The organism is Microcoleus sp. B5-D4, assembly GCF_036705145.1.
In the GTDB taxonomy this organism is placed as follows: Bacteria; Cyanobacteriota; Cyanobacteriia; order Cyanobacteriales; family Microcoleaceae; genus Microcoleus.
Map to the genome: position 1 here is coordinate 1 of NZ_JAUBTV010000006.1, position 57,671 is coordinate 57,671.

General features: G+C 44.6%; 47 protein-coding genes. 22 read left to right on the forward strand and 25 right to left on the reverse strand.

Annotated features, from left to right (window positions below):
* Positions 1-171: 171 nt before the first annotated feature.
* Entirely contained in the window at positions 172-1,311 is a 1,140-nt protein-coding gene (dnaN, locus tag QUB10_RS04380) for a DNA polymerase III subunit beta (protein WP_333081191.1), read from the forward strand.
* Between the two features lie 279 nt (positions 1,312-1,590).
* Here the strand turns inward: dnaN and QUB10_RS04385 are convergent, their stop codons facing one another.
* Positions 1,591-3,051, reverse strand: coding sequence for an ATP-binding protein (locus QUB10_RS04385; RefSeq protein ID WP_333199890.1), 1,461 nt, complete (start codon positions 3,049-3,051; stop codon positions 1,591-1,593).
* Between the two features lie 986 nt (positions 3,052-4,037).
* On the opposite strand from QUB10_RS04385, the gene QUB10_RS04390 reads away from it, so the two are divergent.
* From QUB10_RS04390 to QUB10_RS04420, 7 genes are all read left to right on the forward strand, one after another.
* Positions 4,038-5,117 carry a permease gene (locus QUB10_RS04390; protein WP_333199892.1) on the forward strand — a complete coding sequence of 360 codons (1,080 nt, stop codon included), beginning with the start codon at positions 4,038-4,040 and terminating at the stop codon, positions 5,115-5,117.
* A 144-nt stretch (positions 5,118-5,261) separates the two neighbouring features.
* Positions 5,262-6,050 carry a TIGR03943 family putative permease subunit gene (locus QUB10_RS04395; protein WP_333199894.1) on the forward strand — a complete coding sequence of 263 codons (789 nt, stop codon included), beginning with the start codon at positions 5,262-5,264 and terminating at the stop codon, positions 6,048-6,050.
* Positions 6,051-6,232: 182 nt separating this feature from the next.
* Positions 6,233-7,609 carry an oligosaccharide flippase family protein gene (locus QUB10_RS04400; RefSeq protein ID WP_333199896.1) on the forward strand — a complete coding sequence of 459 codons (1,377 nt, stop codon included), beginning with the start codon at positions 6,233-6,235 and terminating at the stop codon, positions 7,607-7,609.
* A 233-nt stretch (positions 7,610-7,842) separates the two neighbouring features.
* Positions 7,843-9,408: a hypothetical protein gene (locus tag QUB10_RS04405; protein ID WP_333199898.1), complete on the forward strand. Its 1,566-nt coding sequence runs from the start codon at positions 7,843-7,845 to the stop codon at positions 9,406-9,408.
* 263 nt (positions 9,409-9,671) lie between these two features.
* Positions 9,672-10,238, forward strand: coding sequence for a hypothetical protein (locus tag QUB10_RS04410; RefSeq protein WP_333199900.1), 567 nt, complete (start codon positions 9,672-9,674; stop codon positions 10,236-10,238).
* Positions 10,239-11,111: 873 nt separating this feature from the next.
* Positions 11,112-12,467 carry an ATP-binding protein gene (locus QUB10_RS04415; RefSeq protein WP_333199902.1) on the forward strand — a complete coding sequence of 452 codons (1,356 nt, stop codon included), beginning with the start codon at positions 11,112-11,114 and terminating at the stop codon, positions 12,465-12,467.
* Positions 12,468-12,577: 110 nt separating this feature from the next.
* A complete protein-coding gene (locus QUB10_RS04420) occupies positions 12,578-13,954 on the forward strand; it encodes an ATP-binding protein (RefSeq protein ID WP_333199904.1) in 1,377 nt (458 codons plus the stop codon).
* Positions 13,955-14,048: 94 nt separating this feature from the next.
* Here QUB10_RS04420 and QUB10_RS04425 read toward each other — a convergent pair whose 3' ends face one another.
* Positions 14,049-14,849, reverse strand: a complete 801-nt coding sequence (locus QUB10_RS04425) for an ion transporter (RefSeq protein WP_333199905.1) — start codon at positions 14,847-14,849, stop codon at positions 14,049-14,051.
* Positions 14,850-14,874: 25 nt separating this feature from the next.
* On the opposite strand from QUB10_RS04425, the gene QUB10_RS04430 reads away from it, so the two are divergent.
* Positions 14,875-16,902 carry a pentapeptide repeat-containing protein gene (locus QUB10_RS04430; protein WP_333199907.1) on the forward strand — a complete coding sequence of 676 codons (2,028 nt, stop codon included), beginning with the start codon at positions 14,875-14,877 and terminating at the stop codon, positions 16,900-16,902.
* A gap of 226 nt (positions 16,903-17,128) precedes the next feature.
* Positions 17,129-17,686 (forward strand): hypothetical protein, encoded by a 558-nt coding sequence (locus tag QUB10_RS04435; RefSeq protein WP_333199909.1) that lies wholly within the window; start codon positions 17,129-17,131, stop codon positions 17,684-17,686.
* A gap of 60 nt (positions 17,687-17,746) precedes the next feature.
* Here the strand turns inward: QUB10_RS04435 and QUB10_RS04440 are convergent, their stop codons facing one another.
* Together QUB10_RS04440 and QUB10_RS04445 are read right to left on the reverse strand one after the other, a co-directional pair.
* Positions 17,747-18,364 carry a DUF4276 family protein gene (locus QUB10_RS04440; RefSeq protein ID WP_333199911.1) on the reverse strand — a complete coding sequence of 206 codons (618 nt, stop codon included), beginning with the start codon at positions 18,362-18,364 and terminating at the stop codon, positions 17,747-17,749.
* Positions 18,358-19,557 carry an AAA family ATPase gene (locus QUB10_RS04445; protein ID WP_333199913.1) on the reverse strand — a complete coding sequence of 400 codons (1,200 nt, stop codon included), beginning with the start codon at positions 19,555-19,557 and terminating at the stop codon, positions 18,358-18,360. The genes QUB10_RS04440 and QUB10_RS04445 overlap by 7 nt, the downstream gene beginning before the upstream one ends.
* A gap of 228 nt (positions 19,558-19,785) precedes the next feature.
* On the opposite strand from QUB10_RS04445, the gene QUB10_RS04450 reads away from it, so the two are divergent.
* Entirely contained in the window at positions 19,786-20,130 is a 345-nt protein-coding gene (locus QUB10_RS04450; protein WP_333103676.1) for an NAD(P)H-quinone oxidoreductase subunit M, read from the forward strand.
* 243 nt (positions 20,131-20,373) lie between these two features.
* On the opposite strand, the gene QUB10_RS04455 is transcribed toward QUB10_RS04450, so the two are convergent.
* Positions 20,374-20,730 carry a hypothetical protein gene (locus tag QUB10_RS04455; RefSeq protein WP_333199915.1) on the reverse strand — a complete coding sequence of 119 codons (357 nt, stop codon included), beginning with the start codon at positions 20,728-20,730 and terminating at the stop codon, positions 20,374-20,376.
* A 1,043-nt stretch (positions 20,731-21,773) separates the two neighbouring features.
* Between QUB10_RS04455 and QUB10_RS04460 the strand changes: the two genes are divergently transcribed.
* The gene (locus tag QUB10_RS04460; RefSeq protein WP_333199917.1) at positions 21,774-24,089 is read left to right on the forward strand and encodes a protein phosphatase 2C domain-containing protein; all 2,316 of its coding nucleotides are present in this window, start codon (positions 21,774-21,776) and stop codon (positions 24,087-24,089) included.
* Between the two features lie 182 nt (positions 24,090-24,271).
* On the opposite strand, the gene QUB10_RS04465 is transcribed toward QUB10_RS04460, so the two are convergent.
* The 13 genes from QUB10_RS04465 to QUB10_RS04525 all read right to left on the reverse strand — a co-directional run bounded on the left by QUB10_RS04465 (position 24,272) and on the right by QUB10_RS04525 (position 42,153).
* Positions 24,272-24,967 carry an LPS assembly lipoprotein LptE gene (locus tag QUB10_RS04465; protein WP_333199919.1) on the reverse strand — a complete coding sequence of 232 codons (696 nt, stop codon included), beginning with the start codon at positions 24,965-24,967 and terminating at the stop codon, positions 24,272-24,274.
* Between the two features lie 74 nt (positions 24,968-25,041).
* Positions 25,042-26,256 (reverse strand): transposase, encoded by a 1,215-nt coding sequence (locus QUB10_RS04470; RefSeq protein ID WP_333199921.1) that lies wholly within the window; start codon positions 26,254-26,256, stop codon positions 25,042-25,044.
* Between the two features lie 263 nt (positions 26,257-26,519).
* Positions 26,520-26,885 carry a DUF1823 family protein gene (locus QUB10_RS04475; RefSeq protein WP_333034746.1) on the reverse strand — a complete coding sequence of 122 codons (366 nt, stop codon included), beginning with the start codon at positions 26,883-26,885 and terminating at the stop codon, positions 26,520-26,522.
* A 159-nt stretch (positions 26,886-27,044) separates the two neighbouring features.
* Positions 27,045-28,076, reverse strand: coding sequence for a type I glyceraldehyde-3-phosphate dehydrogenase (gene gap, locus QUB10_RS04480; protein WP_333199922.1), 1,032 nt, complete (start codon positions 28,074-28,076; stop codon positions 27,045-27,047).
* Between the two features lie 616 nt (positions 28,077-28,692).
* Complete coding sequence (locus QUB10_RS04485; protein WP_015174010.1) at positions 28,693-29,001, reverse strand: P-II family nitrogen regulator; 309 nt, start codon at positions 28,999-29,001, stop codon at positions 28,693-28,695.
* 4 nt (positions 29,002-29,005) lie between these two features.
* Entirely contained in the window at positions 29,006-29,977 is a 972-nt protein-coding gene (locus tag QUB10_RS04490) for a sodium-dependent bicarbonate transport family permease (RefSeq protein WP_333199924.1), read from the reverse strand.
* Positions 29,978-30,178: 201 nt separating this feature from the next.
* Positions 30,179-30,913, reverse strand: coding sequence for a glutathione peroxidase (locus tag QUB10_RS04495; protein ID WP_333199926.1), 735 nt, complete (start codon positions 30,911-30,913; stop codon positions 30,179-30,181).
* A gap of 341 nt (positions 30,914-31,254) precedes the next feature.
* Positions 31,255-31,896 (reverse strand): Uma2 family endonuclease, encoded by a 642-nt coding sequence (locus tag QUB10_RS04500; RefSeq protein WP_333199928.1) that lies wholly within the window; start codon positions 31,894-31,896, stop codon positions 31,255-31,257.
* 42 nt (positions 31,897-31,938) lie between these two features.
* A complete protein-coding gene (locus tag QUB10_RS04505; protein WP_333199930.1) occupies positions 31,939-33,960 on the reverse strand; it encodes a tetratricopeptide repeat protein in 2,022 nt (673 codons plus the stop codon).
* Positions 33,953-38,044 carry a tetratricopeptide repeat protein gene (locus QUB10_RS04510; protein WP_333199933.1) on the reverse strand — a complete coding sequence of 1,364 codons (4,092 nt, stop codon included), beginning with the start codon at positions 38,042-38,044 and terminating at the stop codon, positions 33,953-33,955. Before QUB10_RS04510 ends, QUB10_RS04505 begins: the two co-directional genes overlap by 8 nt.
* Before the next feature lie 24 nt (positions 38,045-38,068).
* The gene (locus QUB10_RS04515; RefSeq protein WP_333199935.1) at positions 38,069-40,900 is read right to left on the reverse strand and encodes a tetratricopeptide repeat protein; all 2,832 of its coding nucleotides are present in this window, start codon (positions 40,898-40,900) and stop codon (positions 38,069-38,071) included.
* Positions 40,897-41,055: a hypothetical protein gene (locus QUB10_RS04520; RefSeq protein ID WP_333199937.1), complete on the reverse strand. Its 159-nt coding sequence runs from the start codon at positions 41,053-41,055 to the stop codon at positions 40,897-40,899. Before QUB10_RS04520 ends, QUB10_RS04515 begins: the two co-directional genes overlap by 4 nt.
* Positions 41,056-41,277: 222 nt before the next feature.
* Positions 41,278-42,153, reverse strand: coding sequence for a calcium-binding protein (locus tag QUB10_RS04525; protein WP_333199939.1), 876 nt, complete (start codon positions 42,151-42,153; stop codon positions 41,278-41,280).
* Positions 42,154-43,015: 862 nt separating this feature from the next.
* On the opposite strand from QUB10_RS04525, the gene QUB10_RS04530 reads away from it, so the two are divergent.
* Positions 43,016-43,183, forward strand: coding sequence for a transposase (locus QUB10_RS04530; protein ID WP_333199941.1), 168 nt, complete (start codon positions 43,016-43,018; stop codon positions 43,181-43,183).
* Between the two features lie 475 nt (positions 43,184-43,658).
* Here the strand turns inward: QUB10_RS04530 and QUB10_RS04535 are convergent, their stop codons facing one another.
* Positions 43,659-43,844, reverse strand: coding sequence for a hypothetical protein (locus tag QUB10_RS04535; RefSeq protein WP_333199943.1), 186 nt, complete (start codon positions 43,842-43,844; stop codon positions 43,659-43,661).
* Positions 43,845-45,655: 1,811 nt separating this feature from the next.
* On the opposite strand from QUB10_RS04535, the gene QUB10_RS04540 reads away from it, so the two are divergent.
* Together QUB10_RS04540 and QUB10_RS04545 are read left to right on the forward strand one after the other, a co-directional pair.
* On the forward strand, positions 45,656-45,853 hold the full coding sequence (locus tag QUB10_RS04540) for a hypothetical protein (RefSeq protein ID WP_006632170.1): 198 nt from the start codon (positions 45,656-45,658) through the stop codon (positions 45,851-45,853).
* 709 nt (positions 45,854-46,562) lie between these two features.
* Positions 46,563-46,763 (forward strand): hypothetical protein, encoded by a 201-nt coding sequence (locus QUB10_RS04545; RefSeq protein WP_333200110.1) that lies wholly within the window; start codon positions 46,563-46,565, stop codon positions 46,761-46,763.
* Positions 46,764-46,911: 148 nt separating this feature from the next.
* Here the strand turns inward: QUB10_RS04545 and QUB10_RS04550 are convergent, their stop codons facing one another.
* Positions 46,912-47,661 (reverse strand): pentapeptide repeat-containing protein, encoded by a 750-nt coding sequence (locus QUB10_RS04550; RefSeq protein WP_333199945.1) that lies wholly within the window; start codon positions 47,659-47,661, stop codon positions 46,912-46,914.
* A gap of 54 nt (positions 47,662-47,715) precedes the next feature.
* Between QUB10_RS04550 and QUB10_RS04555 the strand changes: the two genes are divergently transcribed.
* Entirely contained in the window at positions 47,716-48,228 is a 513-nt protein-coding gene (locus tag QUB10_RS04555; RefSeq protein WP_333199947.1) for a phosphoribosyltransferase family protein, read from the forward strand.
* Here the strand turns inward: QUB10_RS04555 and QUB10_RS04560 are convergent.
* Entirely contained in the window at positions 48,225-48,917 is a 693-nt protein-coding gene (locus QUB10_RS04560; RefSeq protein ID WP_333199949.1) for a Uma2 family endonuclease, read from the reverse strand. The two genes, QUB10_RS04555 and QUB10_RS04560, sit on opposite strands and share 4 nt — an antisense overlap.
* 232 nt (positions 48,918-49,149) lie before the next feature.
* Between QUB10_RS04560 and QUB10_RS04565 the strand changes: the two genes are divergently transcribed.
* A complete protein-coding gene (locus tag QUB10_RS04565) occupies positions 49,150-49,335 on the forward strand; it encodes a hypothetical protein (protein ID WP_333199951.1) in 186 nt (61 codons plus the stop codon).
* Between the two features lie 238 nt (positions 49,336-49,573).
* Here the strand turns inward: QUB10_RS04565 and dxr are convergent, their stop codons facing one another.
* The gene (gene dxr, locus QUB10_RS04570; RefSeq protein ID WP_333199953.1) at positions 49,574-50,764 is read right to left on the reverse strand and encodes a 1-deoxy-D-xylulose-5-phosphate reductoisomerase; all 1,191 of its coding nucleotides are present in this window, start codon (positions 50,762-50,764) and stop codon (positions 49,574-49,576) included.
* 260 nt (positions 50,765-51,024) lie between these two features.
* Between dxr and QUB10_RS04575 the strand changes: the two genes are divergently transcribed.
* Together QUB10_RS04575 and QUB10_RS04580 are read left to right on the forward strand one after the other, a co-directional pair.
* Entirely contained in the window at positions 51,025-52,608 is a 1,584-nt protein-coding gene (locus QUB10_RS04575; protein WP_333199955.1) for a DUF2079 domain-containing protein, read from the forward strand.
* Between the two features lie 9 nt (positions 52,609-52,617).
* Complete coding sequence (locus QUB10_RS04580; protein WP_333199957.1) at positions 52,618-54,054, forward strand: DUF2079 domain-containing protein; 1,437 nt, start codon at positions 52,618-52,620, stop codon at positions 54,052-54,054.
* 63 nt (positions 54,055-54,117) lie between these two features.
* Here QUB10_RS04580 and QUB10_RS04585 read toward each other — a convergent pair whose 3' ends face one another.
* The 3 genes from QUB10_RS04585 to QUB10_RS04595 all read right to left on the reverse strand — a co-directional run bounded on the left by QUB10_RS04585 (position 54,118) and on the right by QUB10_RS04595 (position 55,639).
* Entirely contained in the window at positions 54,118-54,516 is a 399-nt protein-coding gene (locus QUB10_RS04585; protein WP_333199959.1) for a hypothetical protein, read from the reverse strand.
* Positions 54,517-54,737: 221 nt separating this feature from the next.
* Positions 54,738-55,295, reverse strand: coding sequence for a CRISPR system precrRNA processing endoribonuclease RAMP protein Cas6 (gene cas6, locus QUB10_RS04590; RefSeq protein ID WP_333199961.1), 558 nt, complete (start codon positions 55,293-55,295; stop codon positions 54,738-54,740).
* 107 nt (positions 55,296-55,402) lie between these two features.
* Positions 55,403-55,639, reverse strand: coding sequence for a hypothetical protein (locus tag QUB10_RS04595; protein WP_333199963.1), 237 nt, complete (start codon positions 55,637-55,639; stop codon positions 55,403-55,405).
* 300 nt (positions 55,640-55,939) lie between these two features.
* On the opposite strand from QUB10_RS04595, the gene QUB10_RS04600 reads away from it, so the two are divergent.
* From QUB10_RS04600 to QUB10_RS04610, 3 genes are all read left to right on the forward strand, one after another.
* A complete protein-coding gene (locus tag QUB10_RS04600) occupies positions 55,940-56,302 on the forward strand; it encodes a ferredoxin thioredoxin reductase catalytic beta subunit (protein WP_333104114.1) in 363 nt (120 codons plus the stop codon).
* A gap of 147 nt (positions 56,303-56,449) precedes the next feature.
* Entirely contained in the window at positions 56,450-56,857 is a 408-nt protein-coding gene (locus QUB10_RS04605) for a DUF309 domain-containing protein (RefSeq protein WP_333199965.1), read from the forward strand.
* Between the two features lie 316 nt (positions 56,858-57,173).
* Positions 57,174-57,644 carry an LptA/OstA family protein gene (locus QUB10_RS04610; protein ID WP_172186331.1) on the forward strand — a complete coding sequence of 157 codons (471 nt, stop codon included), beginning with the start codon at positions 57,174-57,176 and terminating at the stop codon, positions 57,642-57,644.
* Positions 57,645-57,671 lie beyond the last annotated feature (27 nt).

The window sequence follows — 57,671 nt, forward strand, 5'->3', positions numbered from 1 at the left end:
CACCGATCGCGTCATTGGTTTTCTCACCGGATGGTCTGGGATTTTACATTCTTTATCTCTATCACATCTTTAAAAAAATGGTATAAGCCCTACACACAGAAAAACCGACCCGCCGGCTTTCTGTGATACCATTTGTTTCTGTTTCAAATCCGGTTAATTAACCTTCCTACAATGAAATTGGTTTGCACCCAAAGTGACCTCAACGCCAACCTCTCGTTGGTAAGTCGGGCCGTTCCCTCCCGCCCGACACATCCGGTACTAGCCAACGTGCTCTTAGTCGCGGATGAGGAAAATCAGCGGGTTAGCTTGACAGCTTTCGATCTCAGTTTAGGCATTCGTACCAGCTTCGCAGCAGAAGTGACTGGCGGTGGCAGTTTTACCATACCCGCTAAATTACTCAACGATATTGTTTCGAGACTCCCAGATGGAGAGATTACTTTAGAAGACGAAGCGGGGGACACCGTAGCATATCTAACTTGCAGTTCTGGCAGCTACCAAGTTAGAGGCATGGGCCCGGAAGAATTCCCTGAATTGCCTGCAATAGAAGGCGGAACAATCCTCAAATTGCCACCGGAAGCCTTGATAGAAGGACTCAAAGGAACTTTATTTGCTACTAGCCCCGACGAGGCCAAACAGGTACTTGCAGGCGTGCATTTAAAAGTATTGCAAGATTGCCTGGAATTTGCAGCTACAGACGGTCACAGATTGGCAGTAGTTCAAACTGCCAATGAAAAACCTGAAGGCGAAGAAACCCAAGAAGAATTTGAGGTGACAGTCCCCGCTAAAGCATTGCGGGAAGTAGAAAGAATGCTGGTGATGCGGCAGTGGACTGAACCTGTCACCTTGCATTTTGAACACGGTCAAGTAGTGTTTGAATGGGCTGACCAGCGGCTGACCACCCGCACCTTGGAAGGGCAATATCCCGCATATCGGCAGTTGATTCCGCCGTCTTTTGAGCGGCAAATTACCTTAGAAAGGCGATCGTTCTTAGCAGCAGTTGAAAGAATAGCAGTTTTTGCCGACCAAAAAAATAATATTCTCAAATGCAGCATCGACGAGGAGAATCAGGAAATTACTTTGTCTGTAGATGCTAAAGATGTCGGCTGCGGCAAAGAGTCAATGCCGGCACAGATTTCGGGAGATAGCATAGATATTGCTTTCAACGTGAAATACTTAATTGACATTTTGAAAACTGCTCAATCCCCAGAAATTCAACTGCAATTAAACGGTGCTTTAGCCCCAGTAATTTTCCAGCCTTTGGGCGGAGTTAATGCTACATTCTTGGTAATGCCAGTGCAGCTAAGAGCTTAAAAAGAGTCAGTAGTCAGTAGTCATTAGTCATTAGTCATTAGTCAGTAGTCAGTAGTCATTAGTCAACAGTCAACAGTCAACAGTCAACAATCACCGATGGTGCAACCGGAATTGATATAATTTATCTGCGTTAATCGGTGTTAATCTGCCTGTATCTGCGGTTAAAAAAAGAGAATTTATTAACCGCAGATGACAAGGGATTGAGGCTAATTCACGCGCTTGTCGAGAAGAGAGATAGGAATAATTCTGATGCTAATAGATTTGATATGACTTATTGCTTCAAATCAATGGCAACAAAATTTCAAATTCAGTACCTGTACCGGGCGTAGAATGCAAATTTAACTTGCCTTTATGCTTTTCCGTAACAATTTGATGGGTAATTGCCAACCCCAAACCGGTACCTTTCCCGGCGGGTTTAGTGGTGAAAAATGTCTCAAAAATCCGCCGCTGAATTTCTGGCGGTATTCCCGGCCCGTTATCGGCAATTCGGATGGCTATCCAAGCGTTATTTGGATTTTTTTCCGCTGATTCTGGACAGAAGTCGCCGTTTTGGCTGGCGGATGATAGCTGTTGGGCATTTTGTCGTAGCTTGCGGGGCGGGACGCCATCGCCCCTAACATAATTTTGAATTAATTCCGAATTCACGCAGTCTCCGTCAGAACTGTCTATTACCTCGGTTTCAATAGTAATCACAGGCACAAAACCTGTGTCTGCTTGTTCCTCTTCCAAAGCGTCGATCGCATTGCTGATGATATTCATAAATACCTGACTCAACTGACCAGAGTAACACTTGAATAAAGGCAAATCACCATAGCTTTTAACTACTTTAATCCCGTACTTCAGACGGTTTTTCATAATTAGCAGCGTACTGTCAATACATTCGTGGATGTTAGCTTGTTTCAAATGGGTTTCGTCCATGTGAGAAAAGGTGTGCAGACTGGTGACGAGTTCGGTCAGCCTCTGTGATGAAACTTTCATACTTTTGAGAATTTCCACCCAATCTTCTTGCAAAAAATCAAATTCTATGTGTTTTTTGAGTTGATCAATTTTTTCGCTGTCACCCACAATGTGTTCGTAAGCAGACAGCAAATCCATGATGTCTTTCGAGTAGTTGGACAAAAAGCCGAGATTTCCGCTGATGCAGGTGAGGGGATTTCTAATTTCGTGGGCGACTCCAGCTACCATCTGTCCCAAACTGGCTAGTTTTTCGGTTTGAATTAGTTGAGATTGAGTTTGCTGCCTCAGCAATTTTGTTGCGAGTTCATGAATGTTGGATTGGGCTACTAACAGTTCGTGCACGTCTAGTAAACTATAAGTTTGAGGCGACACTTGAACCACAATCGGTTCGTAAAGCAGTTCTTTCGATCGCAACAGCGACTTCCTGGCTGCATCCACGATTAAAGTATTGCTGGGAAAAATTAAACTCTCAGTTTCGGCAAAGCGGTACAAAGCCCTCACAGGTCGCTTTAAAAATAATTCTCGGCCAAAAGGACGGCTGATAAATTCTAAAAATCTCCGCCGGGAAATCATACCCGCAAATTCACCTTGATGGGTCACAATGACTCCCGGTAACAGCGGATTAGCTTCTAACATCTGGGAAATTCGCATTCCCCAATCCGTAGCTTCTACCTGAAAATCGTAAAGCGACAATTGTTGGAGAGTAGAGTCTAAACAAAGTTCTCCGAGGTCAGCCTCGGAGATGGGTTGGACTGGTCTTTCTACGCAGGAGGTATTCAACATAAATTTATCAGCACGCTTTTTTGGGGTTCTATTTGCCAGCAGACATTCAGCTACCAAAGGTCAGCAGGTGAGTTGCTGAGTGCTTTGACCGGCATCCCCCTGGCAAACTGCTTTTTAAATTACACAAAAAACTGACTGTAGCAAGGAAAATTTTACCACTTAAAGTATTAGGCAAGATTGAGGATTACCGAGATAAATGCGCCCTGGTAATTATACCTGACTTTATTTTATACTGACTTGAGCGGTATTAACGCTTGTTTCGACTATTTAACTATTTATTAATCTTAAGTTATCGTCTTAACCTTATGTTAATAAATTATGAGGCTGAGAAATATAATTGATTGATAATAGAAGAAAATCGGAATTGCCCGATCGCCCCTGCGATGCACCCCGTCAGCAGACAAGTTAAAAGCCCAAATTGGAGCGATCGCGTCCCTGAGTTTTAGCTTGCAATCGCGATGGCGGGACGCCTTGCAAGCTAGGGCATTTGAGGCAATTTCATCCCATCTCCCCGCTCCGGTACTCGCAACCCCCCGTAACGCTCAGCCAGCGACACACCTGCCAGTGCATCCCTTATAGGTTTGTAGTGAAAACTAAAGTCATCGCTACAAACCAATTTTATTGCGATCGTTATATAAAACAGTTAGCCTCGCCCGCAATCTGTAAAATCTGCCTTGGCATTTGTTCTAAAATCAATTATTGTTAACCGAAATATCTCTCAAATCTGCGACAGTTGACAGACTCAATTATTGATTGGCTGTACGATGCGGATATGAAGAAAAATTTAGTCAAACTCAAACAAGTTTAACCAGTGCAAATTATTCAAGACATCAGCATTGATTAAATTAGAATGTCTACAAATCTCAGCCAAAAAAAAGGCTAAAAAAAATTAACGGGCTCTTAACTTAGTGCTATGCTTTGGTATGATCTACAAGGAGTTCTACCAAAGACGTATAACTAAATAGCAATCTACCAGTAGGTGATCGATGCAACCCGCCCTGACAAATCAGTTAAATAATGCTTTCACCCTGTTTCTCAGCTTGTTAGTAGAAGCAATACCTTTTCTGCTGCTGGGAGTCTTATTCTCAGGTTTGCTGCTGGGGTTTGTAGACGAACGCAAACTCGTATCCCGCATCCCGCGAAACCCGCTCCTGGCGGCTTTGATGGGCAGTTCGATCGGCTTTTTGTTTCCCGTGTGCGAGTGCGGTAACGTGCCCGTAGCCCGCAGGTTACTGATGCAGGGAGTTCCCGCACCAGCCGCGATCGGCTTTTTGCTTGCGGCCCCCACCATCAACCCCGTGGTAATTTGGGCTACTTGGACGGCATTTCGCGATCAGCCAGAAATTGTAGTTTTGCGGGTGGTATTTTCTCTGTCTATAGCCACAATTATCGGCTGGGTGTTCAGCGCCCAAAAAGACTTGCGGCCTCTGCTGCAACCTTCTGTAGCCCGCGCAATCCCCTTGCCAAAACCAGAGTTTTCCGAAAAAGAACTCGTCCAAGCTAACACTCCGCTGCTGTTGCAGTCGGGAACATTTATGCTCGGTCAGCCAGGGGGGGTGGTGCCGATCGAATCTTTGCTACAAGACGACTGGAAGCCATTACAAACAAGCAAAACAGAAAAAACCTCGAAACGTTCGTCCATGTTCCACCGCGTTTCTAAAGAGCGTTTGCGCCTACTTTTAGATACTATGGTACAGGAGTTGCGCGAATTGGGAGGAGTGTTGGTAATCGGAAGTGCGATCGCAGCCATCATTCAAGTTGGCGCCCCCCGCGAACTAATTCTCAACCTCGGTCAAGGCCCAGTTTCCTCGATTCTAGCCATGCTGCTATTAGGGGCAGTCGTATCGATTTGTTCTACAGTAGATGCCTTTTTTGCCCTGTCTTTTGCTTCCACATTTACCAGCGGTTCGCTGTTAGCATTTCTCGTTTTCGGCCCGATGATTGACCTCAAAGGCATCGGTTTAATGCTGTCAATTTTTAAAGGTCGAGCCGTAGTTTACTTAATTGTCTTGGCCGCTCAGTTAACCTTTTTAATGACCCTCGCTGTCAACTTGCATTTAGGTTAATAAGTTAGCTGGGACAGACAACTAATACCATTGTAGATTTGCGATTTTCAATTACCTTGCTCCCCGACACGGAAGTCACGGATATACGGATAGGTATTTTTGTCTTTTCCTTCTTCCCTCTTCCTTCCCAATCACTCTTAAAAAATGAATCTTAAAAAAATTAGCCCCTGGCTGGACGCCCTAGCTATCTTAGCCTGGGGAATACTGCTTCTTAAATATTGGATCACCGGCAAATTAAGCATTCTCATTCACCCCAATTACTTTGGCTTGACTCTAGCAGGAGGAATCGGCTTAATGGTTATTGGCGGTTTAAAAGCTTGGGAACTCTTAAAAGTCGATCGCACCACAAAGCAATCGCGGACATCAACAGCAAATAACTCTCTCAGAATCACAGAAGTTGAACACGTTACTTTGTTTCCCCCTAGTATCGGCAGCACCTTAATGTTGGGCGTCGCATTAATAGGTTTACTAACAACGCCACGCACCTTTACCAGCCAGACAGCATTAGAACGAGGCCTCACCGAATCCCTGCCAATCACCAGACTGCAACCCCAAGAATTTCGCAATACTACAAAACCCGAAAATCGATCGCTCGTCGAATGGGTTCGGCTGTTAAATTTTAATCCAGAACCCGATACATACAGAGGTCAAAAAGTCAAAGTTCAAGGATTTGTAATTCATCCCCCTAACCTAGCAGAACAATATATGTGGATCGGGCGTTTTATCATTACTTGCTGCGCGGCAGACGCCTATCCGATCGGGTTGCCGGTAAAATTACCGATCGGTCAAAGCCGCACCGCCTTTGCCCCAGACAGTTGGCTAGAAATAGAAGGAGAAACGATCGTAGAAGAACTGCAAGGCAAGCGCAAATTAACCATTCAAGCATCCTCCCTCAAACCAATTCCTGAACCAAAAAACCCTTATGATTATTAGATGTGGAGTAAGTATCAGATTGAATTTTACCTAGATTGCGAGATGGAAAGTCCAGACCCAATCTCCGTATACAGATGAAGATACGGTAAAGTCAGCTATAAAAGTGGCAGCAGCATCCTCTAGGAGTTGCAAATAACAAATTCAGCAACTACACTCGTAGTTGGTAAATAAATTCTGAGTATATGTCAGCAGAAAAAAAATTAGCTATCAAAGGTGCAGCCTGGACGATCGCCAGCTATGGAAGCAGTCAAATTATCCGATTTGGCAGTAACCTAATCCTGACGCGTCTGCTTGTGCCAGAACTATTTGGTCTGATGGGTCTAGCCTACGTTTTCATCACAGGGATCAACTTATTTACAGATATAGGTTTGGGCCCAAGTATCATCCAGAACAAACGGGGAGAAGATCCTCAATTTCTCAACACCGCTTGGACGCTGCAAGCTATTCGCAGCTTGTTCATTTTCATTTGTTTGATTATAATTACTTACCCAGTTGCGAGTTTTTATGAAGAGCCCCGTCTTCGGTGGTTGATTCCAATAATAGGTATAAATTCCTTACTAGGAGGGTTTAAATCCACCGCCACATCCAGCCTAGGACGCAAAATGGAAGTGAAGAAAGTAGTAATTTTTCAGTTGGGCATACAGATTGTTTCTACTACAGTGATGATTGTCTGGGCCTGGTTCGATCGCAGCATCTGGGCGATCCTTGCAGGCGGCTTGAGTGGAGCTTTAATGGAGTTAGTATGGAGCCATTTTTTGATTCCCGGCAAGCCAAACCGCTTTGCTTGGGATAAAGAAGCAGCTAAAGAAATATTTTCTTATGGTAAATGGATATTTTTGTCTACGGCTTTGTTTTTCTTGTGTTCTCAAGCTGATAGACTCATCCTCGGTAAAATATTTACTTTAACAATGTTTGGCATTTACGGCATCGCTTTTACTCTAGGCGATATGCCGCGCCAAGTCATCATCGCCATTAGCGGCCGGGTGATTTTCCCCTCGATTTCTATGCTGGCAGAGTTGCCGCGGCAGGAGTTGCGCGCAAAGATACTTAACAACCGCAAACTAATTCTAATACCGTTAGCGGTAGGTTTAGCAATTTTTGTGAACTTCGGAGATCAGCTAATTTTAACACTGTACAGAAAAGAGTATGTGGCGGCATCTTGGATGATGCCAATCTTGGCTTTAGGTATCTGGCACACCACCCTCCACAATATGATGGGTTCTTGTCTGTTAGCCGTAGGAAAGTCTCAGTACGCAGCTATGGGCAATCTGCTGACTTTTGTGAATCTATGTATAAGTATACCGCTGGGATATCACTTAAAAGGTAATTTAGGTGCCGTGATTGCTGTAGCTCTCGGCGACCTTCCTACCTATGCAGTAATTAACTACGGTTTGTGGAAAGAAGGACTAACTTGTTTTTGGCAGGATATGCAATTAACAGCACTGTTTGTAGGGGTGCTGGCAAGTCTACTTTGGTGTAGAGTCGCTTTTGGTTTGGGTCTGCCGATCGATAAAATATCACCGATGGATATAATCCCCATCAATCAACTGTTTCAGTAAACAAACCTGTTGAAACTGCAGCGTGTCCCACCTAATTAATATCTTAAGTTTCATTCAGTCCGGGAGGCACCACAAGTTTCAAAAACTAGGTTTGTTACGGAAAATAACTCGTTGCAGCCATTTACTGTGGTAAAAAAAGGGCTGGGTGAGTGTTAGGAATGGGCCCATAAGTGTAAAATTTAAGAGGGAAAATTTGGGAGTTAATTTTCAGTAGAAATAGGAGAGAAAGATTTGTGAGTATTTTTAACAAAAAAATTAATCCTTCACCCTTCGCTATTGGGCCATTCAAACAGCCGATCGACCGCACGGCCATCTTCCTCATGCTAGTGCTGAGCGTCTTAATAGGGCTGCTGCTGCTGAGCGGCGATCGCACAGCACCCAGAGTGCGAGAATTTACCTGGGAAAACAAACAAATCGGCGCCGAAGATACCGGCTTTATCCTCACATTCTTTCGGCCGATGAACCAGTCCACCGTCGAGGAAAACTTAAAGCTAGAACCCCCCCTCCCCGGTAAATTTAGTTGGGCTGGAAGGCGCATGGCTTACACCCTCAAAGATCCAGCACCCTACGGCGTTACCTACACAGTCAAACTCGCCGGAGCAACCGACAAGTATTTCGGAGAAAAAAACCAAAATAAAGGAACGCTAATGCAACCGTTTAGCAGTTCCTTTCGCAGCCGCGATCGAGCTTTTGCTTACATCGGCGTCCAAGGCGAAACAGAAAGCAGATTAATGCTAGTCAATCTCAGCAGCAACGACTCAAAACCGATACCCCTAACTCCCAAAGATTTGGTTGTCACCGATTTTAAACCGTATCCCGACAGCGATCGCATTTTATTCTCAGCCACCGATCGATCAATCGCCCGTACTCGCGGCACCCTCAATCAAGAACTATTCACAGTCACCACCGGCCTCAACCCCCAATCGGGTTCAGGAACTCAACCAAAATACCCAGCCGGTAGAATCGACAAAATCTTAGACTCCAAAGATTACCAAAACCTCAAATTCGACCTCTCAGCGGACGGAAAAATCATAGTTGTCCAGCGCGTCAACCGCCGCAATCCCGGCGATTTCAGTCCTTGGATTTTGGAAGAAAAAGTGCCGCCCAGACCCTTGGAAAATGAACAAGGCGGAGATTTTATGATTCGCCCCGACAGCAAATCGATGGTAATATCTCAAAAACAAGGATTAGCGATCGTCCCCCTCAAACCGGAAGCAGACCCAGTAGAATTTTTGCCAAAATACGAACAAGTATTGGGGATGGCCCGCGACAACTCCGCCGCCGCCTATGTTAAATACAACAGCGACTTTACTCGATCGCTTTTCATCTTAGATAACCAAGGTGTAGAACAAGAAATATTGCGTATTCCCGGCAGCATTATGGCCGTTTATTTCGACCCCCGCAAAAACCAAGACAACCAAGTTCAGCGTCTCTACTGTTTGTTAGCCCAACGCCTCAAAACAGAAAGCTACAAAGAACAGCCTTTCATCGCCACCATCGACCTCAAAAAAGAGGGTACTCGTTTGGTCGGAACCATCAAACCGCTGCTGATTTTGCCCAACCAATTAGATACCCAAATCAGTTTATCTCCCGACGGGCTGGCATTAATTTTCGACCAATCAGTCACAGCAGCAACTCCCTCAGCAGCAGACAGTCCCCGCAACGATAGTGGACAGTCGATCGCCACCAGCCGCCTCTGGCTGCTACCCTTAGTAGAAATACCCGCAGACGGTTCTCTCGCAAAAGTACAGCCAGAAGAACTTCCCTTTGCCGGCTATCACCCCCGCTGGCTCCCCTAAATCGATTTTAGATTTTAGATTTTAGATTTTAGATTGACCGATATTAGTAAATATCAATAGGGTAAGGTGCGCCCATAAACACCAAGCGTTGAAATATGCGCGGTGCACACCCTACTTTTACTAAATTGATTTGAAATTTGAGATTTTAGATTTGAAATTGAGTTGATACTAAGCCATACTGGTAAATATTACAAACTTTTGAAACGAAGTCGCCAGCCTGCAATTTCACATCTCAAACCTCAAACCTAAAATCTAAAATTCTCATGACTCCCGAAGAAATTAGCAATACCCTTAAAGACTTATTTGGTGACACTGTTGAGATGCCTGCTGCCACTTCTTGGCAAGTAGAAACCCCCAATTTTCGCCTATTAGTCCTCCTTTCAGAAGACGGGAGTTGGCTGCGGATTTTGCTGCCGATCGCCGATGCCCAGGAAGCTCAACCATTTTTTGATAAACTGCTAGAAGCTAACTTTGACACCACCCTCGAAACTCGCTACGCCATACATCAAAACGTTTTGTGGGGAGTATTTCAGCACAGCCCGGCCACACTCGCGGCCGCCGATTTCTCAGCCGCCGTCGCCAGACTGCTGGCTTTGCAAGAGAGAGGTTTGTCCGACTTTTTCGGCGGTTTGATAGAAAGCCGCATCCGTCAAATCATCAAAGCTGCGAAGATGCAGGGACAGTCTGTGGAAACTACCCTTCAGACTTTAGACCGTTTCTACGCAGAGGGATTGATGGGTGAAATGGAACTAGGGCGAGAGTCTCGCGAAAACACTCTCGCCGCTTGGCGGTATCAGCTAGAACGCCTCTGGCCGGAGGTGGAACCCTAAGACGATTTGAGATGGCAGATTGCAGATGGCAGATTGCAAAAAACTGACAATCAAGCATCCAGGATACCCGCCACGTGATTCATTCCGAAAGCAGACTCAGGACCCAGAAACACAAAACCTGTATCCGATCAAACTTTCCCCCCGAATTTATCTCGCGCAAGTCAATGCTTCAATTCTAAAATCTAAAATCTAAAATCTAAAATCGATTGACTACCATCGAGGTTGAAAGTTGCCTAAAGTTGCATTTCTTTTGAGTGGTATAGCAACCGCCAATACGGTTAGAACGTTCTTAATTGCATTAACCCTTGGGGAACATTGCTTCTTCCTTCTCTCGCGACGATAACTAAAGCCTTCCATCCGTTACATTCGGTTACATCCTCAGAAAGCGAATCCCTGGCCGAACTTCGTTTTGCCTGGGCCCTAGTCTTGAAAATTGGAGCCTGCAAGCCCCTTAGACTATAGCTAATCCGGGCCGTCGAACCCTCGAAGGATGCCCGTATATTCACAGATAACCTGATCGCGCTTCTCCAATTCCCTTCTATCACTGCAAAAATGGTATAACTTATCACAATAATTCGTTATAAATATTAAAATTTTTCGGAAAACACCCGATCGCAGGTATATCATGGTAAAAAGTTTAAAGCGCCTACTCGGTAAGTTCCCCAAAAGCTTCGATCGTTTAATATCGTTTAATATCGTTTAATATTGACTTAGAAACAAAATCTTTAGCAGACAATGCTACTGCGATCGGGTTTTCCCATCGGGTGCGGTTGTAATTTGACAAATTAGCAACTACCCGCTACCAATTACCCGTTATGAATTAATAGCAACTTAAGTTGTTCATGAATACAATTTTTAACAGGGGTTTCATCTATGTTTGCTGTGCGTGAGACTAGCTCGGAGTTATCAGTGTTGCATATACCTGAATTTTGTACTTGGAACATCTCCTTAGAATCAACTCTCCTAGACCTGCCACTCTCCAACTGCCAAATTGAATTAACTCAACAGGCAAAAGAAGTAGCCCAGGCTTTTGAAGAAAATTCCATGCTTCCCGGCGTCATTTTGACAGATGGAGGTAATTTTGTCGGCATAATATCGAGGCGTCTATTTTTTGAAAAAGTTAACTGCCGCTACGGAGTAGAAATGTTTTTCAAGCGACCAATAGAGGTGCTGTACAAGTTTGCCAAGCCAGAGGAACTCATACTTCCCGCCAGTAAATTAATAGTAGAAGCCGCCCAGGAATGTCTTTACAGATCAGCAGAATTAATTTACGAGCCGGTAGTAGTGGAAATAGCCCCCCAGACCTACAAGCTGTTAGACGTACACCAATTAATGGTCGCTCAATCAAGAATTCACCAATTAACAAATAAGTTACTCCACACACAAACCCAAGCCAAACTCATCCAAACAGAAAAAATGGCTAGTTTGGGGAGGATTGTAGCAGAAGTAGCCCACGAAATCAGAAATCCGCTGAACTGTATTTGGGGAAATTTAACTTTTCTGCTGTCCTATTTTGAAAACTTGCTTCAGCTAATGTCCGTTTATGAAGAAGAATATCCGGCACCCTGTCCCCGAATTGATGCCCTTAAAAAGGAAATTGAATTTGATTTTTTACAAGAAGATTTGCCGATTACCTTAGAAGGGATGGAGTTGGGAGCCGCGCAATTGCTCAAAATAGTTAACGGGCTGCACCACTTCTCTCACATGGACGAGACAAAACCAGCCGAGACAGACATTCACGAATGCGTGGAGATGACGCTGTTAATTTTGAAAAACCGCTTTAAAAATAGCATAGAAGTGGTTAAAAAATACGGCGAACTGCCGCTAGTTAGTGGGTACTCCGGTCAGTTGAGTCAGGTGTTTTTGAATTTGTTAGTTAATGCTCTAGACGCGCTGACAGAGTACGCAGCCGATCGAGAAATACACACCCCGTGCCGGGACAACTGGCAGCCCCAAATCGAAATTACCACTAAAGTTATAGAAACCGAACACGGCAAGCGGGTGGCAATTTGCATTGCCGATAACGGGCCCGGCATTCCCCCAGAAAATCACAAGCAGATATTTGACACCTTTTTTACCACTAAACCAGCAGGCAAAGGCAGCGGTATGGGGCTGGCTATCTGCCATCAAATCGTCACAGAAAAGCACGGCGGCAAACTGAGAATGCGATCGCAACCAGGAAAGAACACTGAATTTGAAATTCTCCTGCCTATAGTTGGCACAACATGATTAACTTCAGAATATTCTCGGTTGAACGCTTACGAAAAGTGAAATGATAGGGTAGCTTAGTAGTAGGTTCTCAATTCACTTTCCCAGCGTTTCGGCAACTAAAACTTCCAGTGGCAAATAAATTCAGTTCCAAACTCATTGGCCCTTCACTCTCCGAAGGCAGCCATCAAGACCTTTCCCTAGAGTCTACCCTCTGGGATTTGCCCCTGTATGAATTTCAGGTTAAATCGAGCTGCTTGGCTGTGGCAGTTGCCGAAATGTTTGAACAGCATCCCCTAGTGCCGGGAGTCGTCTTGATGGAAGCAGAAGAGTTTGCTGGCATGATATCCCGCAGGCAACTGCTGGAATATTTGCTCAAACCCCAAGGCCCAGAGCTATTTTTGCACCTGCCACTAAAAGTTCTCTACAGTTACGCTCGCCTCGAAATATTATTGCTCGCAGAGAGTACAACCATTTTGGCAGCAGCCCCACAAGCTCTGCGTCGATCGCCCGAATTGCAGTCAGAACCGATCGTCGTCCAAATAGACTCCCAATCTTACCGCCTCTTAGACCCTAACGCACTAAACATCGCATACTGGCAAATTCGTGGCATAGAAACTCAAGTCCGCTACGAAAGAGCCCAAACTCAAATGATTCAAAGCGAAAAAATGGCTAGTTTAGGGCGTTTAGTCAACGGAGTAGCCCACGAAATTTTAGATCCGGTAGGCTTTATCTGGGGGAATTTAACCTACGTCAGCGACTACAGCAAAAACTTGATGGAATTGCTCTCAGTTTACGACGCATACTGTACCGATCCCCCGCCGGAAATAGCACGGCTCAAAGAAGAGATCGACTATGACTTTTTGCAAAACGATTTTCTCCGAACTGTTGCCAGCATCAAATCAGGCGCAGAACGTTTGAGCAAGTTGGCAACCAGTTTGCAAAACTTCTGCCACATCGACGATATTTATCCCAAACCCACCGACTTGCACGCCAATATAGACAGCATACTTTTGCTGCTCAAAAGTCGTTTGACTAGGGAAATCCAAGTAGTGAAAAACTACGGCTACCTGCCACCAGTCCCATGCTATGCAGGACAGCTAAACCAAGTATTTATGAATATCTTGACCAATGCTATTCATACATTAATTAATGAAGCAGTCGGTCAAGAATTGGCAAAAGAGTTCAACGGTGGAGGACTCAGAGACGCCGATCGCCAGCCTAAAATTGAAATCACCACTCAAGTCTGCTGTCCCGAACCTGCGCCGGATTTAGACAAACTTCATGTTCGCTGGGTTTCGATTTGCATAGCAGATAACGGGCCAGGAATGTCACCTAGCAAGTACAAAAAAATCATAGAATCATTTTCTACGGAAAAACGTGCTCTCAAAGAAACCAGTTTAGCAGTTAGCTATCAAATAGTGACGGGCAAACACGGCGGTGCATTCAGAATGCGATCGGAGTTGGGCAGGGGCACTGAATTTGAAATTTTGTTACCGTTAGCTTAAAGAAGGAAAGCACTACACGGATTTTGACACGGATACACGGATGAATTATCTAGGGTGAGGCAGTAGTCAACAGTCAACAGTCAACAGTCAACAGTCAACCATTCTCTAATTGACTGCCGCACATTTTACAAAATCTAGCATTAGCATCGTGTACAGACCAACCGCAACCTTTACAAACAGCTTCTCCGTGATTAGCACTTTTAACTAATTGTTTAATCAAGTCCCCCAATTGCCAAGGAATCAGAGCAATTCCCGTCAAAATCATCAAAATAGTCAGAAAACGACCGGATTCGGAAATCGGAGTAACATCGCCAAATCCCACCGTGGTCATCGTGACAACCGAGAAATAAACAGCATCCAAAAAAGTTCCAAAACTTTCGGGATTGGCCGGATGTTCGACTTGATAAATCAAACCAGAATAAACAAAAATTATTGCCAGCAAAGTAAACAAAATCCGAGCAAAAATCACCCCATCTTCGCTGCTGATGCGGAAAATAGAAATTTTCAATTCCAGAAAGCGGATGAGTCGGAGAATTCTAAACCAGCGAAAAATTCGGATAAAACTAACGTTGACAAATCCTAGTAAAAATGGTAAAATTGCCAGCAAATCAATAATTGAAAAAAAACTAAAAATAAATTTAACTCGATTTTCGGCACACCATAGTCGCAATAAATACTCAAACACAAAAACAACTAAAAGCGCTGTATCGAGAGTTTGCAAATTAATTCTCACAGTTTCCGAAATCTGGTAAGTTTCGGCGATGAAGCTGGTCGAAGATAGGAGAATTAGTCCGGTAAGAGTTAAATTGACGGTTCTGCCAATTGGGGTTTCGATGTCTTCGAGATAAAATCCAATTTGCGATCGGGTTAACATAGATGAGATAATTAATACCATTTATGAGGTAAGGGAATTATCGCACATGAGCATCGAATTAACTAAGGGTGAAAGGTTCAATCTTTCTAAAGAAACTCCTAATTTCAGTAAAATTGCGATCGCCCTGGGGTGGCAAGTCAGCCAGACAGCACAAAACTGCGACATTGACGCATCTGTTTTTATGTTAGCGGCAGACGGTCGGATTCCTGATGAAAAGTATTTTGTATTTTACAACAATCTGACATCGCCGGACGGTGCGGTGCGACATTCGGGAGACAGCAAGAATGGGCAAATAGACGGAGATGATGAGACGGTTTATGTGGATTTGAGTAAAATCAATTCGGCGATTCAGGAAATTGTGTTTGTTGTGACTCTTCACGAGGGACAGGAAAAGAATCAAAGTTTTAGTCAAGTTACAAATGCTTTTATCCGGCTTTACAACCGAGAAACTCTTAGCGAATTGGTTCGGTACAATTTAAATCAGATTTTTTCCCAAGAAACGGCTTTAGAATTTGGACGTTTGTATAAGAAGAATGGCGAATGGAGATTTCAGGCGCTAGGACAGGGATATAATGCTGGGTTGCAAAGTTTTGTAGACAAGTATTATGTTGAGAATGCGGTTGATAAAAGCTCGAATGCTGCTGAGAAGCTTGATGATGCTGAGGTTGTGAGGCGGTTTAGCGATCGGGTGGATCGGTTATTGCGCGAAGAGGCGATCGGGGAGACACCGATTCCAGCATCTAGCGAAGCGGTAGAACAGCCGGCTGCTACTCCTGTAAATGCGGATACTGTGGAATCTGAGGAAGAGGCAAAAATAGATGATTCTGCACTAGAAAATCTGGAACCAGCTATTAGTGCTGAGGAATTTTTACAACGGTATAATCAGGGAGAACGAGATTTTGTTGGAGTTAATCTAGCCGGAGTAAATCTGAGCAGACAATCTCTGAGTGAGGTTAACTTAAATAGCGCTAATTTTAGGGGTGCAGAACTCTCTGAAACAAAGTTATCAATCATTAACTTGAGTGAAGCAAATTTATGTCATGCCAACTTTCACAAAGCTCATATTAGCTCAGCAAACTTAGAAAAAGCACAATTGCTCAATGCAAATTTAAGTGAAGCAACTCTGCATTCTGTAAACCTAAGTGAAGCTAACTTGAGTGGGGTAAATCTCAGTATTGCTCATTTGTTATTGGGTATTAGCTTCAACAGGGCTAACCTCAGTAAAGCAAACTTAATGGGGTTAAATTTGAGAAAATCACACTTGACGAATGCTGATTTGAGTAATGCGAACCTTAGTAATACTAATCTATTTGAGGTAAATCTTGAAGGGGCAAACCTTGAAGGAACAAAACTTGAACAAGCGCTGTGCAACGCACAGACTATCTTCCCCAAAGAATTTGATCCTGTTAAAGCAGGTGCTTACTTAATTGTTGCTGATGCTTCACTTTCCAACGTAAACCTAGCTGGTGTTGACTTGAGTGGTTTCAACCTGAGTGAAGCTAATTTGAGTGGTGCAAACTTAACCAAGGCAAAGTTGGAGGGTGCAAAACTGCTTCAGGCGAATTTGAGTGCAGCTAATTTGAGTGAAGCCAATCTGAATAATGCTGACCTAACTACAGCAAACCTAAGTGAAGCTAACTTGAGTAAAGCAAATCTTCGAGGTGCGAAACTAGCTGTGGCAAACTTGAGTGGAGCCAACTTAAAACAGGCAAATTTAGAGTACGCTAACCTAGTTGCAGCCGACATGAGCAACGCTAATTTAAAAGATACAAGAGTAGGCCGTGCTAACTTCAGCGAAGCTAATCTAACTGGCGTAAATCTGGTGGGAGTAGTGCTTGATTCAATAAATTTAAGTCGGGCTAACTTGGCGGAGGCTAATCTCTGCGGGTCAAGTTTAGTGTCTGCAATTTTGAGTGGGGCAACACTTAGCTCAGCGGATTTGCGCGGGGCAAATTTGAGTTGGACAAACCTAGAAAAAGCCAACCTAAAGGGGGCGAACCTAAGTGGCGTGGCAGGTCTGGAAACGGCAAAACTCGCAGGTGCAATTATGCCAGATGGCACAATTCACGAATAAATTCGATCGCAAATATTAAACAGCAAGGTGGGAATTTATTGGTGTGAATTTAACCGAAAGTCCGCCAGGGAATGAATTTCCTGGCTAGTCCTCTGAAGAGGACTAATGAGTTCTTCAGTCCTCTTCAGAGGACTTTTGCTATGAGGCAGGGGTTTAAACCCCTGCCGGACTGAGGCAAATAGCGTTAAATTGACACCAATGGTGTGCATCGCCCTAGAAATAGATTATGATTAGTATTAAAGATCAAATACATAGATTGTCGATGAATGAATCTGACACGGAAATTATAGAATCTACCCTCAGATGGATGACCGAGTTTGTCGAGTTACCGCATCCAGTTTTCAGCGATTTACCGATTTGTCCCTTCGCTAAAAAGGCACGCTTGGCTAATCAAATTTTCTTCAAAATAGAGCGGTTTTCAGCCATGACTGAGTTCGATCGCGATTCTGCCATCATGAAATCAATTTATGAATTTTACAATTCGGAATTTGAAATAATGGTAGTAATTAATCCCGAAAAAACAGCAATTACTGCGCCCGAAACTAAAGAATTGATAGACAAATTGAATAATCAGATTTCAGAGTTGGGCTTGCTGGCTTTTCACATCCATCCCGAAGAAGATTTTAATATTGACGGGCTTCATACTCGGAGGATGCCCTATCCGGGCTTCACTGTTCAAGTAAATTCTAAGCTGAAGCCAGCTTCCGATGCTTTAGAGAAAACTGAATATTACAAAAATTGGACTGCCGAACAACTAAAAAATTTCGGGATTCCGAGAAATTGACGATCGCCCTTCCCCCCTTTCTCCCTGTCTTGCTTCGCGCCCTTGGCTACTTTCATCGCTTCAATCCTCCATGAGTTTGGTGAGAGTGGTAAAAATACGATCGCACTCTGAAGAAGCCTTGCGAACCTTGTCAACATCCAACATTTCTAACAGCTTGGAAGCGTGCTGTATCTTTTGATATTCGCCTTTCGATTTTGTGTCGCGGCTAGCTGCTTTCAGGCTTGGTTCTAACAAATTCTTTTCAATCGTCTCTACATTGATCTTTTTAGGAATCGCATTTTCTTTAAATCCCTGCCCGTAAAATCTTTTTAAAGTATCAATATCAGCAATCAACCAAGCTTCCATCGCTTGAACCATGAGATAGCAATGAGTGTCATCAACCCCAGGCGAATCCCAATTATCCCTCCACTTCAAATGCTCCCAAGGCGGCTGCTTTACAGGGGCTTCTGAGTCAACTAAAAGGATGATAAAAGCATTTGGGTGATCTGCCAAAGCATTCTTGAAATCCCTGAAAGCATTATTCCGGGAACCGCAGAGAATGATCTGCCACTTGATTTTCTTGCTTTGGGCAACCTGCACAAGTTCTTTGAAAAAACTGCTAAATCCTTGTCGGAGCAATTGCTTTGTATTCTTGCCATCGCCACCACCTTCGATGTAAATGCGAATCTCCTTTACCATCGGTTGCCCCCGATTTCTCCCATCCGCCAAAGGTCTCCCAAACTGTAATTCTCAAGCCATTTTTTCAGTCGTTCGGGATCGAGACGGTTCAGGTGACTTCCTCTATCATCCCGATCGCATATTAACACTGACTCAGGACTCAGAGCCGACACTAAAGCATCGGAATGGGTTGTCACAATCAATTGTGTGCGCTGTGAGGCTTCGATCAACATTTCAGCAACTGCAGGCAGAATGTCGGGATGCAAGCCAATCTCCGGTTCTTCAATACAAATAAGTGGCGGGGGAGTTGGATCTAGAAGTAAAGCTATTAAGAATAAATAACGCAGCGTACCGTCTGATAAACGAGTTGCGGGTATTGGCTGAGTTAATCCTGTTTCGCGGATGAATATCTGGACAGTACCGCCATAAATCTTGATACTCAGTTCTTCGGCTGCATCGTAGAACAGTTGTAATTTTTCAATAATCAGCCTACTTCCTAATTGATACTGTAAGTTATTTAAAACCAGTCCTAAGTTGCCACCATCTTCTAGGAGGGGATGTTCTGGCAAGTCAGTTTGCTGAGCCTTTCTAGATACTGAATCTCTCCCTGTCTGCCAGTTACGATATAAACCAATGTCGGCCAATTTATTTCCCAGATATGATAGTTCGGGATAGAGTTCTGGATCTTTTCTTTGAGATAAGATAGATTGATCGGGAATGATATCTTCTCGCCGCAGATTCCGCAGCTTTCTTGTTTGCTGCTCGTTGTCCTCTATAACATTGATAACAGGGCGAGCCCGATCGTTATAACGGTAATAGAAAAATGGCTGGCTTTCAAAACTATGGCGGGTTTCCATATCTTCTATAGCTTCGTCCACTACTTCAAGTCTCTGACCGACTGCGGTAAAACTAATCTGATAGCGCAGTGGCATCGTTCGTTCTGGGTAATCTAAAATAGCCTCTATTTTTGCTGTGGCAGTACCTTTTTCACCTTTCCACAGAAAATCGCTGATACCACCTCCTTGACGAATCGGAGCAGGTAAGTCGGTAGGTGTTGCCTTCAACACTCCCATCGCTTCAATGAAGTTAGATTTGCCGGATGCGTTAGTACCGATCAATACATTCAGGGGTTGCAGTTCAATTTTTTCCCCCTCACTTCCATAGGAAAGGAAGTTTTGCAGTTGCAGGGAGTGAATAAATCTTTTGCCTTCCACCTTGTCCTCCTATGCCAATTCTGCATTATTATACCTTGTGAAAGCCTTCGTTTTTAGTCTTGAATTAAGTAGGTCTCAAAACTACCGATTCCCAGTCTTTGCCTTGAAGTCGGAAGGGGAGTGAGATATCCCGATCGATCGCATCGCACAACAGGCGACCTACTCTCCTGCAAAGGTCTGTGACCCATTACAATTAATTCAGCAAAAAATCTTTACACATAAGAACTCATGCAGCTCAAGTCAACAACCCGCCATATTCGCATATACACCGCCATCCTCGAAGACAACGAACTCGTCCCCAGCAATGACCTTTTGACCCTCGACATTGACCCAGATAACGAACTTAACTGGAATGACGAGTCAATCAAACAGGTATATGCCAAATTCGACCAACTCGTAGACGCATACGAGGGCGAAGACTTGACCGAGTACAACCTCCGCCGTATCGGTTCGGAGTTGGAGCACTTGGTACGATCGTTCTTACAAAAAGGCCAAATCAGCTATAACCTCAACAGCCGCGCTGTTAACTACAGCATGGGATTGCCTCAAGTTGATGCCAAAGTTCACCTGTAAGGGCGATCCTCTTCGAGGGCTTCGCTAACGGGCGATCGGCATTTATGTCAACTTAAGATTGAAACCCATAATAAATGTCGCTTGTAGCTGAGTTTCGATCCCCCCTACTCCTCTTAATCACGGGAGTACCGCAGGGCGGTTTCATTTTCTTGTAGGGGTAGCACTACCCCTACAAAATTCATGTTTTTGGTGAGAATGAAACCGCCCTGGGAGTACGGGGGGTTTAAAGCTGAAAATCTGCTTTTATTCTTCTTCCTGCTTGTTTCTGACTCCTGACTCCTGACTCCCGGCTTCTTCCTTCTTCTGACTTCGATCGGACTTCTCCCCCGCCTCCCCAGCATCAACCGGAGAATTGGGAACGCGATCGCGTTCCAAAAACTGTTTAACTGCAAGTTGGCGGTTGCTCATAAACTGACCCCAAGCGCCGGGAAACATCCCATCCAAGGTTTCCACCAGCGCCCAAACCTCAAGATTCATCACTTTGTAATAGAAACTGTGAGAATGTTGAATGCTAGTGAGTATTTCGTCTATTTCAACAGCAGGCAGCCGCTTCGGATCGGGCAAATTCTTGGAAAAGGCGCTGGGTTCATGTGGGGCCATGGTTAAATACTCAACAGCTTGCAGAGGCCGGTCAGTCGATTTGAGATTTTAGATTTTAGATTTTAGATTGATTCCACAGATGAATCTGGGGGCTTGAACTAAATATCTAATTTTTTTGGCTTTCCACGACTCCTGTCGGGGGCTTGCGTCCATCAGTCGATTTTAGATTTTAGATTTTAGATTTTAGATTGATTCCACAGATGAATCTGGGGGCTGGAACTAATATCTAATTTTTTTGGCTTTCCCCGACTCCTGTCGGGGGCTTGCGTCCATCAGTCGATTTGAGATTTGAGATTTGAGATTTTAGATTGACTCCACAGATGAATCTGGGGGCTGGAACTAATATCTAATTTTTTTGCTGTCCCCGATTCCTGTCGGGGGCTGGCATCCGTCAGTCGATTTTAGATTTTAGATTTGAGATTGACTCGACAGATGAATCTGCGGGCTTGTATCCGTCTTTGGGTAGGGTTAAATTTAACTTCTGTTGCGAAACTAGGGTGCGAGGCACAGATGACCCTTCGCGAGAAAACCGACAATTGATATTTATTTATATCTGTCGGCTCAGGTGATTTCTACCTAGCTGCATCATACCATTAGAGTTAGTCTAAAATCTCAATTCCCTTGAGTGCTGCGATTTCTTCGGAAATTGCCGCTATCATGAATATGCTGAAAACAGCGTGATTTCCAGCCGATGACTGGGGTGTCGCGCGATCGTCTAACCCTGAAAGCTCATAGTAAGATTCATCCGGCAGTCAACAAAATGGTAAACTGTTCGTGTCAGTACAAGACATTAAAACCTACCCCTGGACTGGGGGAAAGTCACGCCTAAAACATTGTAAGGAGATATCGCTACGCACACAACAGTGCAAACGTGGTGAGCCAGGGAACCTGAAAAATCAGGATATTAGGACTGCGAAGTCTTAAGAATCTCCGTCTGTTGAGAAAGCGGGGGTGTCAAATAATCGCCACGTATCAACCCGTCGAGGTTCAATCGCTAAAATAGTTCAGATCAGCACGCTTGCCCAAAGGCGTCAGGAACCCTTATGCAAAACTCTGTGGCAAAACACTACTTATGGGCTTTAGGTGAAGGGATCAAAGGGTGTAAGCCAGGCGATCTGATCGCTGGTCGCTACTTGGTCAAGCGCGATCGACTTCTTGTCGATACTCAACCCGAACACTTGCCGGAACTGCCCGATGAGATTCCGAGTGTTGTCACTCCTTATCTGAGACTGTTTGCCTATCAGTTGCACGTACCTCAAGTATACGGCCTGGTATCGTCCAAGATGAGCAAGCTATCGGGAGATATCTGGCTACTGGAAAACGTGCCTATTTTGAAGGTGACGGAATCTTTAATGCCGGAATTGGCGGACTCCTGGAAAGGAGCTGCAGCGATGCGCCAGCTCAATTGGCTGTGGCAAATGGCCAAGTTGTGGCAGCCTTGTATCGCTCAGGGCGTGGCTTCGACGCTGCTGACTCCCGAACTGCTACGGGTAGAAGGGCAATTGGTGCGGTTTCTGGAATTGCAGCCCGATCGCAAACAGCCTCATTTGTCCCAGTTGGGCAAATTGTGGCAGCAGTGGCTCGAAGATGCTCACCCAACTATTGCCAATTTTTTGAGGCAACTTTGCCAGCAAATGGTTGCCGGTCAAGTGCGCCACGGCGAACAACTGATGAGCCAGTTGGATAAAGCTTTGGCAAAGTGCGGCCGATTTTACGATCGTCACGTTGAAATTGCCACGGGCACGGATGTAGGCAGATCCCGCGCTCACAACGAAGATGCTTGCTATCCGCCCAGCGGTACGCTGTTGGCAGGAAGCCCGGGTGCGGAAGCTTGCGCGATCGTCTGCGACGGTATCGGTGGACAAGACGGGGGCGAAGTAGCTTCCGAAGAAGCAATTGGTGTGCTGCGCGACAAGTTGCAGCAAATGCCCCTACATCAAGCTAATTGGGACCCGTTGAGCCTGACTTCCAAGCTGGAACGGGCAGCTTGTGCTGCTAACGACAAGATAGCCAGTCGCAACGACAGCGAACACCGCCAAGGCCGCCAGCGGATGGGAACTACGCTAGTTATGGGTTTAGCCCACATTCACGAGCTTTACGTCGCCCACGTCGGAGACAGTCGGGCTTACTGGATTACCCGCACTGGCTGCTATCAACTTACTCTCGATGATAATGTGGCTTGCCGCGAGGTGCGTTTGGGCTACTCTCTCTACCGGGATGCTTTGGAACAAGTCGCCGCCGGAGCTCTGATTCAAGCTTTGGGGATTACTTCGTCCAACACTTTGCACCCGACTGTGCAGCGTTTTCCAGTGGATGAAGACTGCGTTTTGCTGCTGTGTTCCGACGGTTTGAGTGATAAAGACCGGGTTGAGGAATGTTGGGAAGCGGAGATTTTGCCAATTCTCGACGGTAGCATTAGTTTGGCTAAGGCGCGCGATCGACTGATTGAGATTGCTAATACTAGAAACGGTCACGATAACGTCACTGTTGCTTTAATTCACTGTCAAGCGCATTTGAGGGAAGACGGCAATACTTTTACAGAACTGTCTGTCGCACCTTTAGATACGCCGATCGAACTAATTTCCGATAGCGAGGATCTGCCAACGGATTTGACCGAAAGCACAAGCCTTGGCGAGGGGAATTCTCAAGGAAAAACGCTGTTGTTACCGCCGGAAAAAAGCAAAAGTTTATTTTCGCTGCTGCTGAAAATTTTATTTTTATTAGGCTTGGGGGGTGTATTTGCTTATTTTTTCATCCCTCCGGTGGGTCGCGCGATCGATACTGCCGGGGAGTCGATTTTCGGGAAACGCGGTTTAATTAATGCTGGAAGCACGCCGGAGAAAACAGTTGAATCTGTAGCTTCTCCGGTGCAATCTTTAGAAACAGGCTCGTTTATAGAGATTAAAACTTCTGCGGCTGGGGAATTAGGAAAAGAGGGCGATCGCTTGGATTTGCGAGGCGCAATCGGTGAGTTGACTGTCAAAGGAACAGTCCCAGCCGGCAGCGTTTTGCAGGTGACAAACAAACAGCTTACGCCTCAAGGCAATTGGCTGGAATTGAAAGTTTGTTCGATTCCTGAAATAGTGCGATCGAACTCTCCCAAACCCGAGTCAAATAAAGATTTTTCTACTGTTTCAAAACCGACACTGAATCCATCTCCCGCTGTGGCAACTCCCACTCCCTCCCCTTCCCCGGTAGTTAAGCCAACAGTTGAAGTAGAAAGCGCCAAGCTGCAACCGGGGGAAATCGGATGGATTCAAGAACAAGCTGCTGTTTCTAAAGTAGTGTCTAACCTAGCCTTAAACCCAACTCAACAGGGGAAATGCGTTGCTTCTGACTCAAATCCCAATGCTAATTAAACTGTTAATGCTTGAGTATATTGAGCAACTTTGCTTAAATTTAGTAGAAAGAAAAATGCAAATTTCTAAACAAAACTAAGATTAACTGATACCATCGCTGGTCAAGTAGCTGACATAATTTGAGATTTGAGATGGGAAATTTAATAATTTCCCATCTCAAATCTAACAAGGTTTCAAAATTGCTAACCTAATTTGTTAGATACTTCTGCCAGTTTAGTCACCATTTGGGAGACGGCTTTGTCAACTGCCGCGCTCAAAAGTGAGTCTTCATTGCTGCTGCCAGAATTGCTGCTGATACCTCTGACAGAAATATTAGAATCGCTTTGATCAGCCTCTCCTACTGCTTTGGCGGTGGCAAGAATATCTCCTGAAGCTGTACCGATTAACCGCACATCTATTTGAACGGTAGCTTTGGTTTTTTGTGAACCCGCGCCGATTCCCATGAAACTGCCGCCGCCGGATTGTTTGTCGATATTAAACTTGGTAATGGTGCCGATGAGCACGGCGTCAACTCCTAATTGTTTGCCAATTTCGGCTGCTGTCCCGGCATCCATCGCGCCGCTGCGATTTTGCTGTTTGAGCACTTGTTCGAGTTTGCTGCGATCGACTACTGTATAAGTGCCGTTGTTGACGAGTTCGTTGATTAGCAGTTCGCTGATGCCTTTGGCGGCGCCGACTCCCCTGTAGGAAGTGTAATAGCTGTTGGTGGGGCCGTAGTCGAAGTCCATGACGACGAGGCGCTTTTTGGCAGTTGCTTGGGCGAGTTGGGTTGCTGGTTGGGTGCTGGCTGGTGTGGCGATCGCACTTAATGAAACGCCTGCTAGCATTAGAGTAGCGAGGGAAATGCTGGTTAAGCGAGATATGGTGGTTCTTTTCATAAAGCTTACCTCACAGTTGTTTTGTGCCGACTCTAGAATACTTTACGGAACAGCCCGATTTGACATACCCCTGCCTAAAGGCGAGGGGATTCTTGATTCGCAGGGATTCCAATGAATTTACCCTCGGCAAGCATCTTGACCGTATGCCCTACGGCTGCAAGTCCTCTAATTAGAACTACTTGAGCGGCTGCAACATCTCTGTCCGTTGTATAGCCACAGTTCGAGCATGAATGAGTACGCTCATCAAGCTGTTTTTTTCCTGTTTCTGCTAGACAATTGGGGCAAATTTGACTCGTTTTATGAGCACTTACCTTCTGAAAGTACACGCCATATTTCAAACAAGTTTGCTCTAGGATTGTGAAGAATTGACCCCAGCTTGCGTCTAAGCAGTGTTTCCCTAGCATCGCCCTAGACAGCCCAATCAGATTCAGATCCTCAACGAAAATCATTCCCACGTTTTGGCAGATTTGATGAGATAATTTACGATGCCAATCTTTCCGACTGTTAGCAACGTATTCATGCAGTTTGGCGACTTTCTTTTGAGCTTTACGCCAATTGTTAGAACCTAGTTTTTTACGACAGACACGTTGTTGCAGCAATTTAAGCTTGCGTTCTGCGTCTTTAAAAAATCTTTGGCGCTTGACTAAAAGACCGTTAGAAGTTGCTAGAAAATTAGTTAGTCCCACATCAATTCCGATACCTTCACCGTGGGGCATTAGAGTGGGTACTGAAACGTCCCATTGTAGGGCTAACATCACGTACCAACCGCTAACCCTACGGACTATCCTTGCTTGCTTAATCGTTGCACCATCAGGGATAGGACGTGATTGATGAAACTTAACCAAACCAATTTTAGGGAGCTTCACCGCTTGATTTTGGACAGGGTTAACCCCCAATTGCGGGAATACAAACGATCGCATTGTTCCTGCTTTCTTAAAGCGGGGGAAACCGTGTTTTTGTTCCCACATACTCACAAACGCTTTTTCAAGCCTTTTGAGTGTTTGCTGTAGGACGTGTACTTGGACGGCTGCCAAAGTGGGTATGTTTGCCCTAGCCGTAGTTAAACTTTTGCACTGGCTTGCATAAGTTGGTCGTTTTGTTTCGGCCCGAATGATGAACTCAGATCGGATAGAGCAAGCGTTAATTCGACAACTACGAGACTCAAACCAATGTTTACGCTCTGCCAATGCGTAGTTGTATACGCGACGGCATTGTTCTAGCCAATCTTCAAAGATTGCTATTTGTCCTGCCGTTGGTTTGAGTTTGAATTCGTAGACTAAATGAAACATTTGCTCTATCCTCCTACCTGATTATATCACAACCATGAGCGAACGTAGGAACGCTTTTTCAAGAAGTCTAATTAAAGCCGTCCTAAAAGGACTGGGCACAGCACCCAAATTTTCGGTCAGGGTTGGGGGGTGAGGAGGTTGGAATTGGCGGGTTTTAGTGTTTTTTGACTTTCAACAGGCTTAATTTTTGTTAATGAACCGCAGAGGACGCAGAGGACACAGACTAAAGGTGGCAAGAACCGCACAGCAATCCCCAATACCTCTTACGCCCCAGATTCCATAAAACCCATCAACCAATTAGCCATCGTCGCCCTGCGAGTCTGTCTGGGCCCGAATTCCCCAATTTTATAGCCTTTAAAGCCCAATTTTTCCTTCAGCAACTGCTTGTTTTCTGGAGGGGTCGATCGAGTCAATTTCACCGTCGCCGGCCTAGAATCGATAAAATCGGGCGGTTCCGGGTACTCTTGCCGCCACTCGGCTGCAACACCTGCACTGTTCCACTTGCCAGTCTCGGCATCCCAGCGGTAGCCCAGATACTGCCAAACTAATCGGTTGACAGCAGCATCGTCGATTTCTTCGTTGAGAATAGCCCAAATAGTTTCGTTATTCAGCGGTGGTAATTCAGACATGAGCGCGATCGAATCGGAAATAAAAAAAGTTTAACTCACATTAGATAACATTATCAGGAACGGGCTCTCCGGCCCGTTCCACAAAAAATCCTAGGAATTTGTTTGTGGGGAGTAGGGGTTGGGCACGCGAACCCCGCCCAAAATGCCACCCCCAAAAAATTAATTATTCAAAATTCCGTCTTTCTCGGCCATAGACAGCATTAAGTCTATCACGCGACTAGAATAACCCCACTCGTTGTCATACCAGGAAACAACTTTGAAAAACTTAGAATTCAGTTCAATTCCCGCACCTGCATCGAAAATGCTCGATCGCGCGTCGCCCTGAAAATCTGTCGAAACCACTGCATCCTCAGTATATCCAAGAATGCCTTTGAGTTCGCCCTCCGAAGCTTTTTTCATTGCCTCGCAAATTTCTTTATAGCTAGTTTCCTTCGCCGTTTTGAAAGTAAGGTCAACTACAGACACGTCGGGAGTTGGCACGCGCAAAGCCATTCCCGTCAATTTTCCTTTCAATTCTGGCAACACCAAAGTAACAGCTTTCGCTGCACCGGTCGAAGATGGAATAATATTTTGAGCCGCACCGCGTCCTCCCCGCCAATCTTTTTGGCTGGGGCCGTCTACAGTTGGTTGAGTAGCTGTCATTGCGTGAACTGTCGTCATTAAACCTTCTTCCAATCCGAAGTTATCGTTAATAACTTTGGCAATTGGTGCTAAACAATTTGTCGTACAGCTAGCATTAGAAACAACCGTATCTTTTGCCGGGTCAAATTTGTGGTGATTGACGCCTACTAGAAAAGTTGGAACTTTTTCCGGGTCTTTTGTCGGTGCTGAAAGTATTACTCGTTTGGCTCCTGCCGTCAAGTGTTTTGAGGCCCCTTCAAAATCTGTAAACAATCCGGTAGATTCTACAACATAATCTGCGCCGGATTTACCCCAGGGCAATTCGGCAGGATTTCTAATCGCTGTACAGGGGATAAATAGTCCGTCAACGACAATCCCGTCTGGTTTGCTTTCAACTTCGCCGTCGTAAATGCCGTGGGTGGAGTCGTATTTGAAAAGATAAGCCAGGTTGTCTGGCGAAACTAAGTCGTTAATGCCGACAAATTCGATGTTGGGGTTTTTGATGCCGGCACGCATGACTAGCCGTCCGATGCGACCAAATCCGTTGATGCCAACTTTTAATGCAGCCATGTTTAAACTCCTATTGAAAATATCGTTAATCGATCGGGCGTTAGCGAAGCCCGCCCCTACGGGGGCTACGCCAACGAAGAGGATCGCCTGTTGTGGCTTAGAATTTACCACGCTAACGGATTTTTGCAACTGATTCTTTTCTATCTCTTAAGAATTCTGAATTCTGCCCCGGCTGGGAAGGGCAATTAATCCTGAAAAGACCGCTGACTAATGGCTAATGGCTGATTTTTGTCAACTTGTAGAAGTGCTATAATAGACAGAAATTTTTTTCAAAATTGCCTTTTTAAAATCAGGCTAAAGTAATAATAAAAAACTTATCCCAAAGCCGAAACGGATTGGCATTCTCACCAATGGCGATTGTGGGAACCAAAGCCTAGGATGAAAGTCGCAGATACGCGCAAGGACACAGCACTGCCGTGTCCATACACATATGGCGTACAATCTATAGCAATCCTTGCAGGAGTCGTAAATTTTTTACCCCACCCCAACCCTCCCCGAACTCGCGGGGAGGGAGTAAGAAATTCACAAATGATTTAGGATTGCTATATGTGTAGCTCAAATTTTCCGAATTGGTATAATCACCAATCACTAATGACTAATGACTAATGACTAATGACTACCCGACGCACCTAGTAATTAGCAATTCCACCGCATCTGAAATAAAACACGACCCACCAAATTTATTGAGCACGGGTCTAATGTTTTCTGCAACTGCTGAAACTTGAGCTGGTGAACAAAAAGCAAGCACATAAATGTTATCCAGTGCCGTCATTGATGAATCACGGGAAACGTGATCCCTAGTGCTTTTTCCAGCGACATCACGAATCACCGAATAACCGGGTACACCAGCTTTGTCTAAACCATCTAAAATCTTGCCGAGTTCTACTGAGTGGGCTATGATTTCTACTCTTTTGACTGACTCCATTATCTCACCTCCAAAACATATTGATTCCGTATAGATACAGGGGAATGCCTACAATGATATTAAATGGAAATGTCACTGCTAAGGCAGTTGAAATGTAAAGACTTGGATTCGCTTCGGGAACAGTTAGGCGCATGGCTGCTGGTACTGCTATATAAGAAGCACTCGCGCACAATACGGCAAACAGCAAAGTGTCTCCCTGCGGCATTCCGATTAATTTGGCTATTACCAAAGCAATTACTGCGTTGACTATGGGAATTAGGATTGCAAAGCCGATCAGAAAAATTCCTGCTTCTTGCAAATCTTTAATTCTGCTAGCAGCAACCAGCCCCATGTCTAGCAAGAAAAAAGTCAGAACTCCGTAAAACAAGTCTTGAGTAAACGGACTCATAACTTCCCAACCATGTTCTCCTGTCAGTACCCCCATAATTAGGCTGCCAATCAGCAGAAAAACTGAACTGTTTAGGAATGCTTCTTGCAACACTTCTGGCCAAACTATTTCGCGTTTTCCTTCTTCCCCACCAAATACACTGACTAGAATCAGACCGACTATAATGGCTGGGGATTCCATTAATGCTAGCGCAGCTACCATGTAACCGTCAAAGTCGATCCCCTGTGCTGTGAGGAAGGATGTTGCGGTGATAAATGTGACGGCGCTGATGGAACCGTAGGTGGCTGCGATCGCCGCGGCATTGTAAGAGTCGAGTTTGATCCTCAGTATGAAAAAAGTATAAACGGGTACTAGCATTGACATCAGCATCGCTGCTAAAATTGTCAGGGCGACTTGCTGGTCAATTCCGCTTTTGGACAGTTCGACGCCGCCTTTAAATCCGATCGCAAACAGCAGGTACAGCGAAAACAGTTTGGGGATGGGCGCTGGAATTTCTAAATCAGATTTAAGAAAAATTGCCAGCATTCCCATGAAAAAAGCTAATATGGGTGGATTTAAGATATTTGACGCTACTAAACTCAAATCCACGATCGTTCACTCCCATTTCTTGCGTTTTTAATATTACTTCCCCAGTAATTGTGGCACGAGAATGGATAAATAGACCGATCGAACTTTTGACTCAGAAGCTCGATCTGGTTAAATACCCCCAAATACGGCAAAGGCGCACAGTACGCACCTTACAACGAAGGTGTGCACTATGCACCCGCAGGCTAAGTTATTGTTGTTTAACTAAGCAACTGCCAAATAAGACTCTAGGGCTTCGGAACCACCGATCAACTTGCCGTCGATAAATACTTGCGGCACAGTTGTAGCCCCAGTCATAGCCCGGAGCGATTTGGTTGTGATCTCCCGGCCCAAGACAATTTCTTCATAATCCAAGCCCTTTTGACTCAGCATTCCCTTAGCCTTAGCGCAGAAGGGACAGCCCATTTTTGTAAACAGCGAAACTAGCTTCGGCTTGGTTGCTGCGGAGTTGATGTAGTTGAGCATCGTCTCGGCATCGGACACTTTGAAAGGGTCGCCCGGTTCCTCTGGCTCAATAAACATTTTTTCAACCACGCCATCTTTTACCAGCATCGAATAACGCCAAGACCGCTTCCCAAAGCCTAAATCTGTTTTGTCTACCAGCATTCCCATGCCTTGAGTAAACTCGCCGTTACCGTCGGGAATTAATGTCACATTGTCTGATTCTTGGTCTTTTGCCCACTCGTTCATCACAAAGGTGTCATTGACGGAAATGCAAACGATTTCATCTACGCCATTTTCTTTGAAAACTTTCGCCAATTCGTTGTAACCGGGGAGGTGCGTTGACGAACAAGTGGGCGTAAAAGCTCCTGGCAGCGAGAACACTACTACGGTTTTACCTGCAAATATATCATCGGTGGTGACATCCACCCACTCGTTGTCTTTGCGAGTGCGAAAGGTGACTTTGGGTACTCTTTGACCTTCTTGGTTCGTCAGCATGATTTTAAATTTTTGGGTACTTGGGTTCAATTCCTTTGCTTACTTTAGCGTACTCATAACGAGTATGAGTTGTCAAGGGGAGGCGAGTTTTTTTCTCGGACTTGGGCGCGCGCGCGAGCTCAGTTCATTGTCTTTGCGACAGATAGCAGATTTAAAACTTGCTGTTTAACCCTCTTTTGTCACTCTGGAAAATTAAAAATGAGAACCAAATTTTCAACTGTAGATAGATCAAGGATTTGAGCATTTATTTTCTAACAGAATGGCCCAAATCAAGGTTTTTGGTAAAAGCCTTATGATATAACCATCCCAGATTATTTTCTGCCGAAACTGACAAAAGAGGGTTAAGTAGGTCGGCAATTCTGTCTCCATTCCTTTGCTGCTGCTAACGGGTGAGGATTTTTTACACATTCTGTCAACATATCGATATCAATTCCTGGCAGCAATTCGCTTTGTGTGATTAATTCATAACCGCAGTTGGACACGAATTCAACCGGAATTTCTTCTCGCAAATGGTAGATAGAAAATCGGTCATTTCGCCAGAACCAAACCTCTCGCACATTCAACCTTCTATACAGTTCTAGTTTATTGATGCTGCCACTGGTAACAATCACTTCAATTACCAAATCGGGAAATTCTTTATCTGTGCCAATACAGTAAGCTTCATCCGGTTCCGTACCGCCACGTTTTTCCTCTTGTCGCAGAGTTGTAGACCCAAAAGGGAAATATTCGATGTCAGCTTCTACAAAATAAATAAGCAGCAGATCTCCAATGCGAGTTTTTCTACTTTCATGGCGGCGAGAAGGCGACATAATTTCCAAAACTCCATCTAAATAAGTAACTCGATATCCTGCCGCATCGCCAATCCGATTCAGCAGTGTCTCGTATTGTTCCCAGTTGGCGCTATCGGTAAGGTAGCGATCTTCAGGATCTTGGCGTTGGAGTGCTTGTTCTTTAAGTAATGTATCTAGCTCGATCGTCAGCATCGGTATTACCTCCTTACAAGTTGTTCTAATCTTAGCTCAACTTTATTCCCAATCAAACTGCCTCCCCAAATATTCCTCTAATTCCTGATTGTAAGGTCGGAAATAATCGCTCAATCTGTCGCGAACCGATTCATTTACCCTCTGATAAGAACCAGGATTAGCATTTTGGTACTCAGACAATTGATATTCCGGCAAATCTAAAAATTCTAAAACCTGCTGGACTATAGCCGCCGCACCTGCATAAAAATCTTCGCTTTTCAAAATTAACAACTGTTCTTGGGGAAAGAAAGTCCGCCAGTTTTTAATAAATTCTATGTACCTACCGCGAGCTAAATAATTCCCCGGTTCCTCGCCGATGATGTATTCTGGATTTTGACTCAACCGTTCAATTTCATCGCTAATTACTCGATCGAGCGATCGCGCTTCCCAATTTAAGTCAGTCAAGCGGTAGAATTGAGAAATCGCCCGATCGACCGGATTTCGCAAAAGTACAATCAGTTTAGCCTCTGGAAACGCGGTGTAGAGACGTTCCGGTGCTTCCCGATAGTCAAAATAGCTTGGACTTGCTTCGCCAGTTACAAATTCCTCTCCCGAAGGCATTGGCGGAAAATGAGCCAAATACCAATCAATCCCTCTGTCAAAGTGCCACGAAAAAAAATCCATCTCCTTTTTAATCGGAGTCAAAATTTGCGGGTGTTGAGCTAAATAAGTATACAGAGAAGTCGTGCCGCACCGCTGAGAACCAATAATTATAAAGTTAGGAACTTGGACTGGTTTTAAGTTCCAATTTTGTGGAACAGGCATCTTGCCTGTATCTGATTGTGGAACAGGCATCTTGCCTGTATCTGATTGTGGGACAGGCATCTTGCCTGTATCTGATTGTGGAACAGGCATCTTGCCTGTATCTGCTTGTGGAACAGGCAAGATGCCTGTATCTGATTGTGGAACAGGCATCTTGCCTGTATCTGCTTGTGGAACAGGCATCTTGCCTGTATCTGCTTGTGGAACAGGCATCTTGCCTGTTCTCTTACTGATAAGAGATGCCAAACTTTGTTTAAAACTGACAGTTCGATAAAAATCAATCGCCTCGGCAATTTTACCTTGCCTCGTCAAAACTTCCCCCAAATTCAGATAAGGCCAAAAAGCCTCCGGTTTAGCTGCAACAACTTCGCGACACAATTTCTCAACTTCATCCAGCTTGTTTTGCCTAACAAAAACTTCCCACAAATTGTAATAAAACCACCAAGGAATATCGGGATTTATTTCTATTGCTTGGAAAAATGCCACCGCAGCTTCCTCCCAATATTTTTGCTGGCTCAGAACAGCACCTAAATTGTAATAAGACCAGCAATCATCTGGTTTTTGGGCGACAGTTCCGCGAGATGAGGCTAATGCGCTATTGCACTTTTCTTGCTGCTGCAACAACTCCTCTAATTTCGCTGATACATTACCACAAGTCGGCATTGATGTCAAGAGAGCTTGGTAAATAATAATTGCGCTTTTTGGGCGATCGTACTTGGCTAAATTCTCTCCTAACTGCAAATAAAACTCCCAATTTTCCGGTGGAATTTGCAATTGATATTGTTCTAAAACCAACTTTAAATCCGACTCAGTTTGTCCGAGAGCATATCCCAACTTCTCGTAAATCCCAGGTAAATCTCCGTCAATTTCAACAGCTTTTAAATACGCGACGATAGCTTCATCCCACTGTTTTAGTTTAGTTAAAGCGTCGCCTAAATTGCAAAAAGACCAAGCAAAATCCGAGTTGAGTGCAATCTCGCAGCGGTAAGCAGCAGCAGCTTCTTCCCATCGCCGAATTTTCAGCAAAGCATCGCCCAAATTGTGATAAGACCAGGAAAAATCTGGATTTAACTCAACAGCTTTTTTGTAAGCAGCGACAGCTTCCTCCCATTTTTCAAGTTTCAGCAAAACATCGCCCAAACTGTGATAAGACCAAGAAAAATTAGGATTTAATTCAATAGCTTTTTTATACGCAGCAACAGCCTCATCAAACCTACCGCTTTCTTGCAGGGAACTCCCCAAATTGTGGAACTCATTATCCATGAAAAACTCCTGCAAGATTTATTAACTTCTCCAGCGAGTTCAAATCCACCCGTATATCTTTATGTCCCGGATATTTCTGAGTTTGGTCATCTACCAAATCGCAAAGTAAATAGTAATGTTCCAAACCGCACAAATTGCTAATCATCCAATAACAATGCGGCACGTAAAGAGGAGAAAAAATTTCAATTACCTTAGTTCCCGGACTGCAAAAAACTAGATTTGTCAACCCCCCTCCGTGGGGTGCGACAACTACTTTAGCAGCAGCCAAACACGATGCTTGTTCTGCTACCGACATCGTTTCCAACTTAACACTGCGAAACCCAAATTTTTCTAAGTATTTAATTACCTCTTCATCATTGACGATTCGCCGATAGGATGCTTGTTGGCGGGTGATATAAATTCGCTCTGAATAGTCTGTGTTTAGTGGCTGTTTTTCATTTAAAAATCTCTGTTTAAGATATTCACACTTCCATTTAGAAACCGCTCCCGCTCCGTCATAAAATATTGACGGAACTATTAATTTATCGGCTGTAATGTGTAAATTGCAGCGACTTTCTAAAAGTTTATCTTGAGGAATTCCTAAAGTCTCTAAAGTTTCGGCTTGATAGGGGGAATCAGAAGCATTGACAACAAACTTATCTATAGTTTCTATCAATCCGCTCCGCTGCAAAAGGTCAAATCGCGTCATCACATCAAACATCCAATGAAAATAAGCGGCTCCACCCCAGCGAGCAGATAAAAAAGCCACATTTCCATCGACGTGTTCAGCGGGAGGCAATTTGTCGGAAGTGATTACCAATTCAGCACAACCCATTGAAATATCAGTAACAAGTTTATTGTCTGAAGTAATGACGGCGGTAGTCACAACATCTGCCCAAGCTCGTCCGTTTGGCAATACGGCAACAAAAGCTTTTCTGGAATGACTTTGATGTTCCCAAAATCTGCGGCTGCTGTCGATTGTTTTGGAATCAGATAAATTGATTTGACTCGCAGGATGGATGTCAATGCAGGTGAGGTGCGGATTGGATTCTGCTGCAACGGTCAAATCTTCTGTAAACCCACAGTATTTTTTGAGAATACTTAAGGGTAAGATTTGATTGCTGCATTTTGCCCGATCGCTCTCATTGACTTCTCCTTGTTGTTCCAGAGCATAACCTATGTTATCGTAAACTTCAAACAAATCGGGTTTAATTTGCAGGGCTTGAACTAAATTAGTGATTGCAGGTTCCCACTGCTGTTTAGCCATTAAACTCAAACCCAATCCTTCGTAACACCAGCAGGATTTTGGATCGAGATTGATACCTTTTTCATAAATGGCGATCGCCCTTTCCAATTCCCCTTGCTTCCGCAGTGCATCGCCTAACTTTTTGTACAGCCAACTATGATCGGATTCTAGCTCAATAGCACCACCAAAAGCCGCTGCTGCTTCGGGCCAATTTTCTTGTAATTCCAGAACTTCTCCCAAACTATTGTACAACCAACAATCATCGGGATTTAATTCAATAGCTTTGCGGTAAGCCGCCGCCGCTTCTTCCCAGTTTTCCAATGCAATCAAAGCCTTACCTAATCTGTCGTAAGACCAACAAAAATCGGGATTCAGTTCAACTAACTTGCGGTAAGCAACAGCAGCTTCCTCCCACTCAGAAAGCTCCATCAGCACATCGCCTAAATTGTTGTAAGTCCAACAAAAATCGGGATTTAACTCAATAGCTTTGCGGTAAGCAACAGTGGCTTCCTCGTGTTCCTCCATCGCCTGCAAAGTTTCCCCCAAAAAGTGGTAAGACCAACTAAAATTAGGGTTGAGTGCGATCGCCCGTTGGTAAGCTGCCCGAGCTTCGTCAAACAGTTCTTTCTCTTGCAGAGCTTTACCCAAATTGTGGTAAGTTAAGTAGTTGCCCGACTTAATTTTAATAGCTGTTTGATAGCGGGCGATCGCCTCATCCAAATAACCGGAATTCGCCGCAATATCCCCCAACTTTTCCCAACCCAGAGACAACAGAGTTTGCTCGGCGCCCAAACTTTGATTGCCGAGTTTTTTAACAATCAGTTGATAGCCTTTGTGTACTACTTCTAACTGACTTCCAAACATCTCCAAAAAAACATCTATCCCAATTTTAGTATCTTGCTCCGGGCTGTCGGGAAAGGTAAACTCGTAATCGTCAAAAATCATCAATCCCCCAACTTTCACCAACCTCCAAGATAAAATCGCATCTTGCAGAGCACTTGTGGGTTTGTGACAGCCGTCAATGTAAGCAACATCGTAATATTCCGAATTCAAATTCACTAACAAATCTTGAGAGTAACCTTCTAATTCAATTACCCGATCTGCTGCTCCCGTTTTAACAATATTGCCCTTAAACTGTTGTTGAAAATACAAATCAATACAAGTAATCTTTGTCGTGGGATGAGTTAAAATATTATCCAGCAGCCAGCAAGCCGACATTCCCTGAAAACTGCCGATTTCCACCACTTGAAAATCCGCAATTCCGGTAAATTCCTGCAAATGCAATTTCCAAATAGGAATATTGTGGGTAAACCAATCTTGGGTAAATTGATAATTTTTCGCCGCACACTCAGGCCAACTCCTCAATTCTGCCGCTTTTTGGTGGCAAATAATTGCTTCTTCTAATTCCCCTAATTGCGGTAAAATATTTCCTAAATCGTTGTAAGGCTGAGCATTGCTCGGAGCGATTTCTATTTGGCGACGGTAAGTGGCAATTTGTGCGTATAACTCCTGTTGTTTCGCCCGAACATCATTGAGTTGGGCGACAACTTCCGCAGCATTGGGTTCAATTTGCAGTGCCATGCTATAAAATACGATCGCACCTTCAAGCTGCTTCTGTTTCGCTAAACTATTGCCTAAATTTATATAAAACTCTGCTCCATCTAACTCAATTCCCAGCAATTTGTGGTAAATTTTCCCGCTTGCAAGTACCTCGATACCTTGACAATAAGTTTGGATTGTGCTGTCTAAGTCCGATTCGCTTCGCTTCCGCAAAACATATCCCAACCTCTGATTGATCCCCGTCAAATTCGGCTCAATCTGAACCGCGTGCAGGTAAGCGCTAACAGCTTCATCCCAGGATTGTTCGCAGGTGAAGGCAATTCCCAAATTGACATAAAACCAAGGGATATTTGGATTTATTTCAATAGCTTTGCGGTAGCAACTAATAGCTTCGGGCCACAGTTGTTTTTGAGCCAAAGCGTCTCCTAAGCAATTGTATGTCCAGTAGGAATTATCATTAATTTCCAGAGCCTGACGGTAACATTTAATGGCTGCATCAAAGTCGCGTTTTTGCGCGAAAACATTACCTAAACCCACGTAAGCACGAGCGTAGTTGGGATTGAGTTCGAGGCTTTTGCGGTAACAGGCGATCGCCCGATCTAATTCTCCTCGCTCCGCCCAAGTTTTACCCAAACTGTGGTAAGATTCAAACGAATTTGGATTGATGGCAATGGCTTGTCGGTAATTGGCGATCGCCTCATCCCACCGCTTCTGGCCAACCAGCATTTCCCCCAAATTGTGATAAGCTGTTGCCAGTTGCGGGTTTAACTTAATTGCGCGCGAATAACACTCCATAGCGCGATCGCACTTTCCCAATTCCACCAAACTATTTCCCAGAGTCACGTACTCCTCAGCCGTTGCCCAATTCGGCTCAATATTAAAAGCTTGATACCAACAGTCTGCCGCCTCTTCTCGCTTCTCTAACTGCGTCCAAATTCTCGCCAACTGGCGGTAAACAGCAGCAAAATTCGGTACTAAAGAAATCGCTTTTTCACAAGTGGCGATCGCCTTTTCCCACTGTTTTTCTTGAGAATACAAAATGCCGAGATTAGCATAAACTTCCGGCAAATTTGGATTGCGATCGATCGCCCTTTCATACCACTGCTTAGCTTGCTCGATTTCACCTCGAACCTGCATCACCTTTCCCAGCGTCTGACACGCTGCTGCCAAATTCGGTTCAATTTTCAACGCTGACTCGCAAGCAGCAACTGCCTCATTCAACTTTCCTTCGGCTAAATAAACTTCTGCTTGCCGACTCAAATCAACCGCTGCCTTTTCCATCTTCTCAATCGAGGGCATAATTAAACTTGCTCCAGACACCAACTAACTCAAACCCACCACCTCAACCATCCTTTTCAGCGAACTCAAGTTCACTAAAATATCCTCAGTCAGCGAATTCTGATACATCAACTGTCTAATAGGATAGCATTCAAAAGCCTCGCCCGCTAAAAAGTAATGTTCCAACTGCAAATATTGACTGATTCCCCAGTAATAATGGCTGATATAGTGAGGCGACACCAACTCAATTACTTTAGTTCCCTTGCCACAAAAAATCGTATTTGTCAAGCCGCTGCCGTGGGCAGCAACTATTACCTCAGCGTGGTAAAAATGAGCAATTTGCTCTGCCAAAGACATCGACTCCGGCAAAATACAAACAAAGCCAAATTTCTCCAAAACCTCAACCACATCTTCCTCGTTCAAAACTCGTCGGTATCTTGCTTTGCTGCGGCTGATGTAAATGCGTTTGGGATAGCTCGAACTAGGTAGAATTCCCTTGAGAAACTCCCGCCTCAAAAAATCCATCGCCCACCCAGAAGGCCAGCCCAAATATCCCGCAAAAGACGGTACAATTAATTCTGTTGCTTGAATGTGAGGCAAGCGATCACTCTCCAAGACTTTCTCTTCGGGAATGCCCAGAATTCTCAGACTTTCCCGCTGAAATTGGTGCTGACAACTATTGACCAAAAACCAATCAATCTCCGCCAAATCCCTACCGCTGAGCCGCAGCAATTCTATCCTCGGCAAAACATCAACCATCCAGTGAAAATAGACATTTCCCGACAAACCAGAAAGCACCGCCACGCTGCCGTCAATTTGCTTTAAAGCTGGAAAGGATTCTAACTGAAAAACGCTGTGTTTTCTAACATCATGCTTTTCGCATCCCGGCAAAAACCCCGGATAATCTCTCGACACATCAGCCAACAAATAATTGTCAGGAGTAATTACAGCGATCGCCTTGCAAACCATCCAATAATTTTCCTGCGGCACAATCCAAACTCGCCCGTTGGGAATTGCAGCCACAAAAGTCTTGGGCGACTCCACAGGTAGCGGTTGCGAGTTGGACAAACGGCAAACTCCCCAACCCAAATGCACCGGATCGAACCACTTAGAAAGTCGCTGCAAACACAGCCCGCAAGTTAACCCGGCACAATCGGAATTTGCCAATTTGGAATTGGATCTCGCAAATTGGGAATTCGGAATATTTTCTGCACTTGCTTCTGGTGCAGGTTTCCAAAATATTTCCACATAATTGTCAGCCTCCAACTTAGCATTAACCAGCCAATCCCAGCTCGATAAATAAATAGCGTGAGGAGGTTTTATAGAAGTGCTATCAGGCCAGATAAAGCTCTGTTTTTTCCACTTTTTCTGCTCCCCATACCCGTGCAATTGCAACTCTAAAACTTTTTGATAATAATCGATCGCCCGTTCCCAGCGCCCCTGTTTTTCCAGCAGTTTTGCCAACTCAAAATAAACCTGCGGTAAAGCAGGTTGAATCGTCAAAGCCATGCGGTAAACTGCAATTGCTGCACTGAACCGCTTTTGCTGGGCTAAGGAATTTCCCACCCGCCAGTAAATCTCTGCATTTTGTGGCTGAATTTGCAAAGCTTTTTGATAATAAGCCGCGGCAGATTCGTGTCCGCCGTACTCTGTTAAAGCATTTCCCAAATGCAGGTATATTTCTGCTAAATAATCGCAAATTTCAGCAACAGGTAATTCGCAAACTGCACTTGACAAATATCTAGCCACACCATCTTTTTTATTTACTTTTAAATCTGTTAAATCCGTGACATCCGTGACATCCGTGACATCCGTTACATCCGCTACAAAATCCGTTGCCGAACTTCCCATCAATGCTGTGAGAAATCGATCGCACGCAGCGATCGCCCTTGACAATTCATCATCTTCTACCGCCGCAGCTCTGCGCCTGTCTCCTAAGCGGCAGTAAGCCTCAACAAAATCAGGCTTCAGAGCTATTGCCCGCTCAAAATAAGGCATGGCTTCAGCAATTTTGCCCAAAACCATCAAAGAAAACCCGGCGTCTGTATAGCCCGAAATATAGTCGGAATTAATCTCGATCGCGCGATCGAAACAAGCAAGCGCCGCCGAATGTTCCCCCTGTAATTGCCACGCTTTCCCCAGATTGTAGTGAGCCAAAACCATGTCCGGCTCCAACTCAATAGCTGTGAGGTAAGATGCGATCGCCCGATCGGGACTTTTGTCCAGCAAGGCTTGACCCAAATTATTGTACAGCGTCGCCCAATCCGGCTTAATCTCGATCGCCCGCTGGTAAACTTCGATCGCCTCAGCCGCGCGATCGTCCTTTAGCAAAATCACACCCAGATTGCTATAAGCTTTCACGTAATCCGGCGCCAGGGCAATCACCTGTCGGTAGGTATCCATTGCCTCCTCGAACTGACTATTTTCATCTAAAACCACAGCCAGATTGTATAAAGCATCGAGATAATCCGGTTTTTGGGCGATCGCCTTTCGGTAACAGTCGATCGCCCCCAACAAATTACCCTGCTTGTGAAAAACATTTCCCAAGTTATAATTAACTTCTGCCCAATCTGGTTTCAAATCCAGAGCTTGTCGGTAGTGAAAAACCGCCTCATCCAGCCACGCATAGTCGCTGTAAAGTTGACCCAAATAAGCATGAGCCAGAAAAAACTGGGGCGAAATCTCCAAAGCTTGCACAAAAGCGTCTCTTGCCGCCGTCGGATCGCCTTGAGCGTCGAGAATTTCGCCTAAAGTCGTGTAAGCCGTGGGCGAAAACGGTTGAAGTTCGATCGCCATGAAGCAAAACTCGATCGCCTCAGTTAACTTACCCCTGTTCAAATAAACTTGGGCTTGCCTGATATATTCTTGAGTGTTCATTGCTCGCGGTGCAGTTGCGGTTTCTTTACCGCTTCAGTAAAACCTAGAAATTCTAATTTAAAAACTTTGTATTTATATTTTGCCCGATCGGGCGATCGATTAATTTTATCAATAACTGTCGATCGATTTTTTTTACTGCCCCTGCTGTATAGCAATCCTAAATCATTTGTGAATTTCTTACTCCCTCCCCTTGATAAGGGGAGGGTTGGGGTGGGGTAAAAATTTTACGAGTCATTTAGGATTGCTGTAGTTCCTGCCTTGAATATTTCAACCTCACCCCGCTTGTGGCAGAGTGAGGTTGAAATCCTTTAAAACTATCGGCTTTGTGAGAACAGCCCCGAATCTTATCCGGTGCCGTCCCACAACTGCCAGTTGTTTTAGAACACCTCGAAGTTGTTCGAGGTAATCGTCAGGCCAGGCTGCAACTGAGCAATAGTTAGCACTCCGTTGCTGCCGTTGAAGTACAACGCACCGTTTGATGGGTCGTAGACCAACTTGTTCGTCGTGGTTGCTCCTGGGGTGTTTCTGTCGAAACCAGAAACGACGACAAACTCGCTTGCCTCGAACGTGCTGCCCAAAGCAGAGAACACACCGCCGCCGGTCGTCTTCAAGCGGATCTTATCTTCGCCTGGCGTAAAGTCAGTGATCGTGTCTACGCCGAAATCGGCACCACCAGCACTCGCGAAGTAGAACGTATCGCTGCCAGCACCGCCGGTCAGGACATCATCTCCTCTGTCGCCAGAGATAAAGTCATTGCCACCGCCACCATTGACAGTATCGTTTTCTTTACCGCCGAACAGGCTGTCGTTGCCGTCGCCGCCGCCGACAACATCCCTGCCTTGGCCGCCAAAGACTGTATCGCTGCCACCTCCACCGAGTACGGTGTCGTTGCCTCTGTCGCCAGAAATCAAGTCATTGCCATCGCCGCCGTCTACGAGGTCATCCCCTTTACCGCCAAAGATGAAGTCATCGCCCGTGCCGCCAGCGACCACATCGCTGCCGCTGCCTGAAAGGATGGTATCGTTGCCGTCGCCGCCGCCGATACTGTCATTCCCGCCGCCCGATACAATCAGCTCGTTGCCAGCGTTACCGGCGAGGACATCAGCGCCCGCAAAAGTCTGGATGATATCGCTGCCGGGGCTGCCGTTCAACCTGTTTTCGCCTTGGATGCCGATAACGGTAAAGCCACCGCCACCGACACCTCCTGGTAGTGAACTTGCTGTTGTTGTTGTTGGATTTGTTACCTGTGTCATTTACACTCCTCCTAAAAGATCAATCATTTTTCTACAATACACTTTTCCCTCCAAAGGGATTCAATAAATGAAACCGGACATCGGTTGAGACCCTAATTGACCCGGCTGCTATAAGCTGTCATGTAATTTAAATTGTCAGCAGCGAGCCTCGGAGCGCGAGTTGAATCCTGTATTCGTTGAGCAGCAAATCTCGGTTGTTTCCTGCTTTTGACTCTCGACTCCACCACTGCCTCCTCTAACACGAAAATATTCCACTTAAACGTTTGCGAGTTTACCATAATGACCGTCGATATGGCTAGTCATTATTAAAACAATAGCCGGAACATACACAGAGACCATTTTTAATGGGAGTATGCTCTCAAGATTGAGAAGTTGCACCGGGCCCGCGGGTACTGTCATCGCCGGAGAGTTTGATCGCCCGCAATGGGGCTGGAACTGAGCTGCGATTTCTTTTAAGTACACTGTTGTTGACCTGACTTTTGATTTTCCCCAATAGTTCCCCAGAAATCAAAATTTTTTAGCTGGCTTTTAAAGCAAGCCCGCGCACGCTGGAGGCCGTATTTAATCAAAAGTGCTTCCCAACACAGTCCCTGACGGACTTTTGAGCCTCATCACCTTGATGTTTCCAGCCAAATCCCTCACGCTCAATGTAGGATTTTGGCTAAAAACCCAGTTTTTCAACCCCTATCCGTCATTTCAACCATGAGCCGCATCCATCCGCACAATCAGACAATGCAGCGCTTGTTTTGTGAAGTTGGGATGAACGGTGGGCCGATAGATTTGTGACGGTACTGTCACTAGATTTTAGATTTTAGATTGAGTCCAGAGATGAATCTGGGAACTGGAACTAGGATATAAAATTTTGGGCTGCTGGCGAATCCTGCCCCAGTTATGGGTTGGCGCAATTGTAGTTATGAATAATTTATCTGTTTATAATGCTGAAGCCGTCAATTTTTTGATGGTATCTATCGGAGCCAAGGTAAAATTCTTACCTCCATACTCGCCGGATTTATCTCCCATCGAGTTGTAGTGGGCAAAAATCCCAGCGATTTTCCTTTCTGAAGGAGATCCACCTTCAAATGTTCTTGATGAAGCGATTACTAAAGCTATTAATGCTTTTACTGATGAAAATGCTTGGCCATCCTTTCATCACTCTGGTCTCTTTTGAGAACCCATTAAACAGTTAATTTCTGTGGTACATTCGATGGTGAGCATCTCATCTTTGTAAAAACACTTCTTCTGGCTCCTTCTTTCTTCCTATTTCCTCCTGCCTCCTGCCTCCTGTCTCCTGCCTCCCGCCTCCCAACTCCAATTTCTAGCTGGGCTGCAAAAGTTAAGATGCTCCCCATTCGATCGCTAATACCTGTGACTGAAAATATTAAGTTTTTAGCAAAGTTTTTTTTACTAATTGTTGTTAACTTCTAGCCGATCATTAGCCGATCATTAACGATCAGCAAATTCCCCGAAATTTGGTTCGGCATTCATTCACAGAAAATCTCTACTATTTATTCCGAGCGGTGTGCTTCTAGTTGCGCTGGTGAGGCGTTGGAATTGCTCTGGCTGTCGTACCTGTAGATGTGAGAGTCACTCTCGAAAATATAATTGATGGAAGTAGCTGCATAGTATGTCAGCGCTAGCAGCGACAATAGATTAAGAACTCTATAAATTGGTTTCTCAGATACTTGGTTCATTGTGACTCCTACTTTTTATGCAAATAACGAAGTTGGATACAGTGACGGCACTTTTTTTTAGAAGTTCCCAAACATCTCGCACCTCTAAAAATTTCCCTGGCTCGCGTTATACACTCCTGATGCCCGATCGCCCAAAATAAGTCGTACTTGAGATTTGAAACAGTTTTTGTTGCCTATTTCATATTGCAGTCTCTGCCTTTAATTGTCTATCTAACTGCGGTAAGAGTTAAGCATTTTGGGCGAATACGAACTCTACAATTTCCTGTTTAGAGCTGCTACGATTGGAAGAAAGGGATCTGGAAAAGGTTAAAGGGCAAAGAACCTAGCTTTTTTTCCACGCCGTGGCAGGATTTTCCCACCTTCGATTAATGGTACGCCGTGGCCGGAAGTAATAAAAATTCTTAAGTTGGTCAGCGGCAGGCAAAAATATGTCTGAAGTTATATTTTTGCAAGCAACAGGCCATGTTACATTACATATTAATTTTGAGCTTGGTTGAGATGGCAGATAATTTTTGAGTAAAAAAATGTTGCTGTCGCTGTCGGCCAATGTGAGTCTGATAATTTTGACTGAACAATTTTAACAGAGCCACACCCTTAAATCACGGTGTGACAGAAGAAAATTAGGCATCAGTCGATTGGAGACTTCGGCGTGAGACGTTGGCGAGGGCTGAGTCAATCTCGCTTAGTTGAACGATTGGAGATTTGAGATTTATTCCACAGATGAATCTGAGAGCTTGAACAAGACCCTAAAATTTTGCGCTGCTGCCGACTTCTGTCGGAAACTTGTATCCGTTTTTGGGCTGGGTCAATCGATTTTAGATTTGAGATTTTAGATTAAAGAATTGAAGCATTGACTTGCGCGAGATAAATACGTTCGGCAAGTTTCATCGGATACAGGTTTTTTATTTCACCGGTCCTGAGTCTGCTTTCGGAATGAATCCGCGGGCTTGTATCCTGGATGCTTTCGGTCACAAAGCAGAAGGCAGAATTGGATAGCGGTAAAAAAATACTGTTTTAGGATTCAGAATTTTTATAGGGTTCTACCTTCTAGCTGCATTTTTTTTACAATGAAACAAGCTCATTTACTCGCTGCCAGGAGCGATGCACGCCGAATAATTTAGGACGAGATCAGCGACTGTGTTGAAGCCAGTTACTTCCACAATTTATTAGAATTCTTGCTCGCATTGAGCTGTTTTTACAACAGAATTTTTGCTGGTAATTTGCAAAAGGGATAGGGGCAGAACAACAGGCCAAACGAGAGGGCCGATGATTAAGGCTATCCAAGATATCACGTCTTTTTTAGATGTCGCAGTATCATTCAAAAAACTTTTGAACCAAACAAGAAAAACGATTAAGGAAATCGAAAAGTAGCTAATCATTATCATTTTTTTACCTGCCTATCTATAGATGGGATAGAAGTATTTATAAATATTGTATCTCAGGGCGTGGTTCGCCGATCGCAACTTTGATCCCCTGAGCTGCAAGTTGCAAGTGTCTAAAACCCAAAGTTTCACAGCTATCCAAGTCCACAGCCTGCGATGTTGAGCGGACTTACTCCCGCTGCGAGGCGGTCTTGGGAACTCAAAGCCTTGCGTTCAGGGCTTTTCGAGGTTTTTTTAAACCTTGAGGCTACCACCCCAATTATAGCTTATGCGATCGAGGTCTTGGGTTTTATGTGATTGAAATCACGTATACTGGCAGACTTAGGTCACAAACGGAGCCAAGAACGATCACACAGCTTACCCGACTGCAATCACCCTACTCTTTTGTCAAATGATCGATATTATAATAGTCGAGTTCAACGAGATTTCATGCAAGCTCTGACTTTAAAATCCGATCGGGCGATCGCTGAACTGTTCTATCAAGTCACTCATTCAGGCAATCTGACTCGCACCGAAAGCCACGGATTGCGCGAACTCTGCCAAAGCGCTCTCAGCGAAGACGCCAGAGATGCAGTCAACCGCCTGCTGCACGCCATCCGCCGCGGATGGGTCAGGATTTCCGATTAGTCTCCTCACACCAGAAGTTGAGATGAGTATTTCTACTTTCTCTCCTGTCAAGCTTTGCCAACAATAAGATTGAAGTGAGTAGGTCGCTCTATTAACCCTCTCCAAAAAAAATTGTACTGCGATCGAAAAGCTCGACCCGGTTTCTTGAAGAAGCCGGGATTTTTGATTTGAAGCAGCCAGTCGATTTTAGATTTTAGATTTTAGATTTTAGATTTTAGATTGACTTCACAGATGAATGTGGGAGCATGAACTAGAGCTTAAAACTTTGGATCGATGGCCACTCCTGTCGGAAACTTGTATCTGTCTTTGGGCGGGTTATTAAGTATATCCACGGAACAAAGACCACACCAAGAAACTAGGTAAATGTAGGTAAAAGCGGGTTTATAAAGACTGTAAAAGTTTTACGTAGAATTAAGCCAAGCGATTTAGCTAGCAATCAGTAGTAATGTATTAATAGATAAATCTTAATTTATTTGTTACCGTTTCTTAACCAAAAGTAGAGATTTCGCAGTTGCCAAAAGCGAGAAATCGGGACGGGGTTGGTGTTTCAAGTTGCGGGGCTATCGAGGAAATATCCGATCCCCAAGTCCGGCTGACACAAATCACTCATCAAGAGCCAATTGATCACATTTACTCCCGTAGTTGAATCACATAAATTTTGGAAAAATTAGTTAATACTGTCAAAAGTGAGTTCAAAAAAAAACACATGATGACAAGCCAAACGCTGTTACCTCAATTTACTATTGCAGAGCTAGTCTTTCAGGTATATCACTCCGGTCTGCTGACTCCCACTCACCGACAACAGCTCAAGGCAGCCCTGTTAAATGACAGTCTTACCGAAGAAGATCAAACAGCCATCAACCGCTTGCTCCACGCCGTTCGCCGGGGCTGGCTGAAAGTTGTAGATTAAACTCGGTTCTAAATTTTTTGCCACTACTCTTTAAATGCACTGTCACTTGAAGGCAGAATTAAATCCCCTTAAAAAAATCAGGCATTAGCCTAAATGTAGGGTGCGCCACAGGCACCCTGCGGTTTTAACTTCTATTTTCTCAGCTTATTTAGTCACAGATTGTGCCGTCAGGCATCATGGCCTCTCTCAGATTCGCTTCATTCAAATTTGTCCCGCGCAAAGAAGCTTGATGCAAGTTTGCTCCCCGGAGATTTGCTCCCTTAAGGGAAACTCCGCTCAAATCTGCTTGATGGAGATTTGCACAGCTCAAGTTAGCTCCGCTCAAATCGGCTCCCTTCAAATCAGCTTTTTCCAGATTTGCTTCCGTCAAATTAGCCCAACTCAGATTTGCTTGAGTTAGGTTAGCACGGCTGAGGTCAGCTTGTGTTAAGTTTGCATCGGTTAAATTTGCTTTGCTCAGGTTGATTCCGCAAAGCTTTACTTCGGTCAAGTTTGCACCTTGCAAGTTAGCGTTAACTGCATAAACTTGAATCAAAATTGCCCCCTGAAGGTTTGCATCTCTCATGTCTGCACCCCTGAGACTCGCCCCCGTTAAATCGGCACCGCTGAAGACGACACTCCGCAAGATGGCTCCGCTCAAGTTCGCTCCCACCGCCTCGCATTCGCCAAAATTAGCGGACATGAGGTTGGCTTGGGAGAGGTTGGCTTGACTGATATCTGCTTGATACAGATTAGCTCTGTACAGGGTGAGACCGATCGAATTTGCACCTTTTAAATTAGCGTGACTCAGGTCAATATCGCGCAAATTTGTCCTTGACATATTGGCACCGCTCAGGTCTACTTTGTGAAAAACCCGTTCTCCGGCTGCATACCGTCTGAGAAGTTCCTCTGCATCCATGTCATTTTCCCCAAAATATTTAATAATACCTTTGATATTTCAATAATATTAGGCATGAGCGACCTTTACGTTTCTTGGTCTGAATACCATCGAAAAATTGAGGATTTGGCTGTAAAAATTGAGGAATCTCAGTGGAAATTCGATCGCATTGTCTGTCTGGCGAGGGGAGGGCTGCGGGTTGGAGATACTCTGTCGCGGATTTTCGACAAGCCATTGGCGATTTTAGCGGCCTCGTCATACAGTGGGGCCGAGGGAAATGTCCGGGGTGCGATCGAGTTTGCCCGCGATTTGACAATGGTGGGCGATAATTTGGGCAGCCGCATTCTCCTGATTGACGATTTGGTGGATTCGGGAATTAGTTTAGAGCAAGGTATCGCTTGGCTGAAGAGTCGCTACGGCGAGGATATTCAGGAAATTCGGACTGCTGTACTCTGGTACAAGGCTTGTTCTGTTGCAAAGCCGGATTATTATGTAGATTATTTGGCTGACAATCCTTGGATTCACCAACCTTTTGAAATGTACGAAAAGATGAGTGCGGCTGATTTGGCGGCGAAAGTTGGGAGTTAGTAAAACCCGCTCTCAACGGAGTCTTTGATTTGTAGTTGTTCTTTTGCCCAAGCTCGAAATGCTCTCATTGTCGGGCTTCTGCCTTGGGTGTTGGCGCGATCGACATATTTGGGAATTACATCAATAATGGGAAAGTCAGGGAAATTTTGGCTAGTATCCGACTCAGTATATTTGCCCTCTTGAAGCAGATAAATTTTCAGGGTTCGCCCATCATATCTCCAAAGTTCCGGCACTTTCAAAGCTTGATAGCTATTTAAAGCGGTTTGTGAGGAGTTGTCAATCTCGATCGCTAAATCGGGAGGCGGATCTACTGTTAAATCTATTCGATCCTTGCCTCTGACAGCAGCTTGGTTCTGAATATAGAAACAATCATCAGGTTCTACGCCGCTCTGCATATCTTTGCTTTTGAAGGTAGTGGAACCTAAAACTTCACAATCAATATTAAGTTCTTCCAGCAGCACGTTGACAAAGTATCCAATCAATGATTTAGCTTTTTCATGTTTGGGTAGTGGCATCCTAATTTCCAGTGTTTCTTTGTAATAAGTAACTCGCAGTGCGTAACCTTCCCCTAACTCGTCTAGGATAGCTTCGTACATTTCCCAGCTAACGTTTTGTAACTTTATTTTATTGCCGGGGGGGACAATTAGTTGATTCAGTTCAAATAATGTTGATTTGGTTTCAGTTTTCATCGGTTGCTTGTAGGGATGGGACTCATAACTCTATTTTATCAAGGGATTGAAGAATCGATCGCCCAAAACTTTAATAGGGTTTTGCCGATATTTTGCACTTTTTGCCATAGTCCGTCCGGGGTTAAAAACCCCTGTCTCATAGCTAAAGTCCTCTGAAAGAGGACTGGATATTTATTAAGGTTTGGCAGTCGGTTTCAACTGAGATGTTGTAGCATTGTCAGCAACAGGCAAGATGCCTGTTCCACAAGAAATTCATTCTTTGTGGAACGGGCCGGAGAGCCCGTTCATAAAAGCCTTATTGAAAATGGTGCAATATCTCAATTTCAACTTACATCTTGCACCATTCTCAAGAACAGGCAAGATGCCTGTTCCACAAAGAATTAATTTCTTGTGGGGTGGGCATCCTGCCCGCCCATAAAAGCCTTATTGAAAATGGTGCAATATCTCAATTTCAACTTACATCTTGCACCATTCTCAAGAACAGGCAAGATGTCTGTTCCACAAAGAATTAATTTCTTGTGGGGTGGGCATCCTGCCTGCCCATAAAAGCCTTATTGAAAATGGTGCAATATCTCAATTTCAACCGACTGTCTTCTATGAGAGGGGGAATTAATTCCCCGGCGGGCTTGTGAGTAAGTGCAAGTCTGCTGATAGAATTAGCGAACCGAAAGAATACGATCGCCCAATTCCATACTATCTGCCAAAACTTCCTGCCGCGCCCACCTATCCGCCGCCAAAATATCGTCTAAACCAGGACTTTCACAGTTATCGGCTTGATGTTTGTCGCACGCCTTATCAATCAGCTTCGGAATATCCAAAAACTGAATCTTCTCCTGCAAAAATAGCGCTACTGCCTGTTCGTTAGCCGCATTCAGCACCGCAGGCATCGAACCGCCCGCACGTCCCGCCGCATAAGCCAACTGCATACAAGGATACTTTTCGTGGTCGGGTTCTCGGAAAGTCAAATCCCCAGCTTTTACCAAATCCAGCCGTTCCCAATCGGTATGAATTCGCTCGGGCCAAGACAAAGCGTAAAGCAGCGGCAAACGCATATCCGGCCAGCCCAATTGCGCCAAAACCGAGGTATCTTGCAGCTCAATTAACGAGTGAATTATGCTCTGAGGATGGATGACAATATCAATGTCGTCATAATCCATTCCGAATAAGTAATGAGCCTCGATGACTTCTAATCCTTTATTCATCAAAGTAGCAGAATCGATCGTAATTTTCTGCCCCATCGACCAATTTGGATGTTTCAAAGCATCGGCTACTGTTACTCCTGCTAATTTGTCGATCGGCAAATCTCGAAAAGAGCCCCCCGAAGCAGTGAGAATAATTCGCCGTAATCCGCCAACCATAACACCTTGGAGGCACTGAAAAATTGCCGAATGTTCCGAGTCAGCCGGTAATATTTTAACGCCGTATTTTTCGATTAAGGGGTTGACAACGGGGCCCCCTGCGATTAATGTTTCTTTATTGGCTAAGGCAATATCTTTGCCTGCTTTGATAGCCGCAATAGTTGGCAGCAAACCGGCACAGCCAACTATGCCCGTGACGACGGCTTGAGCGTCACCGTATTGGGCAACTTCGACAACGCCTGACTCGCCAGCAAGTAAAATAGGTTGAGGGTCGATGTCTGCGATCACATCCTTCAATTCCTGTAATTTATCTTCGTCGCAAACCGCGACAATTTCCGGTCTAAACTGGCGAATTTGCTGGGCCAGCAAGGTTACATTTCGTCCGGCGGTTAACCCGACAATCCGAAATTGATCGGGGTATTGAGCTACAATATCCAGAGTCTGAGTGCCGATGGAGCCTGTGGAGCCGAGAAGAGTTATTGCTTTCACAATTTTTTAATGTTTTGTGGATTATTCTAATATTACGATTGCGGGGATAAAAATTAGTGGTTAACTATTGCGTGGAAAGCACATTCGATGGAATCATATTTTGAGTGACCGAAAGCATCCAGGATACCCGCCACGTGATTCATCCGTCCAGAAATAAAAAACCTGTATCCGATACACAAGCCCCCGAATTTATCCGTGGGGTCAATCTAAAATCTAAAATCTAAAATCTAAAATCGATTGACCACCTAGTGCCAGATTTCATGCAGAATAGGGAAAATTTTGCTGATGACCGTGAGGACATCAGTGTCTCGATCGCCGAAAATATAGAGGAAGGTCGATCGCAGCTACCGTCGAGTTTGGTTGGGGTGATCGCTACTGCTGCAGCAATTTTCTTTTTGTGTAGCAGTTTACGGCACGCTTTATTCCAATCAACTGCTTTCGATTTGGGAATTTTTGACCAAGCAATTTACTTGATCAGCCAAAACCAAACGCCTTTTTCTTCTTTAATGGGGAGGCATATTTTGGGCGATCGCGCAGCGGTAATCTATTATCCGCTAGCTTGGCTGTACAAAATTTACCCGGATGTGCATTGGCTGCTGTTGGTACAAGCAGTTGCTTTATCCCTGGGGGCTTGGCCTACCTGGAGTTTAGCGCGTTTGGCAGGTTTGAATCAAGAACAATCCCGTGCGATCGCATTGATTTATTTGCTCTATCCGGTGGTATTTAACATCAATTTATTTGATTTTCACCCGGAAGTAATCGCTTTACCCGCACTTTTGGCAGCAATTTTGGCGGCGCGTTTAAATAAAATTGTGTGGTTTTGTACCGCTATTGTTTTAGTTCTCAGTTGCAAGGCGGTTTTGTCCCTAACCGTTGTTGCTATGGGCTTCTGGCTGTTTTTTTGCGAAAAAAACCAACGGTACGGGGCGATCGCACTTTTGCTAGGTGCTGCTTGGTTTTTGATAGCTTCCCAGAAAATCATCCCCTTCTTTAGCGGCAGCGAGGTCGCTGGAGTCTGGCGCTACAGCTATTTAGGCAAATCCGTACTAGAAATCATCATCAATCTCATATTAAAACCACAGTTAGTATTAGGAAAACTCCTTGCATTCGATACATTCAAATATTTATTTCTCCTCACCTTACCTGTGATTTGGCTGCTATTGCCATTTTCGGGCAAACTACGGATACAATATCTAACAGCGCTAATTCCTGCCATCCCTACCCTACTCATTAATATCCTCTCTGACTTGTCATTTCAACGCAGCTTAGCCTATCAGTATTCATTGCCTGTAATTCCATTTTTATTTTTAGCAGTAATCGCGAAGGAAGAAACAAGGAACAGGGAAGAAATAAAAGGCAACCAGGAAGAGGATAAAGCAAATAAGCAACAGTTTTTAACATGGGTCAATCGGCCACAATTTAAAAAATTCCGATTTTCTCAACTTTGGCAGGGAATTCAATTGCCGAGAATCATGATAATTTGGTCATTACTAATTTTCCTGTGTGTGGGCGAATACAAAGATTTTTATCGGTACATAAATAGACTGGATACCTGGCAAGCTACACGCGAAGCAGTCGCACAAGTTCAACCGCAAAGCAGTATTTTAACAGATAATAGACTTGCCCCTCACTTTGCCCACCGCCCAATAGTAAAATTGCTTTCACAAATTTCGCCCCAAACAAATTTAGCTGAATTTCAATACATATTATTAAACCTGCGCCATCCCTGGCCTGATACTGAAAAACTTGGTGATACCTTAGCAAATAAACTTAAAACTTCTCCCGATTTTCAATTAACTTATCAAAAAAACGAAGTCCTGCTATTTAAACGAAGGGTTGATTAAACCAATAAAATGCTAACTTTCAAATCCCTAAAATCTCATCCAGTATTTTTAATGATTGTCGTGACAACGATAGTCTTATTTGCCGCCAGCAGCGCGCGGCACGCTTTGTTTCAGTCAACTGTATTCGACTTAGCAATTTTTGACCAAGCAATTTATTTAATCTCCCAAAATAAAACGCCATTTTCCTCTTTAATGGCAATAAATATTTGGGGCGATCACGCCTCTTTTATTTTCTATCCACTAGCTTTACTTTACAAAATATATCCAGATGTTCACTGGCTTTTTTTAGTGCAAGCTTTTTCCCTAGCTTTAGGTGCTTGGCCGAGTTGGAGTTTGGCACGTCAAGCCGGATTAAATAATAGCATATCTTGGGCGATCGCCTGTATTTACCTCCTGTATCCATTAGTATTTAATGTCAATCTCTTCGACTTCCACCCAGAAGTAATTGCTTTACCAGCACTGCTAGCAGCAATCTTAGCCGCGAGGCTGAATAAAATCTGGTGGTTTTGTGCTGCTATTGCATTAGTTTTGAGCTGCAAAGCCGTGCTATCTTTAACTGTGGCTGCGATGGGTTTGTGGCTGTTGTGTTTTGACAAAAAACGCAATTGTGGACTCATAGCTCTATTTCTAGGCGCGGGTTGGTTCCTGGTAGCTACTCAGGCAGTTATACCGTATTTTAATCAGGGAAGAGAACACGCGGGAATCGCGCGGTATCAATATTTGGGAAACTCGGTTTTTGAAATTGCTATTAATTTAATACTAAAACCACATCTAGTTTTAGAGCGTTTGTTTTCTCTAGAGACTTTTGAATATTTAGCCTTATTGCTATTACCAGTAATTTGGTGGCTGTCCCCGCGTCATCTGTCATCTTTAATTAGTGCTGTGCCGATGTTGGCGATGAATATTCTTTCCGATAGGCCCGCTCAGCGGGATTTAGTTCATCAATATTCTGTGCCGATATTGCCGTTTTTGTTGGTTGCCGTAATTTCCAGTTTAGCAGCTAGCAATCAGCAAAAGGGAAAGACAATATTTGATAGATTGCCACTTCCTAATTATCCATTGCCTAGAGTCATTGTAATTTGGTCGTTGATTGCTTTCTTAGCTTTAGCGAAATACGGCTATTTTTGGACTATTTATTTAAATGGGCTCGACACCTGGCCCGCTACCAAAGAGGCAATTTCTCTTGTTGAAACCAAAGGCAGTGTTTTAACAACTGCTCAAATTGCTCCGCACTTAGCGCACCGCCCTGTAGTAAGATTTACTCAGGCTAACGCGCCGCCTGCAAATCTCGCAGAATTTGATTATGTATTGCTGAATTTGCGCTATCCTGGCTGGATGAGCGATCGAGATTTTGTTAATAACTTAGTAACTAAACTAAAAAACACCCCTCAATTTCAACTAAAATATCAGCGAGACGACATATATCTATTCACTAAAAGTCATTAGTCAGCAGTCAACAGTCAGCAGTCAACAGTCAACAGTCAACAGTCAACAGTCAACAAATTCGCGCTAATCCTCCACTTTCACAGCCCTTCTTGCCAACTTCACGTAAGTTTTCACAGTTTCATAAGGCATTTCCAAATCAGCAGCAATATCAAACAAAGATTCCCCCAATTCCCGGCGCGCCAAAATCGTCGCCCAAGTTTCCGCAATCTCAGCAGCGCGACTTCCACCTTTACGCTTTCTGTGCGCCATAAACTTCTGTGTCAATTCATCTATTCGCGCCGCCAATACGCTTTGTATCGATACTTCAGGTAGCGCTTCTGTCAACCATTGGGCTCGCGTTTGTCCCAATCCAAAAGTTGTTTTGTGGCCCGTGCCACAGTAAGGCGCTAACCGCCCCAAAGCATAAAATAATTGTACAAAATCAGGACGATTGTGAGCCGATCGCCCTAGCCCAAATTCCACACCCCCAGCATTGGTAACAAGTTAAGCTAAGAAAGCATTTGTCAATCAGCAATTATGCTCAACTTTTACTCGGATTTTGGGCATCAAACTGAGATTTGGGCGATCAAGGAATCATGCCGAGGGTGATATTTATACTTACTCTCTCTCAAATCGTGAATTTTCCACTCCTAAAAAAGCAGTTTTTTTAAGTAATATTACTGATTGACAAATGCAATTAAGTCTTAAGTTGTCACCAATGCACCCCCAGTGAATCCCGTTACCATGCCTTTTTTGCCCGCCGCTACCTTTTGCGACTCCAATTTTTGGCGACTAATAATCGCATTTTCATCAATCCAATTCAAAAATTCTGCTTGGTCAAAATTTACCCCCGAAAAGTTATTCCAGCGACGCAAATAGCTGTGAAAAACATTTTCGGGAACTGGCAAAGGGAAGTGATGGCCTTTGCTACGAAAGCTTGTAGGAGTCACAAAACTAAGTTTGATGGTTGGCGAAAATGGGAGTTCTGCTGTTAATAATTGCTGGTAAGTTGTGGGTTCAAAAGCAATATCCCAAGAGCGAATTAGCAGCGGAGCATTTCGCAAATCTATCTCTTCGGGCAAATTTTGCAGCCACTGACTCAGCCACTGCACTACTGGCTTGGAAAGTCCTGTTACGTACCAGCGATAAATGCGATCGCCCAAAAGCTGAAATTCTTTGCCACCGGCGAGCAAATCACCTTCCAATCCCGAAATAGTAAAGGCTTTTTCTGACAAGCGAATTTCAAAGGTGGTACCCGCCACGTGATTTATCCGTGGAATCAATCCCAAATCGAAAATCGAAAATCACTTATTGCCCCCGCATTTATCCGTGGGGTCGCCTTTAAAATCTAAAATCTAAAATCTAAAATCTAAAATCTAAAATCGATTGACTGTTCATCGTGCAAAAGTTTCGATAAATCCGGGTCAGTTTGGTGTACTTGACCTAAAAACCAAGCGTGCAAACCTATAGCATACTGCGCGTACAGATAGCTAGCAGCGCCGGGAGTCAATTCAAACACTAATCCGACTAACTCGGTGTCAGCCGGCCAAATCAGCCCAGAAGGAGGAGATTTTTTGCTGTGGGTGGGGTTCGGGGAAGTTGCCATCAGATGCCACTAACAGGGACAGGGCTGTGCTATCTTATCCGATTTTTATCCCCTTTGGGGGATGATTGTTGAGGGCGATCGATCGCCCAAATCTTTTGGCAGCTCCGAAAACCCGCCCTGCTGCAAGTTTCCCGCACCCTCCGGGATAGACAAAAACCACTAAAAAACCAACAACCTAAAACTCAATCTTTGTCAAGGTTTTCCTCCTTGTAAGTAAACAGAAATATACAAGTGTTTAAAATCACATTCTGCGCTACAATTGTCAAAAGCTCGTAGCATCCTCAACTTCGATCCTAAACTATGAACACAACAGAAAAATCTAAACTCTCCAACGAAAAAACTTTGGAGGCGATGAAGAATTTCTCCGAAACCTACGCCAAGCGCACCGGAACTTTCTTTTGTTCTGAACCTTCCGTCACTGCTGTCGTGATAGAAGGACTAGCAAAACACAAGGATGAACTAGGCGCTCCCTTATGCCCTTGTCGCCATTACGAAGATAAAGAAGCCGAAGTAAAAGCCGCCTACTGGAACTGTCCCTGCATTCCCATGCGCGAGCGCAAAGAGTGTCACTGTATGTTATTTCTGACGCCAGATAACGATTTCGCTGGAACTAATCAGGAAATAGGAATGGATCAGATTCAAGCTGTCAGAGACACTATGTAATCGGTTAAGTAGGCGGTCGTGAAATGGCAGTAGTTTTGAAAACAGGTCGTTATTTTTCCTATTTTTAAGACTTAGCTATTTAACAAAAATCGATCGCCGCCTACTCAAACACACATCCGCCATCTAAAATCCCCAATCTCCAATCGAATGACAGAGGAAATGCCGATCGACTTTTGGCAAGGTATCGAACAGTTTAACAGTCAAGACTTTTACGCTTGTCACGATACTTTAGAGGCTTTGTGGATGGAAGCCGGCGAGCCGGAAAAAAGGTTCTATCAGGGAATATTGCAAATTGCGGTCGCGCTTTATCACTTAGGAAATCAAAACTGGCGTGGTGCAGTAATCTTGCTGGGAGAAGGAATAAATCGGCTCAGTTATTATCAGCCGAGTTATGCCGGAATTGCCGTTGAAGACTTGCTCAGACAAAGTGCTAAACTTTTGAGCGCTTTGCAACAAGCTGGGCCGGAAAAAGTTGCTGATTTTTTACCTTTATTAACAGGTGCAGAAGTTGCAGGCTTGCAATTGCCACGAATTATCAAAGTACCGAAAAGTTAAATAAAAGTTAAATAAATGTTTGTATTAGGGTGTGCAGTAGACGTTGCCTCTACACAGAGGAGGGCTGGCTTTCTTGTCCGCTGCACAAGCAGATTTATTTGCTGTGGAACGAGGATCTTGCCCGTTCCCGGTTAAGACAGTTGCAGCCACTCAGCAAAATAGCCAATTAAATTCGCTGTTGTCTTGCTAGGATAATTGGTTGAGACTGTCGGGTCAATCGATCGACCTCACGGGAATCTTTCTGGCCGTTAAGATAAAATACCTAACTGGAGATAATGCCCTTCAGCAATTTCACAAATATTGAGGCTTGTAAGCTATGATGCCCTCCGCTAAACTACTTAATTCGCGAATATTCAAAGGATTATCGCTGCTGTTGCCCCTGACTCTGGCAGGCGCGATCGCCTCTCCCACTTACCCGCAAGCCGGCCCTCCCCGCACTCTCAGCGTGCGATCGGACATTCAAGAAGCCGACTCCAAAACCGGCATCGTGACAGCCCGCGGCAACGTCCAAATCAACTATCCAGCCCGCCAAATACAAGCAACTGCCGCTCAAGCTCAATACTTCAGCCGCGAGCGCCGGATCATTCTCAGCGGAGATGTTTACGTATTGCAGCAGGGCAACAGCCTGCGCGGCGAAACCATAACATACCTCATCGACGAAGGGCGGTTTATTGCCCTGCCAGACAACCCAGGACAGGTAGAATCTGTTTATCTGGTTGCCCCGGAACAAGATGCGGCAGCCCAAAATGCAGTGGGCTCCCCACGTCCAACTACAGCCCCCCGGTAACAGTGGCTCGCAGCAGCGAAATTTCGC

Excerpts from the sequence above, each read along its gene's own strand:
- QUB10_RS04525 (WP_333199939.1), bottom strand. The coding sequence starts at position 42,153 with ATGACACAGGTAACAAATCCAACAACAACAACAGCAAGTTCACTACCA.
- QUB10_RS04430 (WP_333199907.1), top strand. The coding sequence starts at position 14,875 with ATGAGCATCGAATTAACTAAGGGTGAAAGGTTCAATCTTTCTAAAGAA.
- QUB10_RS04550 (WP_333199945.1), bottom strand. The coding sequence starts at position 47,661 with ATGGATGCAGAGGAACTTCTCAGACGGTATGCAGCCGGAGAACGGGTT.
- QUB10_RS04565 (WP_333199951.1), top strand. The coding sequence starts at position 49,150 with ATGCCTGTTCCACAAGAAATTCATTCTTTGTGGAACGGGCCGGAGAGC.
- QUB10_RS04400 (WP_333199896.1), top strand. The coding sequence starts at position 6,233 with ATGTCAGCAGAAAAAAAATTAGCTATCAAAGGTGCAGCCTGGACGATC.
- QUB10_RS04390 (WP_333199892.1), top strand. The coding sequence starts at position 4,038 with ATGCAACCCGCCCTGACAAATCAGTTAAATAATGCTTTCACCCTGTTT.
- QUB10_RS04545 (WP_333200110.1), top strand. The coding sequence starts at position 46,563 with ATGACAAGCCAAACGCTGTTACCTCAATTTACTATTGCAGAGCTAGTC.
- QUB10_RS04535 (WP_333199943.1), bottom strand. The coding sequence starts at position 43,844 with ATGAACCAAGTATCTGAGAAACCAATTTATAGAGTTCTTAATCTATTG.
- QUB10_RS04600 (WP_333104114.1), top strand. The coding sequence starts at position 55,940 with ATGAACACAACAGAAAAATCTAAACTCTCCAACGAAAAAACTTTGGAG.
- QUB10_RS04415 (WP_333199902.1), top strand. The coding sequence starts at position 11,112 with ATGTTTGCTGTGCGTGAGACTAGCTCGGAGTTATCAGTGTTGCATATA.
- QUB10_RS04460 (WP_333199917.1), top strand. The coding sequence starts at position 21,774 with ATGCAAAACTCTGTGGCAAAACACTACTTATGGGCTTTAGGTGAAGGG.
- QUB10_RS04450 (WP_333103676.1), top strand. The coding sequence starts at position 19,786 with ATGCAGCTCAAGTCAACAACCCGCCATATTCGCATATACACCGCCATC.
- QUB10_RS04485 (WP_015174010.1), bottom strand. The coding sequence starts at position 29,001 with ATGGAGTCAGTCAAAAGAGTAGAAATCATAGCCCACTCAGTAGAACTC.
- QUB10_RS04395 (WP_333199894.1), top strand. The coding sequence starts at position 5,262 with ATGAATCTTAAAAAAATTAGCCCCTGGCTGGACGCCCTAGCTATCTTA.
- QUB10_RS04515 (WP_333199935.1), bottom strand. The coding sequence starts at position 40,900 with ATGAACACTCAAGAATATATCAGGCAAGCCCAAGTTTATTTGAACAGG.
- QUB10_RS04385 (WP_333199890.1), bottom strand. The coding sequence starts at position 3,051 with ATGTTGAATACCTCCTGCGTAGAAAGACCAGTCCAACCCATCTCCGAG.
- QUB10_RS04505 (WP_333199930.1), bottom strand. The coding sequence starts at position 33,960 with ATGGATAATGAGTTCCACAATTTGGGGAGTTCCCTGCAAGAAAGCGGT.
- QUB10_RS04605 (WP_333199965.1), top strand. The coding sequence starts at position 56,450 with ATGACAGAGGAAATGCCGATCGACTTTTGGCAAGGTATCGAACAGTTT.
- QUB10_RS04435 (WP_333199909.1), top strand. The coding sequence starts at position 17,129 with ATGATTAGTATTAAAGATCAAATACATAGATTGTCGATGAATGAATCT.
- QUB10_RS04555 (WP_333199947.1), top strand. The coding sequence starts at position 47,716 with ATGAGCGACCTTTACGTTTCTTGGTCTGAATACCATCGAAAAATTGAG.
- QUB10_RS04560 (WP_333199949.1), bottom strand. The coding sequence starts at position 48,917 with ATGAAAACTGAAACCAAATCAACATTATTTGAACTGAATCAACTAATT.
- QUB10_RS04575 (WP_333199955.1), top strand. The coding sequence starts at position 51,025 with ATGCAGAATAGGGAAAATTTTGCTGATGACCGTGAGGACATCAGTGTC.
- QUB10_RS04580 (WP_333199957.1), top strand. The coding sequence starts at position 52,618 with ATGCTAACTTTCAAATCCCTAAAATCTCATCCAGTATTTTTAATGATT.
- QUB10_RS04475 (WP_333034746.1), bottom strand. The coding sequence starts at position 26,885 with ATGTCTGAATTACCACCGCTGAATAACGAAACTATTTGGGCTATTCTC.
- QUB10_RS04455 (WP_333199915.1), bottom strand. The coding sequence starts at position 20,730 with ATGGCCCCACATGAACCCAGCGCCTTTTCCAAGAATTTGCCCGATCCG.
- QUB10_RS04500 (WP_333199928.1), bottom strand. The coding sequence starts at position 31,896 with ATGCTGACGATCGAGCTAGATACATTACTTAAAGAACAAGCACTCCAA.
- QUB10_RS04470 (WP_333199921.1), bottom strand. The coding sequence starts at position 26,256 with ATGTTTCATTTAGTCTACGAATTCAAACTCAAACCAACGGCAGGACAA.
- QUB10_RS04465 (WP_333199919.1), bottom strand. The coding sequence starts at position 24,967 with ATGAAAAGAACCACCATATCTCGCTTAACCAGCATTTCCCTCGCTACT.
- QUB10_RS04425 (WP_333199905.1), bottom strand. The coding sequence starts at position 14,849 with ATGGTATTAATTATCTCATCTATGTTAACCCGATCGCAAATTGGATTT.
- QUB10_RS04540 (WP_006632170.1), top strand. The coding sequence starts at position 45,656 with ATGCAAGCTCTGACTTTAAAATCCGATCGGGCGATCGCTGAACTGTTC.
- QUB10_RS04495 (WP_333199926.1), bottom strand. The coding sequence starts at position 30,913 with ATGCTGACGAACCAAGAAGGTCAAAGAGTACCCAAAGTCACCTTTCGC.
- gap (WP_333199922.1), bottom strand. The coding sequence starts at position 28,076 with ATGGCTGCATTAAAAGTTGGCATCAACGGATTTGGTCGCATCGGACGG.
- QUB10_RS04410 (WP_333199900.1), top strand. The coding sequence starts at position 9,672 with ATGACTCCCGAAGAAATTAGCAATACCCTTAAAGACTTATTTGGTGAC.
- dnaN (WP_333081191.1), top strand. The coding sequence starts at position 172 with ATGAAATTGGTTTGCACCCAAAGTGACCTCAACGCCAACCTCTCGTTG.
- QUB10_RS04610 (WP_172186331.1), top strand. The coding sequence starts at position 57,174 with ATGATGCCCTCCGCTAAACTACTTAATTCGCGAATATTCAAAGGATTA.
- QUB10_RS04510 (WP_333199933.1), bottom strand. The coding sequence starts at position 38,044 with ATGCCCTCGATTGAGAAGATGGAAAAGGCAGCGGTTGATTTGAGTCGG.
- QUB10_RS04595 (WP_333199963.1), bottom strand. The coding sequence starts at position 55,639 with ATGGCAACTTCCCCGAACCCCACCCACAGCAAAAAATCTCCTCCTTCT.
- QUB10_RS04440 (WP_333199911.1), bottom strand. The coding sequence starts at position 18,364 with ATGGTAAAGGAGATTCGCATTTACATCGAAGGTGGTGGCGATGGCAAG.